The organism is Kribbella sp. NPDC054772 (assembly GCF_053611945.1).
On the sequence record NZ_JBSHBJ010000008.1, the window covers coordinates 233,051 to 288,813 of the forward strand.

General features: G+C 69.1%; 56 protein-coding genes (2 of these 56 running past the window's edge). 26 read left to right on the forward strand and 30 right to left on the reverse strand.

Going from position 1 to position 55,763, the window contains the following annotated elements; translation table 11 throughout:
- Positions 1–30: the 3' portion of a hypothetical protein gene (locus ACWGID_RS16375; protein WP_452197299.1), read on the forward strand. It extends 348 nt beyond the left edge of the window; 30 of the gene's 378 nt are visible here — the last part of the coding sequence; its start codon lies off the left edge, out of view; it ends in the stop codon at positions 28–30.
- Positions 31–32: 2 nt separating this feature from the next.
- Positions 33–7,979 carry a WXG100-like domain-containing protein gene (locus tag ACWGID_RS16380; RefSeq protein WP_452197300.1) on the forward strand — a complete coding sequence of 2,649 codons (7,947 nt, stop codon included), beginning with the start codon at positions 33–35 and terminating at the stop codon, positions 7,977–7,979.
- A 100-nt stretch (positions 7,980–8,079) separates the two neighbouring features.
- Here the strand turns inward: ACWGID_RS16380 and ACWGID_RS16385 are convergent, their stop codons facing one another.
- Positions 8,080–8,673 carry a TIGR03086 family metal-binding protein gene (locus ACWGID_RS16385; RefSeq protein WP_452197301.1) on the reverse strand — a complete coding sequence of 198 codons (594 nt, stop codon included), beginning with the start codon at positions 8,671–8,673 and terminating at the stop codon, positions 8,080–8,082.
- A 52-nt stretch (positions 8,674–8,725) separates the two neighbouring features.
- Between ACWGID_RS16385 and ACWGID_RS16390 the strand changes: the two genes are divergently transcribed.
- The 5 genes from ACWGID_RS16390 to ACWGID_RS16410 all read left to right on the forward strand — a co-directional run bounded on the left by ACWGID_RS16390 (position 8,726) and on the right by ACWGID_RS16410 (position 11,730).
- Entirely contained in the window at positions 8,726–9,145 is a 420-nt protein-coding gene (locus tag ACWGID_RS16390; RefSeq protein WP_452197302.1) for a MarR family winged helix-turn-helix transcriptional regulator, read from the forward strand.
- A gap of 81 nt (positions 9,146–9,226) precedes the next feature.
- Entirely contained in the window at positions 9,227–10,054 is an 828-nt protein-coding gene (locus tag ACWGID_RS16395) for a hypothetical protein (RefSeq protein WP_452197303.1), read from the forward strand.
- 66 nt (positions 10,055–10,120) lie between these two features.
- Positions 10,121–10,531 (forward strand): DoxX family protein, encoded by a 411-nt coding sequence (locus ACWGID_RS16400; protein ID WP_452197304.1) that lies wholly within the window; start codon positions 10,121–10,123, stop codon positions 10,529–10,531.
- A gap of 30 nt (positions 10,532–10,561) precedes the next feature.
- Positions 10,562–11,071 (forward strand): sigma-70 family RNA polymerase sigma factor, encoded by a 510-nt coding sequence (locus ACWGID_RS16405; protein WP_452197305.1) that lies wholly within the window; start codon positions 10,562–10,564, stop codon positions 11,069–11,071.
- Positions 11,068–11,730, forward strand: coding sequence for an anti-sigma factor family protein (locus tag ACWGID_RS16410; protein ID WP_452197306.1), 663 nt, complete (start codon positions 11,068–11,070; stop codon positions 11,728–11,730). Before ACWGID_RS16405 ends, ACWGID_RS16410 begins: the two co-directional genes overlap by 4 nt.
- Positions 11,731–12,089: 359 nt before the next feature.
- Here ACWGID_RS16410 and ACWGID_RS16415 read toward each other — a convergent pair whose 3' ends face one another.
- Positions 12,090–12,329 carry a hypothetical protein gene (locus tag ACWGID_RS16415; protein WP_452197307.1) on the reverse strand — a complete coding sequence of 80 codons (240 nt, stop codon included), beginning with the start codon at positions 12,327–12,329 and terminating at the stop codon, positions 12,090–12,092.
- Between the two features lie 52 nt (positions 12,330–12,381).
- Complete coding sequence (locus ACWGID_RS16420) at positions 12,382–13,080, reverse strand: ArsR/SmtB family transcription factor (RefSeq protein WP_452197308.1); 699 nt, start codon at positions 13,078–13,080, stop codon at positions 12,382–12,384.
- Between the two features lie 9 nt (positions 13,081–13,089).
- Here ACWGID_RS16420 and ACWGID_RS16425 point away from each other — a divergent pair, with 9 nt between their 5' ends.
- Positions 13,090–13,770 carry a flavin reductase family protein gene (locus tag ACWGID_RS16425; protein WP_452197309.1) on the forward strand — a complete coding sequence of 227 codons (681 nt, stop codon included), beginning with the start codon at positions 13,090–13,092 and terminating at the stop codon, positions 13,768–13,770.
- Here ACWGID_RS16425 and ACWGID_RS16430 read toward each other — a convergent pair.
- Positions 13,740–14,042, reverse strand: a complete 303-nt coding sequence (locus ACWGID_RS16430; protein ID WP_452197310.1) for a helix-turn-helix domain-containing protein — start codon at positions 14,040–14,042, stop codon at positions 13,740–13,742. The genes ACWGID_RS16425 and ACWGID_RS16430 overlap by 31 nt on opposite strands.
- 68 nt (positions 14,043–14,110) lie before the next feature.
- Here ACWGID_RS16430 and map point away from each other — a divergent pair, with 68 nt between their 5' ends.
- Positions 14,111–14,887 (forward strand): type I methionyl aminopeptidase, encoded by a 777-nt coding sequence (map, locus tag ACWGID_RS16435; RefSeq protein ID WP_452197311.1) that lies wholly within the window; start codon positions 14,111–14,113, stop codon positions 14,885–14,887.
- 15 nt (positions 14,888–14,902) lie between these two features.
- Here the strand turns inward: map and ACWGID_RS16440 are convergent, their stop codons facing one another.
- The 5 genes from ACWGID_RS16440 to ACWGID_RS16460 are packed head-to-tail and all read right to left on the reverse strand — an operon-like array spanning position 14,903 to position 18,273.
- Complete coding sequence (locus ACWGID_RS16440; RefSeq protein WP_452197312.1) at positions 14,903–15,688, reverse strand: arylamine N-acetyltransferase family protein; 786 nt, start codon at positions 15,686–15,688, stop codon at positions 14,903–14,905.
- 24 nt (positions 15,689–15,712) lie between these two features.
- Positions 15,713–16,108, reverse strand: a complete 396-nt coding sequence (locus tag ACWGID_RS16445) for a VOC family protein (RefSeq protein ID WP_452197313.1) — start codon at positions 16,106–16,108, stop codon at positions 15,713–15,715.
- Positions 16,109–16,119: 11 nt separating this feature from the next.
- The gene (locus ACWGID_RS16450; RefSeq protein WP_452197314.1) at positions 16,120–16,470 is read right to left on the reverse strand and encodes an SgcJ/EcaC family oxidoreductase; all 351 of its coding nucleotides are present in this window, start codon (positions 16,468–16,470) and stop codon (positions 16,120–16,122) included.
- A complete protein-coding gene (locus ACWGID_RS16455) occupies positions 16,467–17,561 on the reverse strand; it encodes a YbfB/YjiJ family MFS transporter (RefSeq protein ID WP_452197315.1) in 1,095 nt (364 codons plus the stop codon). Before ACWGID_RS16455 ends, ACWGID_RS16450 begins: the two co-directional genes overlap by 4 nt.
- Position 17,562: 1 nt before the next feature.
- Complete coding sequence (locus ACWGID_RS16460) at positions 17,563–18,273, reverse strand: SDR family NAD(P)-dependent oxidoreductase (protein ID WP_452197316.1); 711 nt, start codon at positions 18,271–18,273, stop codon at positions 17,563–17,565.
- Between the two features lie 129 nt (positions 18,274–18,402).
- Between ACWGID_RS16460 and ACWGID_RS16465 the strand changes: the two genes are divergently transcribed.
- Complete coding sequence (locus ACWGID_RS16465; RefSeq protein ID WP_452197317.1) at positions 18,403–19,332, forward strand: LysR family transcriptional regulator; 930 nt, start codon at positions 18,403–18,405, stop codon at positions 19,330–19,332.
- On the opposite strand, the gene ACWGID_RS16470 is transcribed toward ACWGID_RS16465, so the two are convergent.
- Positions 19,316–20,095 carry a GntR family transcriptional regulator gene (locus ACWGID_RS16470; protein ID WP_452197318.1) on the reverse strand — a complete coding sequence of 260 codons (780 nt, stop codon included), beginning with the start codon at positions 20,093–20,095 and terminating at the stop codon, positions 19,316–19,318. The two genes, ACWGID_RS16465 and ACWGID_RS16470, sit on opposite strands and share 17 nt — an antisense overlap.
- 252 nt (positions 20,096–20,347) lie before the next feature.
- Between ACWGID_RS16470 and ACWGID_RS16475 the strand changes: the two genes are divergently transcribed.
- Positions 20,348–21,373 (forward strand): YeiH family protein, encoded by a 1,026-nt coding sequence (locus ACWGID_RS16475; RefSeq protein ID WP_452197319.1) that lies wholly within the window; start codon positions 20,348–20,350, stop codon positions 21,371–21,373.
- Here ACWGID_RS16475 and ACWGID_RS16480 read toward each other — a convergent pair.
- Complete coding sequence (locus ACWGID_RS16480) at positions 21,358–23,166, reverse strand: glycoside hydrolase family 2 protein (RefSeq protein WP_452197320.1); 1,809 nt, start codon at positions 23,164–23,166, stop codon at positions 21,358–21,360. The two genes, ACWGID_RS16475 and ACWGID_RS16480, sit on opposite strands and share 16 nt — an antisense overlap.
- A 175-nt stretch (positions 23,167–23,341) precedes the next feature.
- Between ACWGID_RS16480 and ACWGID_RS16485 the strand changes: the two genes are divergently transcribed.
- The gene (locus ACWGID_RS16485; protein ID WP_452197321.1) at positions 23,342–24,310 is read left to right on the forward strand and encodes an aldo/keto reductase; all 969 of its coding nucleotides are present in this window, start codon (positions 23,342–23,344) and stop codon (positions 24,308–24,310) included.
- On the opposite strand, the gene ACWGID_RS16490 is transcribed toward ACWGID_RS16485, so the two are convergent.
- The gene (locus tag ACWGID_RS16490; protein WP_452197322.1) at positions 24,307–25,020 is read right to left on the reverse strand and encodes a class I SAM-dependent methyltransferase; all 714 of its coding nucleotides are present in this window, start codon (positions 25,018–25,020) and stop codon (positions 24,307–24,309) included. The genes ACWGID_RS16485 and ACWGID_RS16490 overlap by 4 nt on opposite strands.
- A gap of 32 nt (positions 25,021–25,052) precedes the next feature.
- Complete coding sequence (locus ACWGID_RS16495) at positions 25,053–25,532, reverse strand: GNAT family N-acetyltransferase (RefSeq protein ID WP_452197323.1); 480 nt, start codon at positions 25,530–25,532, stop codon at positions 25,053–25,055.
- Positions 25,533–25,715: 183 nt separating this feature from the next.
- Between ACWGID_RS16495 and ACWGID_RS16500 the strand changes: the two genes are divergently transcribed.
- Entirely contained in the window at positions 25,716–26,696 is a 981-nt protein-coding gene (locus tag ACWGID_RS16500) for a TRM11 family SAM-dependent methyltransferase (protein ID WP_452197324.1), read from the forward strand.
- Positions 26,697–27,694: 998 nt separating this feature from the next.
- On the opposite strand, the gene ACWGID_RS16505 is transcribed toward ACWGID_RS16500, so the two are convergent.
- The 5 genes from ACWGID_RS16505 to ACWGID_RS16525 all read right to left on the reverse strand — a co-directional run bounded on the left by ACWGID_RS16505 (position 27,695) and on the right by ACWGID_RS16525 (position 33,897).
- Positions 27,695–29,899 carry a DUF222 domain-containing protein gene (locus tag ACWGID_RS16505; protein ID WP_452197325.1) on the reverse strand — a complete coding sequence of 735 codons (2,205 nt, stop codon included), beginning with the start codon at positions 29,897–29,899 and terminating at the stop codon, positions 27,695–27,697.
- A 99-nt stretch (positions 29,900–29,998) separates the two neighbouring features.
- Complete coding sequence (locus tag ACWGID_RS16510) at positions 29,999–30,865, reverse strand: amidohydrolase family protein (protein WP_452197326.1); 867 nt, start codon at positions 30,863–30,865, stop codon at positions 29,999–30,001.
- Positions 30,866–30,870: 5 nt separating this feature from the next.
- On the reverse strand, positions 30,871–32,106 hold the full coding sequence (locus ACWGID_RS16515) for an ATP-grasp domain-containing protein (RefSeq protein ID WP_452197327.1): 1,236 nt from the start codon (positions 32,104–32,106) through the stop codon (positions 30,871–30,873).
- Positions 32,107–32,114: 8 nt separating this feature from the next.
- Positions 32,115–32,861: an esterase family protein gene (locus ACWGID_RS16520; RefSeq protein WP_452197328.1), complete on the reverse strand. Its 747-nt coding sequence runs from the start codon at positions 32,859–32,861 to the stop codon at positions 32,115–32,117.
- Positions 32,821–33,897, reverse strand: coding sequence for an alpha/beta hydrolase (locus ACWGID_RS16525; protein WP_452197329.1), 1,077 nt, complete (start codon positions 33,895–33,897; stop codon positions 32,821–32,823). Before ACWGID_RS16525 ends, ACWGID_RS16520 begins: the two co-directional genes overlap by 41 nt.
- A 64-nt stretch (positions 33,898–33,961) precedes the next feature.
- Between ACWGID_RS16525 and ACWGID_RS16530 the strand changes: the two genes are divergently transcribed.
- On the forward strand, positions 33,962–34,303 hold the full coding sequence (locus tag ACWGID_RS16530) for an MmcQ/YjbR family DNA-binding protein (RefSeq protein ID WP_452197330.1): 342 nt from the start codon (positions 33,962–33,964) through the stop codon (positions 34,301–34,303).
- A gap of 253 nt (positions 34,304–34,556) precedes the next feature.
- Here ACWGID_RS16530 and ACWGID_RS16535 read toward each other — a convergent pair whose 3' ends face one another.
- Both ACWGID_RS16535 and ACWGID_RS16540 read right to left on the reverse strand, forming a co-directional pair.
- Positions 34,557–35,351, reverse strand: coding sequence for a response regulator (locus ACWGID_RS16535; RefSeq protein WP_452197331.1), 795 nt, complete (start codon positions 35,349–35,351; stop codon positions 34,557–34,559).
- Entirely contained in the window at positions 35,330–36,688 is a 1,359-nt protein-coding gene (locus ACWGID_RS16540) for a sensor histidine kinase (protein WP_452197332.1), read from the reverse strand. Before ACWGID_RS16540 ends, ACWGID_RS16535 begins: the two co-directional genes overlap by 22 nt.
- 177 nt (positions 36,689–36,865) lie before the next feature.
- Here ACWGID_RS16540 and ACWGID_RS16545 point away from each other — a divergent pair, with 177 nt between their 5' ends.
- The 3 genes from ACWGID_RS16545 (at position 36,866) to ACWGID_RS16555 (ending at position 38,529) form a co-directional block, all read left to right on the forward strand.
- Positions 36,866–37,597 (forward strand): M15 family metallopeptidase, encoded by a 732-nt coding sequence (locus ACWGID_RS16545; RefSeq protein ID WP_452197333.1) that lies wholly within the window; start codon positions 36,866–36,868, stop codon positions 37,595–37,597.
- 18 nt (positions 37,598–37,615) lie between these two features.
- A complete protein-coding gene (locus ACWGID_RS16550; RefSeq protein WP_452197334.1) occupies positions 37,616–37,990 on the forward strand; it encodes a hypothetical protein in 375 nt (124 codons plus the stop codon).
- Positions 37,991–38,142: 152 nt separating this feature from the next.
- Positions 38,143–38,529 carry a pilus assembly protein CpaE gene (locus tag ACWGID_RS16555; protein WP_452197335.1) on the forward strand — a complete coding sequence of 129 codons (387 nt, stop codon included), beginning with the start codon at positions 38,143–38,145 and terminating at the stop codon, positions 38,527–38,529.
- On the opposite strand, the gene ACWGID_RS16560 is transcribed toward ACWGID_RS16555, so the two are convergent.
- Complete coding sequence (locus ACWGID_RS16560; protein ID WP_452197336.1) at positions 38,526–39,233, reverse strand: YqeB family protein; 708 nt, start codon at positions 39,231–39,233, stop codon at positions 38,526–38,528. The two genes, ACWGID_RS16555 and ACWGID_RS16560, sit on opposite strands and share 4 nt — an antisense overlap.
- Positions 39,234–39,296: 63 nt before the next feature.
- Between ACWGID_RS16560 and ACWGID_RS16565 the strand changes: the two genes are divergently transcribed.
- A complete protein-coding gene (locus ACWGID_RS16565; RefSeq protein ID WP_452197337.1) occupies positions 39,297–40,310 on the forward strand; it encodes an ornithine cyclodeaminase family protein in 1,014 nt (337 codons plus the stop codon).
- Positions 40,310–41,644 carry an aromatic amino acid lyase gene (locus ACWGID_RS16570; protein ID WP_452197338.1) on the forward strand — a complete coding sequence of 445 codons (1,335 nt, stop codon included), beginning with the start codon at positions 40,310–40,312 and terminating at the stop codon, positions 41,642–41,644. Before ACWGID_RS16565 ends, ACWGID_RS16570 begins: the two co-directional genes overlap by 1 nt.
- Here ACWGID_RS16570 and ACWGID_RS16575 read toward each other — a convergent pair.
- Entirely contained in the window at positions 41,641–42,687 is a 1,047-nt protein-coding gene (locus ACWGID_RS16575) for an ABC transporter substrate-binding protein (protein WP_452197339.1), read from the reverse strand. The two genes, ACWGID_RS16570 and ACWGID_RS16575, sit on opposite strands and share 4 nt — an antisense overlap.
- A 205-nt stretch (positions 42,688–42,892) precedes the next feature.
- Here ACWGID_RS16575 and ACWGID_RS16580 point away from each other — a divergent pair, with 205 nt between their 5' ends.
- Genes ACWGID_RS16580 through ACWGID_RS16595 form a run of 4 tightly spaced genes read left to right on the forward strand, consistent with a single transcriptional unit; the run spans position 42,893 to position 45,133 of the window.
- Positions 42,893–43,525 (forward strand): hypothetical protein, encoded by a 633-nt coding sequence (locus ACWGID_RS16580; RefSeq protein WP_452197340.1) that lies wholly within the window; start codon positions 42,893–42,895, stop codon positions 43,523–43,525.
- Between the two features lie 44 nt (positions 43,526–43,569).
- Positions 43,570–43,917 (forward strand): ArsR/SmtB family transcription factor, encoded by a 348-nt coding sequence (locus ACWGID_RS16585; protein ID WP_452197341.1) that lies wholly within the window; start codon positions 43,570–43,572, stop codon positions 43,915–43,917.
- Entirely contained in the window at positions 43,914–44,390 is a 477-nt protein-coding gene (locus ACWGID_RS16590; protein WP_452197342.1) for an SRPBCC domain-containing protein, read from the forward strand. The genes ACWGID_RS16585 and ACWGID_RS16590 overlap by 4 nt, the downstream gene beginning before the upstream one ends.
- The gene (locus tag ACWGID_RS16595; RefSeq protein WP_452197343.1) at positions 44,390–45,133 is read left to right on the forward strand and encodes an SDR family NAD(P)-dependent oxidoreductase; all 744 of its coding nucleotides are present in this window, start codon (positions 44,390–44,392) and stop codon (positions 45,131–45,133) included. The genes ACWGID_RS16590 and ACWGID_RS16595 overlap by 1 nt, the downstream gene beginning before the upstream one ends.
- 54 nt (positions 45,134–45,187) lie before the next feature.
- Here the strand turns inward: ACWGID_RS16595 and ACWGID_RS16600 are convergent, their stop codons facing one another.
- From ACWGID_RS16600 to ACWGID_RS16615, 4 genes are read right to left on the reverse strand one after another with little or no spacing between them, the layout of a single operon-like run.
- A complete protein-coding gene (locus tag ACWGID_RS16600; RefSeq protein WP_452197344.1) occupies positions 45,188–46,168 on the reverse strand; it encodes an ornithine cyclodeaminase family protein in 981 nt (326 codons plus the stop codon).
- Entirely contained in the window at positions 46,168–47,334 is a 1,167-nt protein-coding gene (locus ACWGID_RS16605; protein ID WP_452197345.1) for an NAD(P)/FAD-dependent oxidoreductase, read from the reverse strand. The genes ACWGID_RS16600 and ACWGID_RS16605 overlap by 1 nt, the downstream gene beginning before the upstream one ends.
- On the reverse strand, positions 47,334–48,878 hold the full coding sequence (locus ACWGID_RS16610; protein ID WP_452197346.1) for an aldehyde dehydrogenase family protein: 1,545 nt from the start codon (positions 48,876–48,878) through the stop codon (positions 47,334–47,336). Before ACWGID_RS16610 ends, ACWGID_RS16605 begins: the two co-directional genes overlap by 1 nt.
- Before the next feature lie 60 nt (positions 48,879–48,938).
- Positions 48,939–49,520 (reverse strand): hypothetical protein, encoded by a 582-nt coding sequence (locus tag ACWGID_RS16615; protein ID WP_452197347.1) that lies wholly within the window; start codon positions 49,518–49,520, stop codon positions 48,939–48,941.
- Positions 49,521–49,608: 88 nt separating this feature from the next.
- Between ACWGID_RS16615 and ACWGID_RS16620 the strand changes: the two genes are divergently transcribed.
- On the forward strand, positions 49,609–50,088 hold the full coding sequence (locus tag ACWGID_RS16620; protein ID WP_452197348.1) for a DnaJ family domain-containing protein: 480 nt from the start codon (positions 49,609–49,611) through the stop codon (positions 50,086–50,088).
- Here the strand turns inward: ACWGID_RS16620 and ACWGID_RS16625 are convergent.
- Positions 50,081–52,171: a thiamine pyrophosphate-dependent enzyme gene (locus tag ACWGID_RS16625; RefSeq protein ID WP_452197349.1), complete on the reverse strand. Its 2,091-nt coding sequence runs from the start codon at positions 52,169–52,171 to the stop codon at positions 50,081–50,083. The genes ACWGID_RS16620 and ACWGID_RS16625 overlap by 8 nt on opposite strands.
- Before the next feature lie 172 nt (positions 52,172–52,343).
- Here ACWGID_RS16625 and ACWGID_RS16630 point away from each other — a divergent pair, with 172 nt between their 5' ends.
- Positions 52,344–53,009, forward strand: a complete 666-nt coding sequence (locus ACWGID_RS16630) for a hypothetical protein (protein WP_452197350.1) — start codon at positions 52,344–52,346, stop codon at positions 53,007–53,009.
- On the opposite strand, the gene ACWGID_RS16635 is transcribed toward ACWGID_RS16630, so the two are convergent.
- The 3 genes from ACWGID_RS16635 to ACWGID_RS16645 form a co-directional block, all read right to left on the reverse strand.
- Positions 52,978–53,703: a TSUP family transporter gene (locus ACWGID_RS16635; protein WP_452197351.1), complete on the reverse strand. Its 726-nt coding sequence runs from the start codon at positions 53,701–53,703 to the stop codon at positions 52,978–52,980. The two genes, ACWGID_RS16630 and ACWGID_RS16635, sit on opposite strands and share 32 nt — an antisense overlap.
- Positions 53,704–53,727: 24 nt before the next feature.
- A complete protein-coding gene (locus ACWGID_RS16640; RefSeq protein ID WP_452197352.1) occupies positions 53,728–54,585 on the reverse strand; it encodes a hypothetical protein in 858 nt (285 codons plus the stop codon).
- A gap of 86 nt (positions 54,586–54,671) precedes the next feature.
- On the reverse strand, positions 54,672–55,460 hold the full coding sequence (locus ACWGID_RS16645) for a sigma-70 family RNA polymerase sigma factor (RefSeq protein WP_452197353.1): 789 nt from the start codon (positions 55,458–55,460) through the stop codon (positions 54,672–54,674).
- Positions 55,461–55,627: 167 nt separating this feature from the next.
- On the opposite strand from ACWGID_RS16645, the gene ACWGID_RS16650 reads away from it, so the two are divergent.
- Positions 55,628–55,763, forward strand: the beginning of a protein-coding gene (locus ACWGID_RS16650; RefSeq protein ID WP_452197354.1) for an NIPSNAP family protein. Its footprint extends 578 nt past the window's final position; only the first 136 of its 714 coding nucleotides appear in the window; its start codon is at positions 55,628–55,630; its stop codon lies off the right edge, out of view.

Sequence of the window (55,763 nt, forward strand, 5' to 3'; positions counted from 1 at the left end):
TGGGCGATGACGCCTACTCCGGAGGCCTGACAGTGGGCTGGCATCTGCCGGGGTGGCTGAAGGCGATCCTGGAAGGCGGGTACGAGCCGCAGGCCGATGAGGACAAGCTCTATGCGCTCGCGGACCAGTACGACCTGTGCAAGAAGTACCTGACCGAGGCGCTGCCGGGCCGGATCGACACCGCCGCGAACGGGTTCGGGGCGGCGTACCACGGAGAAGCCGGAGCGGCACTCGAGGACTTCCTGAAACGGTATGCGCGCAACAAGGATTTCCAGGGTCCGGCGACACTCGCCGACTCGGCGGGATACGTGGCCGAGTTCCTCCGGACGATGGGGGACACCGTCGTCCGGACCAAACGCGAGCTGCTGATCATCGGCATCGTCAGCTGGATCACGATCCTCGCCGGGGTCGGGCCGATCCTCGGCACGCTGATTCGCAAGATCGGGCAGGAAGGCGTCAAACAGCTGCTGCTGCTGATGCTGAAGAAGCTGGTGAACCGGGAGGCGCGGAAGCTGCAGCAGAAGATGCTGCTCGAAATGCTGACGGCCGGCACCAAGCAGACCACCAAGTTCGTCTTCAGTCGCGAGATGGTACCCAAGGTACTGGGCGTCGTCGGCGGTGAGCTCGCCGACGAGCTCATCCCGCACGCGGTGGCAGGCTGGTGGGGCAAGCTGACCGGCCAGGACCGCCGACTCGCCGTCAACAGCGACGGCCAACCCCAGTTGGACTCCCAGCAGCGGTTCGTCATGACGCACGACTGGGATTGGCGGGGTACGGCGATGACCGCGGCGGGTGCTGTGGTCGGCGTACCCCTGTCGCACGGTCTCGGGATCGGCCTAGCGAAGGTGCCGATCGGGAAACTGGCGCGAACGTTCGGAAACAACGCGATCACCTCACCGCTGGCGAGCTCACTCACGTCGCTGGGTTTCGGCGAGGGCTGGCACACCCCGTCTCTGCAGGACGCCTGGATCGCCGGCGCCCACGGGGCCGCCCGCGGTTCCACGGCCAGTGATGTGCACGGCCCGCTCGAATCCATCGGAGAGGCGGTCGGCGAGTACGTCGGCCACAAACTCATCTCGGCCCTGCCCGGCGGGCACCCACCGGCAGGTCCCGATGGCGGCGTGCTCCAATCCCCGTCCGTCAACCACAGCACGACGGCGGACCTCTCCCAGGAGACCGCACCCGGCCTTGCCCACAACGCCGCTGCGAACCTCGGCCAGAACGCTGCCCAGAACTCGTCGCAGGCGGCATCCCAGGTTTCAGCGGTGGGCACGGTTGGTCAGTCCGCTGTGGCTCCTTTGACCTCAACCACTCCGTGGACGGCCGCCGGCCGCGCATCGGCCCAGGTCGGCGTGGCCGCTTCCGTCTCCCAGCAATCCCGTACCGAGCAGGAGCAAGCCCTCCGCCGCGACCCTGCAGGACAATCTACGCCGCCGGCGGACAACGGCCCGGGTGACAACACCGACCACGAAGTCACCGAGGCCACCGAGGTCACCGAGCCAACCGCTTCTAGCCCTTCCAGCCCAGCTTCACGGTCCTCCGACCCGTCGCTTCCTGCGGATCCGTCGGTCCAAGGCAGCCCGTCGGCTCAGACCGCCCAGTCGGCAGAGGCCGCCCCACCGGCGGCCGCCCCGAGCTCGCCGGATACCGCGTCACCGCAACCTGCCGCAGCTCTCGCGCAGTCCGCCCCATCCGCGCAGACACCAACGTCGACCGATCAGCCGATCGACGTCGCGCCAGTTCTCGCAGCCCAGGCCTCACCTGCGCCGCCCCCGGTCGCTCCGGTCGCGCCGCCGACTGCAGGTACCTCCACAGACGGGGGCGGTGCGAGCGTTGTCCGCGGTGGCGCACCCGAGCTGGACCCGGCTGGGCCTGCTCGCCCGTCCCGGGTCCGCCGCGCCTTCGCCGGCCTGCGGCGTGGCGGCGTACATCCGCAGCTCCCCGGCGGACGGGACCGGGCTTTCGTTGCCGATGACAATCACCTGCTGTACGGCGATCGTGCGGTCACCCCGCACGAGCTCGCCACCCTCGCGCGTCGCGCGAACCCGGAGATCGTCGTCGACCAGCGGAGTGCGGCCGCCACCGCCCTGGCCCAGAAGCTCGCCGACATCACCGGTCAGGACGTCGTACTCCGGTCCTCGGACGGAACCGAGGTACTCACCCCCACCGACGACCGTGCGGCGCGGCCCGACGGTGTCGTCGTGCCGGAGGACGGCAAGCTGGTCCGCAAACCGCGCGCCACGTCGGCGCACGGGATCGAGGTCGAGGTGAGTGAGGCAAACCTCGGGCCGCGCCTGGGGGCCGGGCGTTCGAAGACCGCGTTCGCGTTCTTCGACAAGGTCGTCCTGGTCGCCCACCCCGGCGTCTCCCTCGCTGCCGAGATCGACCAGACCAACAAGCTCCGCGCCCTCCCCGGCGGTGAGGACGTGATCGCGCCGATCCACGCCCACATCACCTTGTTCGGTCGCGACGCGATCGTGGTCGACCGCTTCGAGGCCAGCAGCCACGAGATCCTCGACGAGGAAGCGCCCGACCCGGACTCACGCGTCACCCGTCCCGGCCTGACCACCCAGGCAACCGTCGACAGCCTCCGAGCCCTCCGCGCCTTCGCCCTCGAGAACCATGTCCTCCCGGGCGACCTGCAGTTCGCCAGCACCCCCGACGGCCGCCTCCGCGCGTACGACGTGGACGGCACCCGCCCCGTCACGGGCCCGCAGGACCCTGCACTGACCACCCTCAACGCCTGGCTCACCTGGGCCGAAACCCAACTCGACAACACAACGCCCAGCACCACCACGCCCAGCACCTCCGCGCCCAGCACCTCCGCGCCGAACACCTCCGCGCCGAACACCTCCGCGCCGAACACCTCCGCGCCGAACACCTCCGCGCCGAACACCTCCGCGCCGAACACCTCCGCGCCGAACGCAGCTCCCCCCAAGTCCCCGCCTCGCATCATCCGTCGCCGGCCGTCGTCGGGTGTGGACGACTCGGGGAGGGCCAGGCTCCGGGGTCCGTCGGACGAGGCTCCCGGGCCGCGCGAGGACGATGTGGTGCCCGCTGTGTTGCGAGGTGTTGCGGCGTACCAGGGCTTGTCCGCGGCCGAGCAACTGCGGATTCGGGAAGCTATCCTGCGGTTGGCCGGCGACGACCCGGTGCTGGTCGAAGGGTTGCGGGTCGTGCTGGAGAGCCCGGGGCTGCGTGAGCTCGGGCCCGCGGAACTGCTCGCCGAGATCGAAGGGTGGAACGACTACAACGCGCTCTTCGACCGAGCGATCGAGCTCGGGGCACAGGTGCTCGGCTCGCCGCAGGAGCAGGACGTGGAGGGCTGGGCGTCGCACTCCTGGGACGACGCCACGGACCTGGGCGAACTCACGTCGCTGCCGGAGAAGATGAGTGTCAGCGGCCGCCGCGGCAAGGTGTCCACGCTGGACGAGCACGCCGGCGTGTACGCGATCGTCCGGGACGGCGTCGAGTGGATCACCAAGCTGTTCCCCGAAGGCGTCGGTCCGGAAGGCGACCGACTGCGCAAGCTGATCGCTCAGGAGTTCAACGGACTCGTCGCCGCGGCGGGGACCGGCTACGGGCCGACGCCGTACGGGCTGGTCCGGGCAAGGATCGGCGACAAAACGTACATCGGACCGGCCATGGGGCGGGTGCAGGGCGCCATGGTGCACGATTCCGCGCCGTCCGATCCGGCCGCGGCCGCCGAGTACACGCGCGCTCGCGAGGCCGTCACGTTCAATACCGTGCTGCAACTGCACCAGTACCTGCGCCGACTGGGCAAAGCAGCTTACGACTCCGACGGCGAACTGCAGCCGCTGATCGACCCCGACAACGGGAACTTCCGGGTCATCGACTGTGAGGACGTCCTGCCGTTCGTCGACGATCCGATGTTCCACGAGTACCTCGCCGCGCGCGGACTCAGCGAGGAGAGCCGGAACATCCGCGACCGACTGATCGCAGCCGCCATCGAGAACGCGCGCCGGGCTCGGGATCGCGAACGCCGGCTGGCGGACCCCGTCGACGTGGGCGGGCTGACGGCCGATGACGGCGGGCTGACCGTGGACGCGGTACAGCAAGCGCTGGACGCCGTACGGGCCCGCCTGCGGCTACCTGACAACATCACGCTGAGGTTCGTGGTCGCGGCGAACAACGACGAGCTCGCTGACAAGTACGGCATCCCGCCGACGACCGCCCCGCGACCCGGGTACTTCCGGATGGACAACGGTATCGGCGTGGTCTATCTGCCCGCGCGGAATCACACGTCGCCGGCGGATGTCGCCGCGACCGTGTGGCACGAGGTGATCGGGCACTACGCCTGGCACCTGTTCAGCGCGCGGACACGGGCCGATCTGCTCGCCATCGTCCACCGGCTCCGCGCCCTGCTCCCGGAGCTCTCCGCCGAGATCGACGAGTTGTACGTCGATCAGCCGAGTGATGTCCGTGACGAGGAGTTCCTCGCTCGCGTGGTGGAGGACGGCGTGCCGCGACGCATCGTCGGGGTCTTCAACGCCTTGCTCGCGACGCGGATCGGACCCCTCCTCGTCCATGTCGGTGCCATTGACAACGAAACGCTGGAGATCGCCCGCCACAAACACGAGCTGGCCCCGGTGTACCGGATCCTCCGCCTCCTCCTCCGAGCCGTCCGCGCCAACCGGCCGGTCGTCAACGACAGTCTCCCGGAACGTTCCCGGCTGTTCCGCGAGCATCAGGACCAGCCTCGCGGAGGTGCTGGCAGCATTCACCGCAGCGAGTTCCGTGGCGACGGGCGCGGTACGCCGGACGAGCCCGCGGTACGCGCCGCTGTCCACCATGCGCTCCCGCAAATCGCCAGGGCGGTCAGAACGATTCGTGCCGACGTGCTGGCGATCGGCCTTTCCGGGAAACAGATCACGATCACCCTGCGCGCTGGGGAGAAGATCACGATCGACCTGGACGTGTCCGGCACCTTTACCGACGCGGGCCCGGTTCGCTGGGAACGGACCGCTCGGGAGGGCGACTGGGCCCGGATCACGCTCTCGCCGCAGGCCAGTGACGAGGTCGCCGGGCGAGCGATCGCCCATGCGGTCGCCGCCGTGATGGCGGCGTACGGCGGGCAGTCGTCCGACGACCAGGAACGAGCCGGACGAGAGGCCGAGGTCGGTTACCTGGTCCAGCAGATCGAGGGCGGCGGGTCGCCGTACCGGCTTCGGAAGGAGTTGCGTCTGCTACTCGATCACATGAGTAAGCGGCAGGGGCCGCCGCTGCCGATCGGTCTGCAACTGCGGGTCGAGGAGGTCCTGCACCGCAGTCGTGTCCGCGCCTGGGTCGCAGACACCCTCGTGCCCTGGGTCGACAAACAGGAGGACCGGGCGACGAAGCCCGGGCTCCTCGGGACGAAGGAGTTGCCCGGCGGAGCCCGCGCGAAGGTTGCTTCGGATCCGACCGTGGATCGCTTCCTGCACAGGCTGTTCCAGCATTTCGCGAACCAGCCGGACGTCGCTGTCGGTCCGGGGGAGTCCGCGAGCCGAGAGAAGACGCTGCGCGACATGCCCGTCCTCAAATCGCTCGTCACGGCGCACGGACCGGCCGCCGCCGCTGCGCTCGGGAACCTGACTCCGGCCCAGTTCACGCCCCAGCAGGCCGATCAGCACGCTGTAGCTGGGTTGTTCGACAGGCTGCGCGGACTCGTCGACCAGTGGCAGAACGCCGAGTCCTGGCGGCAGCGTCGCCGGGCCGCGCGGCAGTTCGCCGAGATGGCGGATGCGCTCGGCGTGATCGACCACGACGATCTCCGGGCGGCGCTCCCGCACGATCTCGCGACCGCCGTGGCCGAGATCGAACCAGGGATGCTCCAGCGGATGAATCGCTTCGCCGGCCAATGGCTCCCGGATCTGGGTGCCGAGATGTGCTTCACCTTCGCGGAGATCATGCCGGCCAGTACTGCGACGGCGCTCGTCATCGCCGGACAACAGGACGGCGGCTTGCTCGCCACCACGATCTTCGTCGGCGGAGCGATCGCCGTTCCGTTGCGCGCGGCCCTCAGCCGGTACGTCGCCGTGCTCGAGGACCTCGTGATCACGGCCCGGAGGAACTACCGCCAGGAACAGATCGAACGTTTCCAATCCATCCGCCGAGCAGAGATCGACCGCGAGATCCGCACCGCGGGCCGGCGAGTCCTCGCCTCGGCCGCCGAACACACCGGACAGGTGATCCCGACAGATCAACCGGACGCGCCGCGGCCCGAAGTGACGCCGCCCGCGGTGGAGGCGCCACCGTCGGTGGTGCCGTGGTGGACCTTCGCGGCGCAGAGCACGATCTCGGTCGCCGTCGCAGCGGCGCCGATCGTGGTGGTCGCGTCGCCGCTGCACCTGTCGCCGATGGTCTTCGCGGCCGGGATCGGGTTGGCCGCCGGTGTCTTCGGCTCCGCGCAGTATGCCTTCGCCCGGATCCAGGCGAGGTTGGACGACGAGCGCCGGATCCGCGACTTCTACCACCGCAGCCGGCGGCAGTTCATCGGCGAGCTCCGTCGCGCCGCCGACGAACTCGTCCGGCTGCAGGCCCTGGGCAAGCAGTACGGCGACTCCGCGATCCAGCTGCCGTCGCTCGCCGTGGCCCCGTTCGAAGATCATCTCGGCCGCGGCGTCGTCCCAGGCAAGCTACCGTTCGCCTTTCGTGAGGTGCTGCTGGGCGTCGTGCCGATGGTCTACCGGGCAGTCGGCCTCGCCGCGAAGCATCAGCTCGCCACCTCCACCGCCACTCTGCTGGAAGCGGTGCTCCGGGTCGGCGCGACCAGTGTCGTCTCCGGCGTCGTCGAGTACTTCCACGCCCAGGCGAACCGGCACGCCTTCGACCGCCGCATGCACAACTGGCTGGAGCTCTTGCGCACCGAGGTCCAGAAGCGCGTCGAGCAGACGGCCGACCCCGTCCTCGCCCGACTGGATGCCCTGCTGGCGAATCCGTCACTCGGCACGATCGGCATTCCGTCGCTGCGGCCCTGGTCGCCAGTCGTCCACCCCGAACGCGAAGCCACCACGAACCGGCGGTGGTACGCCGTCGGTGCCGCCTCGATCGCCGCCGCCGGTGTCGGACTGTCCGCACTGATGGTGTTCCGCTTCCACGTCGATCCCTCGTACCTCGGGTTCGCCGCAATCACCGCCGCGTCCCTGCCGTTCAGCTATTACGCGAAGTACCTGCGGCGCCGGATGGGGGTCAGGGCGGACTTCGACGAGCGGGATCGCGCGGCCGAGCGACGCGCCGCCACCCAACTCGATCGGGAGCAGGCCGCGGCCACCGACGCCGCCTTCCGGGTGGCCCGCCTCGAGGACGTCGTCCACGGCTTGCCGCCGCGCAGCCGACCTGCCCCGACGACCGACCTCGGCCGGTTCATCGAGTCCGAGCGCCGCGACGACCACCCGTCCACCGAGCTCAGCCGGCTGCTGGCCCGCCTCGAAGACCTGGACGCCGAACACCAACGCGTCCTGAAGCGCTACGACACGCACCAACCGACCGACCTCAGCCAGCTCACCGAAGTCCTGCTCGCCATCTCGAGCACGCTCTCGGAGTACGCCGATGCCTCGCACGAGCTAGGTGTCGATCCCCATCTGCGACGTGGCGGTCCGATGAACATCCCCATGAGCGCCTCGGTCCTGCACCACGACCCGCTCAACGGACGCAACCTGACGGACCAGACCTGGGATGCGAACCGCCCGATCCGGCCGAGTGTCGAGGCGGAACGCGCCGCCTTGATCGCGGCCAAGATCCAGCAGGTCACCGGCAATCGGTACAGCCCGTACTCGCTGGCGCAGATCCGGCTGGCGGCAAGCACCGGGGACCAGTTGGTCGACATCGCGGCCGACCTGGTCGCCGCCGCGGAACGTCGTCGCGGGCCACTCTGGAGTCGCGGCCCGCGCAGCGTCGCAGCCAAGGTCGACTTCCGCCGCAGCCTGGTCGCCGACCAGGCCCGCGCCGTCCCGGCACGCGTGATCGGGCACGGCTGATCGAGTAGGGCTGATCGAGTAGGGCTGATCGAGTAGGGCTGATCGAGTAGGGCTGATCGGGTAGGGCTGATCGGGTAGGGCTGATCGGGTAGGGCTGGGCTCAGTTCGGCCAGGTGGGGTTGCGGCCGAGGTGGGTGAGGATGCGGGCGAGGGGGTCGGGGCCGGACCACGGGATGGCGGGGGCGAACGGCGTACCTGGGGTGGTGCGGACCTCGCCGGTGGGGACGACCTGGGCTACGGCTTCGGCGGCCTCGAGGGTTTCGGGGGTGAAGGAGACCGTCGTGCCGAGGGCGGCCGCGACGTCCCAGCTGTGGACGATGTAGTCGATGAAGTGGAAGCTGACGGCCTGGGGGCCGGGGAACGCTGCGTCGGGGCCGAACTCGGCGAGCGTGAACGTGCGGTCCGCTACACCGGGTTGGGCAAAGGCGTCGAGGACGTGTTCGGCGGACGCGATGTACGCCTTGACCGGGTCGTCGCCGAGGTCGCGGAGTTTCCAGATCGCGGGGTCGGACTCGCCGCGGGATGCGGCGGCGAAGCCGTAGTGCTGGGTGGCCATGTGGGCGAGCAGGCCGTACAGGGTCCAGGCCCGGCACGGGGTCGGCCGGGCGAGGTCGGCGGTGGTCGCGGTGCCGGCGATGTCGATGCTGACGCGGACGGCTTCGGCGTCGAGTGCGATGTAGTCAATAGTAGGCATGCGCTTATCGTAAGTGTCAGCATATGATTGCGCCAGTGCTACCTTTTCGAACATGGCCACCGAGCGTCCCGATCTGGCAGCGATGCTGTATCCGCTGGTGCGGGAGCTGATCGCGCTCGAGATGCCGGTGCTCGCCGCGCACGAGGTGTCGATGTGGGGCTACTCGGTGCTCACTGCGCTGGACGAGACCCCGGTCCGCACCCAGGCCGCCCTCGCCGAGGCGATCGGTGCGGACAAGTCCCGCATCATCGGCACCCTCGACGAGCTGCAGAAGGCCGGCCTGATCGACCGCACCCCCGACCCCGACGACCGCCGCGTCCGGCTGCTCTCGATCACCACCCAAGGCCGCCGGGTGCGCCGTGCCGTCCGCAAGGACATCCAGTCGCGCGAGGAGAGCGTCCTCGACTCGCTCTCGGCAGCCGACCGCAAGACGTTCATCCGCATCCTGCACAACCTGCACGCGTCACGCTGACTGCCCGCGTCACGCTGACGATGGAGCCCGTTCCCTCCCGCGGGTGATCCGGCCGCCGCCATGGCTCAACAGACTGTCCGCATGAGGCGAGCAGTGCTGGCATGGGCGATCGCGTACGGCGGTCTGCGGGTCTGGTTCGCGACGGGTCATGCGCCCGGGTGGAAGTTGCCCGGTGACGATCTGCTGATCCCGAACTGGGCAGCCGTCGCCGCTTGCCTGATCACCGCAGTGGCCGTACTGAAGATCCACCCAAAGTTGCTCTGGGCACTCGCCGCGGCCTGGGTCGCAGCCGCCGGATTCCTGCTCCTCGATGTCGTCGCCGCGATTCTGCCGGGTCTGGGCATTCCCTTCGATCCGCTCGGAATGCTCACCCGCCTAGCCGCCGTCGCCGGCGCCGTCCTCCTCGCCCTCACGGCCAGAGCCCATCAGCCGATCCCCAAGCCCTGGCCCAGTTGGCTTTCGTCAGCCGGCGCGGTCGCAGCGGCGGTCGGCTGCCTGACCAGGCTGGCCGCTCAAGCAGCCGTCGGCTTCAACCAGACGCCGCACGGCGGCAACTTGTCGCTGATGCTGTTCGAAGGCGGGTTCCTGATGGTCGGGACAGTTCTGCCGTTTCTCCTCGCGCATCCGATCGGCCGCCGGTTCCCGCGGTGGTTGCTGCTCCTTCCCGGGTTCACGATCGGCGTCGGCATGACGGCGTACTTCGGTGTCGGTCTGATCCAGATGGTCGTCGCCGCGCTCCAGGGTGAACCGGTCTACGGCGACGTGGGTCTCCCGGACAGCTTCTTTTGGGTCGCGGTCCCGGCGTACGTCGTCTGGGGCGCCGGGCTGCTCGTCGCGGCGCGCGGGTACCAATTCGCCACCCGGAAGACAATCGATTCGGAGTGTGATCTTCGCATCACGCAGCGTTGAACCAAGTGGAGCGTTCAATCGTTCGAACCAAGCACAGACCACAACCGCCCCAAGGAGTGAGGCCCTGTGCAGGTGCTGGAGCGTTTTCAGAGAGAAGTGACCGGTGTCTTCCGGATCGTCGTCGGGTTCCTGTTCGCGACCCACGGCGCGGCCGCGTTGTTCGGCGTCCTCGGGACCGAGCAGGTCGGGCTGCTCGTCTGGCCGTCCTGGTGGGCGTCGCTGATCCAGGCCGTCGGCGGTGCGCTGGTGATGATCGGGCTCGGCACCCGGTACGCCGCGCTGCTGTGTTCGGGCTCGATGGCGTTCGCGTACTTCACCGTGCATCAGGAGTCTGCTTTGCTACCTGTGCAGAATGGTGGCGAGAAGGCGGCGCTGTTCTGCTTCGCCTTCCTGCTGATCGCTTTCCTGGGCAACGGTGCCTGGTCGGTGGAGCGGGCAGCCAAGGAACCCGTACGAGCGACCGCGGCCACCGACTGATCCCGGATGTCCGACAGAGCAGGAGCGCCGATGGCCGATGACCGGGCGGCGCTGCTGCGCGAGCTGCACGACGTGCACGCTCCCGCGCTGTGGCGGTTCGTCGTCCGGCTCACCGGTGACGACCGGCTCGCCGAGGACGTCGTCCAGGAGACCCTGCTCCGGGCGTGGCGGCGGCCGCACATCCTGTCCGAGGACGAGGCGGGGGCCCGGGCCTGGCTGTTCACGGTGGCGCGCAACCTGGTCATCGACGACCGGCGCAGTGCCCGGGTCAGCCGGGAGGTTGCCAGTGACGACCTTCCCGAGAACCCGAGCGCCGACCACGCGAACGCCGTACTGGATGCCTGGCTGGTGGCGGAGTCGCTGGCGCAGTTGTCGGAGGAACATCGGCAGGTGATCGTGCGCGCGTACTACGGACGCCGTACGGTCACCGATATCGCCGAGGAGTTGGACATCCCGTCGGGCACCGTGAAGTCGCGGCTGCACTACGGGCTGCGGGCGCTGAAGCTCGCGCTGCAGGAGAAGGGGGTGACGAGTCAGTGAATGACCCGTTCCGGGAGTGGGACGCGGCGTACCTGCTCGGCGCGTTGTCGACGACGGACCGACGCGCGTACGAGGAGCATCTGCAGACCTGTGCCGAGTGCTCGGCCGACGTGGCGTCCCTGGCCGGCGTCCCCGGGGCGCTCGCCGCGCTGCCGGCCGACCGGGCGCTGGCCACCGTCACCGTCGACCCGCCGAACCTGCTGCCCGGCCTGGCCCGTAGCGTCCAGCGCGACCGCCGTAAGCAGCGGCTGCGCTTCGGTGCCCTGACCACCGGGATCGCGGTCGCCGCCGCCGCGATCGGTGTGGTGATCGCGATCCCACTCACCCGCGACCAGCCGAAGGGCGATTACGTCGTCCTGGCCCAGACGGTGAACAGCAAGCTCTCCGCCGACGCCCGCCTGGTCCCGGAGGCCTGGGGCACGACGATCGAGATCAGCTGCCGGTACGACGAACTCGCGACGCCGAGCGAACGCACGCGGGGGTATGAGTTGTACGTCACAGATGCCTCGGGCAAGGTTCAGCTGATCGCGAGCTGGACCTCCTCGCCCGGGACCACGGTGAAACCGGCGGCCACCACGAAGTTGCAGCGCAGTGAGATCCGGGCGCTGGACATCCGCAGCTCGGAAACCGGCCGAGTAGTGCTGGCCGTTCATTTCTGACAGCGCATGACTACGCCGGGTCGGGGCACTGGGGAGGTCAAGAACGGCGGTCGCTCGAGAGGCCACCGATCGAGACCCCGGTGTTCAGGGACGTGCACCGGGGTCGCCGTTCGTCTGGGTGCTTCGGCTGCAGCGCGTCGCCGTGATCGGTTCGTAAGAAACTTGGGCAAACCTGTAACACTCGGGCCGTCACAGGCGATACACCGTGTGTAACGCCACTGAGGATCTCGTCCCAGGTCGTCCGCCCGAAGGGCCTGGGCCGAGGTTCTCGATGCTCATGAGGCGCCAGGCAGCGTTACGACGCGAAGGGCCCCCGGTGATGTCCACCCGGGGGCCCTTCGCGTTGAAGCGTTCCCTCCCTAGGACGCTTTCTCAGTCGGGCCGTTCGACTCGGGGAGAGCGATCCGGTCCGCCGGGAGGCGTTCCGTCCGCTCGTGTCCGTCGTCGCCCTCGTACTGCACCAGAGCGGTCCATCCCGACTCCTCGTGGTCGCGGCCGATCAGCCAGCCGCGACGCCACTGGCCGTCCGCAAGGACGATCACATGGCTGGGCAGAGGGAGTCGGGACACCAGATCGGTGCCGGGCTCGAACTCAGTCATGGCCGAAGGCTAGGTGCAATCGCCGCTGAGCGCCTCCTGAGAGCGTGTTCCCTCACGCACTTCTCAGAGTCCGGACGACGCCGATCGGCAACCCGAACTCCCGTACCGCGCCGTCGACCTTCAACGCGCGACCGCCCGGGATGTGCGTCACCCAGCCGTGCCGGAGTGCGTGCGTACACAGCGCCGCGCCGACCGCACCGGCGATATGCGGCCGCCGCTCGGTCACGTCCAGACAGGATCGGACGGCGGGCCGGCCGCGGCGCGCCTCGACCGTGATGCCGAGATCTTCCAACCAGGCTTGGCCTTCCGGCGTCATCGCGATCCCGTCGGACCAGTCGATCAGGCCGCGTTCGGTCATCGCGTCGGCCAGTGCGACGCCGAGCTTCCCGGCCAGGTGGTCGTAGCAGGTCCGGGCCCGCGCGAACGCGTCCCGCTTGCTCACCGCCGACAAACTGTTCGCGACTTCGGTACGCCGTGGCGCCAGCGCCGCAAGCCCTTCGATCAACTCGGCAGTGTCCGGTCCGGCAAGTCGCACGTACCGGTGCCGCCCCTGGCGAACCTCGGTCAACAGCCCACCCGTGACCAGCACGTTGAGGTGCTCGCTGATCGTCGGCCTCGACACCTTCGCGACCTTGGCCAGTTCGCTCGCGGTCCACGCCCGCCCGTCGAGCAGTGCCAGACAGACCGTCGCGCGTGTTCCGTCGGCCAGCATTCGCGCCCAGCCGGCCAGCTCCACACCTTCGGCAGTCATACCCCCATCATGCCGCCGCGACAGTTCGGCACCCACCTAACCGTCCGGTGCATAGCGTCGATCGACGTGACCCACCTGACGATCGAACCTTCCATCCTGTACGTCGGTACGCCCGTCGCCCTGCTCAGTACGAGCAATGAGGACGGCGCCGTGAACCTCGCACCGATGTCGTCCGCTTGGGCACTCGGGGACGTCGTAGTACTCGGGGTCGGAATGTCCGGGCAGACGGCCGTCAACCTGCGGGCCCGGCCCGAGGTCGTGATCAACTACCCGTCGCCCGAGCAGTGGGAGGCGGTCGAACGCATCGCCGACCTGACCGGGCGTACTCCGGTGCCGGACCACAAACGGGCGCGTTTCCGGCACGAGCGCGAGAAGTTCGCCGCTGCCGGGCTCACTCCGGTCGCGTCCGAGTGCGTCGTACCGCCGCGGGTCGCCGAGTGTCCGTTGCAGTTCGAGGCGTCGGTCGTGCACTCGGAGTTGGATGCTGAGGGCAACTTCCTGATCGCGCAGGCCCGGGTGCAGAGGGTGCACGCGGACGAGCGGATCGTCGTCCCCGGGACGTCGTACGTCGACCCGCGGGCGTGGGAGCCGCTCGTCTACAACTTCCGTCACTACTTCGGACTCGGCCCCGAGTTGGGGGCGTCCTTCCGCAGCGAGACCTACGAGGCGAACCGCTCGCGGGCGGTGTGACCGGAACGGGCCGGTGCCTTGCCGCGGTCGGGCGGGTTGATCTCGGCCCACACCTCGTCGAGGGAGAGGCCGAGAACGTCGGCGATCGCGGCGATGGTCGAGAAGGCCGGCGTCGCGACCCGGCCGGACTCGATCTTCCGTAGGGTCTCGGGTGAGACGTGCGCGTCGAGCGCGGTCGCGAGCATCGATCGCTCCCCGCGCGCCCGGCGCAGCAGGGCGCCGAGGCGTTGCCCGCGCTCGACGTCCGCGGGAGTGAGCGGCAACCTGACCATGAACCGATTCTAATACCGGGATAGTGTATGGCCGGTATAGTTATTGGTATCGCGAGAAGGACGCCCGCATGATCGAGATCCTCAGCCCCTCCGAAGTCGCCCGCGCGAAGGACACCGGCGCGCTGGTCGCCGGCATCCTGCAGACCCTGAAGAGCCGGAGCGCGGTCGGCACCAACCTCCTGGACATCGACCGGTGGGCCCAGGAGATGATCATCGAGGCCGGAGCGCAGTCCTGCTACGTGGACTACGAGCCGTCCTTCGGGCGCGGGCCGTTCGGCCACTACATCTGCACGGCGGTCAACGACGCCGTACTGCACGGCTTGCCGTTCGACTACCAGCTTGCCGACGGCGACCTTCTGAGTCTCGACCTCGCCGTCCTGCTGGGCGGCGTCGCCGCGGACTCCGCGATCAGCTTCATCGTCGGTGACTCAAAGCCCGCGGAGAGCGTCGCGCTGATCACCGCGACCGAGCGCGCCTTGGCCGCGGGCATTGCCGCCGCCGGGCCGGGTGCTCGGATCGGCGACCTCTCGCATGCGATCGGCACGGTCCTCAGCGACGCGGGGTACTCGATCAACGTCGAGTTCGGTGGTCACGGCATCGGCTCGACGATGCACCAGGACCCGCACGTGTCGAACACCGGACGACCCGGCCGTGGGTACAAGTTGCGTCCTGGTCTGTTGCTCGCCCTGGAGCCGTGGGTGATGGCCGACACCGCCGAGCTCGTCACCGATGACGACGGGTGGACGCTGCGCAGCGCGACCGGCTGCCGGACGGCGCACAGCGAGCACACGATCGCCATCACCGAGGACGGCGCCGAGATCCTCACGCTGCCCAAGGGAGCGTGAGGCCGAAGCCCCCCGTCAGACGAGTTCGAGGCGGTCGATCTCTTCCTCGCTGAGGACGACATCGAGGGAGGCGAGCACGTCCGGAAGATCCCGCGGCGGGACCGCGCGTTCCGTCGTACGGCCGTCGGCGTGTTCGACCGTGAGAGTGTCACCGACCAGTCGTCGTACGACGCCGTCGGCGACGCGCATCACGACGGGGCGGCCGGTGAACGGCGAGTTCGGATGCGTGGAGACGTAGTGGTGGTAGACCTCGTAGTCGATCGGGCGGACCGGCTCGTCGTTGGACGCGTGTTGCGGGACCCAGCCGTCCGCGGTCTGCTTCGACAACGTCCACAGGTCGCCGTCGAGGGTCAGGCGATGGTCCCAGCCGGCCTGGTCGATGACCGCGCCGTCCTTCAACGGAGTCGGGTAGAGCTGACCGGCGCCGAACCCGACGTCCGCGAGGAACTCCTGCCCGTCGGCCCCGACCTTCAGCAGTGCGTGCGTCCGCGGGCCGGACTTGTGTGGTTGGACCCGCGCGACCCGCCGTACGACGTCGAAGCCGAGCTGCTCAAGCGCGGCGCCGAACAGCAGGGCGTGCTCGTAGCAGTACCCGCCACGCTGCCGTCCGACCAGCTTGGCCTGGATCGCGTCGAGCGTGATCCCCGGATGCGTCCCGAGGATCACGTCGATGTTCTCGAACGGGATCGCGAGCACGTGCGCGCGATGCAGGCTGCGTAATGCGTCCGCGGACGGGGCGACCCGGTCGTGGCCGATCCGGGCGAGGTAGGCGTCCAGGTCGAGGCTCTCGATGTTCCACATGTGCGCTACCTCAACACTTCCAGTTCACTTGAGGTCAAGCTCGGTGAACAGCGTGAGCTGGATGCCGCCGGGTGTCTCCAGGCGGGAGTTCAGCGAGTTCCACGGCGTCCGGGTCGGTGCCGCGACGACGGTCGCGCCGGCGTCGGCGAGCCGCTGCGTGGTCGCGGCCGAGTCCTCGACCTCGAACGCCACCCGGTACTTCCCGGCCACCCGTCGGCCGACCTCGACCTCGTCGATGAACTCGGCCTGCCCCGGGTCCGCGATCTCCAGCGTCGCCCGCTCGACCTCGAGGATCACCACCCGCCCGTTCTCCGAGGAGTACGACGCCCGCTCGGGCAGCCCGAGTACGTCGCGGTAGAACGTCACCGCCTCGTCGTAGTCCTCCGCCGTCACGACCAACCGCAGCTCTTTGACACTCATGCGGTCAGTATCTACAACTTCGAGACCTGGTAGTGGGTGATCAGCCAACCGTCACCGGTCCGCCGGAGCAGCACGCTCAGGTTGACGGTCAACGTGGGCCGGTCGGTGAAGGTGAAGTCGACGGTCAGGTACCCGAGGATCAGGTCGTCCGAGAGCTGCCGGGTCTCGAGGATCCGGTACTGCGCGGCCATCCCGAGCGGCTGCGATTCGTAGTACTCGCGGACGGTTTCCCGGCCCACGCCGTACGGGTGCAGGCCCTGGAAGATCGCGTCCTCGGTGAAGAGGGCCGCGACGTGTTCCGGAGCGTGGGCGTCGACACCGGACTTCCATTGGTCCAAGACGCTGGTGAGGATGTCGTTCATGCAAGTCTCCTTGAGGGGTGGCGGACCAGCAGTGCAGCAGTCGCGGCGAGGGCTACGACGGCGGCGCTGACCAGGAGCGCCTGGTGGTATCCATGGTGGAGTAGGGGGCCGACCGCCAGCGGGCCGATGATCTGGCCGAGGCTGTAGCCGGTGGTGAGGATGGCGACCGCGTGCGGGACCTGGAGTTCGGCGCCGATCGCGAGCGCGAGGTTGGCGACGCCGAGGAACGTCGCGCCGAAGAGCGCGGCGGAGACCAGGCCGGCGGCGACGCCGTGCACGACGGTGGGCAGTGCGATCCCGATCGCCTGCAGGAGCAGCGCGATCAGCAGGAGCTTGGAGCGCGACCAGCGCCGGCTGAGCGCGGCCCAGATCGCGGTCGACGGTAACGCTGCCAGGCCGACGATGATCCAGGCGCCGTTGCCGACCGGTCCGGAGGCGGTTTCGTTGATCGCGGCAACCAAAAAGGTGCCGGCGATGATGTAGCCGATGCCTTCGAGGGTGTAGCTGGTGAGGAGTGCGGTGAAGTGCCGCGATCTGCCGCCGGCCCCTTGGGTGCGTGCAGCCGGCGATCCGGTCAGCTGCCAGGCCGGGATCGTGCAGGCGATGGTCAGTACGGCCGTGATCCACCACGCCGTACGCCAGTTGCTGCCGATCAGCACCGCGCCCGAGAGCGCGATACCGGCGCCGACGCCGCCGAAGGTCCAGCCCACGTGGTGACTGCGCAGCCGGGGGAGTACGGCGCTCACCGCGATCACGAACACCAGCGCGCTCGCGACCCCCGCGATCAGTCGGAGGGCGAACCAGAGCGGACCGCTGTGGCCCACCGGCATCAGTGCGAGGGTCGCGGTGAGGATCAGTAGAGACAGCCGCAGCGTCCAGCGGGAGTGGACCAGTCGCGGCGCGACGACCGCGGCCACCGCACCGGCGAGGTAGCCGGTGTAGTTGGCGGTCGCGAGTGCCGCTCCGAGTCGCGGGGTCAGGCCGGCCTGAGCGTGCATCAGCGGCAGGATCGGGGTGTACGCGAACCGCCCGATCCCCATCCCGCCGGCCAGCGCCGCCGCGCCTTGTCCCGCCAGACGCCAAGGCTTCATGTCAGTGACCTGCCTGCTGACCGCCGTCGACGTGCAGTACCTCGCCGGTCACGAACTTCGCGCTCTCCAGGTACGTGACCGCGTCGACGATCTCGTCGATCTCGCCGAGCCGGCCGACCGGGTGCAGGGCCGCCAGGAACTCGTGCGTCTCCTGCGGATGCATCGGCGTACGGATGACGCCGGGCGACACCGCGTTCACGCGGATGTTGCGGGTGGCGTACTCCGTGGCGAGCGACTTGGTGACCGAGTTCAGGCCGCCCTTGGTCAGTGCCGCGAGGGCCGCGGGCACGGAACTGAAGGCGTGCTCGGCGAAGCTGGTGGTGATGTTGACGACGTGCCCGCCGTCCTCGTTGTCCAGCATCGCGGCGATCGCGCGCCGGGTGGTGTCGAAGAAGCCCCGGAGGTTGAGGCCGGCGACCTGCGCGTAGTCCTCGTCGGTGTACTCGGTGAACGGCTTCGCGACGAAGATGCCGGCGTTGTTGACCAGGGTGTCGATCCGGCCGAAGGCTTCCAGGCCTTGTTCGATCACGGTCGTGCCGACGCCGGGCTCGGCGAGGTCGCCGGGGACGGCCAGTATCCACGGGTCGTCGGACCGCTGGATGGTCCGCGAGTTCGCGACCACGGCGTAGCCGAGCTTGCGGTACGCCGTGACGAGGCCGGCGCCGATCCCCTGGGAGGCCCCGGTGATCACGGCGACTTTCTGGGAGTTCATGGTTCTCACTTTCTCGAGTGGATGTACTTCGATACTCGTCGAACCATTGGGGGTTTTCCACGACCGCTTTGCTCCCAGCTGAGAGGCTCGGCCTACTAGCGTTCCGAGCCGGGACACTAGGCTTCGGCCGTGGAGCTGCGGCAGTTGCGGTACTTCGTGGCGGTCGCCGAGGAACTGAACTTCGGCCGGGCCGCGGCTCGCTTGCACATCGCCGGGCCGTCGTTGTCGCAGCAGATCAAGTCGCTCGAGCGGGACCTCGGCGTGCGGCTGTTCGAACGCGATCGGCGGACCGTGACGCTGACGCCATACGGCGAGACGTTGCTTCCGCAGACGCGGGCGCTCCTGGAGCAGGCCGACGCGTTGCGGCGTACCGCTCGGGGGTTCGCGGCGAGTGAGCCGGTGCGGTTGGGCTATGTCAGCTGGCGGCCGCCGGGTCTGGCCGAGCGGGTGTCCGGGGTGGCGCAGTTGCTCGTCGATGCCTGGGTGATGCCGTCGCACACGCAGGCCGGGCGGGTCGCGGACGGGAGCATCGATCTCGCGATCTGCTGGGTGCGCGCGACGGACTTGGCCGAGCAGGAGCTGTCCGGTCAGCTGCTGGGTGCGGACCGGCTGTTCGCGGTGGGGCGTGACGAGTCGCCGGTACGAGCGGCCGACACGGTGGTTCTGGTGGATGCGGACACCGCGGCGTGGGCGTCGTGGAACATCTACGCGATCGAGTTCGCGCGGGCCACCGGTGCGTCAGTGGTCCGGATCGACGACCACGGCATCACCGGTCCCGCCTTCTACGATCACGTACGCCGACTCGGTCGCCCGGTGATCAGCTCGCCCAAACGCGACGCGACGCCGTTGCCTCGAGAGTTCGTACGCCGGCCCGTGGTCGATCCGGTGCCGGTGTGGACGTGGGCCCTGGTGTCGCGGCGGTCCGAGACGCGTCCCGCCGTACTCGCGGCTGTTGAGGCGTTGACTCAGGATGTGGCGATCGACTTCGACCCGGCGGTGGGCTGGCTGCCGTCGGATGATCCGTTCCGGGAACGGTTGGGGGTCACCACGCCTGGGTGAGGGCGGTGGTGGCCGGCATCAGGCGGTAGCCGGCGTGCGCCGAGAACTCAGCTGACAAGGCGAAGCGGTCGCCGCGGACGAGCGTGTGGCGCCATTCGACCGGGCGGTTCTGGGTGCTGCCCTGGCGGATGATCGAGAACACCGCGGCGTCGTCGGGGCAGTGCAGGAGGGCGCGTTCGGCGGGGGCGGGGTTCACGGCGCGGATGTCTTCGCGGCCGTGGTCGAGGTTGATGCCAGTGCGTTCGGCCAGCTCGTTGTAGAGGCTGGTGTGGGTGAAGTCGGCGTCGAGAAGTGGCTCGGCGAGGGTCGCGGGGAGCCAGACGCGGTCCAGGGCGAGGGGTTCGTCACCGGCGTACCGGAGGCGCTCGAGGTAGACGAGCGGGATGGACTCCTCCAGGTCGAGGCGGGCCGCGACCACACCGTCGGCGCGGACGTCGAGCGCGCGGACGACGCTGCGCTGCGGGAGGCCGGACTCCTCGACGGACGAGAACAGGCTGTAGAGCGCGCCCATCGGCTGGCGGATCTCCGGCGCCGTCGCGACCCGGGGCTGGCGGCCGCGCTCGGCGACGATCAGCCCGTCGGTGCGCAGCTGGCCGAGGGCCTGGCGGACGGTGTGCCGGCTGACCGCGTACTCGTCGACCAGCGCGAGCTCCCCCGGGAACGCGTCGTCGAACTCGCCGGACCGCAGCCGCCGGACCAGATCCGCCTGCAACTGCTTCCACAACGGATCCCCGGCAGCCCGGTCGAGCCTGCGCGTGTTCACCCAGTTCCTCCCAGGGTTTGCCAAATGTCCGGTCATCTCCTACCGTAAATGTACGCACATTTCCGCAGGAAGGACCGGCTAGTGGTGCACGTCGAGGTTAGGTCACCCAACCCCCACCCCGCCGCTCCCACCAGTCCCGACCCCGCCGCAGTCGACCCCGCCACCGCCGGGTCCGCGGACGCCGAGCCCGCCACTGCTGCGGCTTCTGCTGTTCTGCCAATCCACCGTCGCCTCGGCTCTGCCGTGTGGCGAGTGCGGGGGTTGGTGATCGTTTTGGGGCTGACCGCCGTCGCGGTGCCCCTCGGGCGGTTGGTGCCGCTGGTAGGTGGCCCGGTTTTCGGAATTCTGCTCGGCGTACTCGCCGGCTCCTTCATCCCGGTACTGCGCTCCGACGCCTGGCGCCCGGGCTACGACTTCGCCTCGAAGACGCTGCTCCAGCTGTCGATCGTCGTACTCGGCACCGGGCTCTCGCTGCAGCAGGTCGCCCGCGTCGGCGTCTCCTCGCTGCCCGTCATGCTCGGCACCCTCGCGCTCGCCCTCGGCGGCGCGTGGCTCTTCGGCCGAATCCTCGGCGTACGCGGCGACACCCAAACGCTCATCGGCGTCGGTACCGCGATCTGCGGCGGCTCGGCGATCGCGGCGGCCACCGCGGCGATCGGCGCCAAGCGATCCTCGGTCGCCTACGCCCTCGCGACGATCTTCACCTTCAACATCGTCGCGGTCCTGACCTTCCCGCCGCTCGGCCATCTGCTCAACCTGAGCCCCGAAGCCTTCGGGCTCTGGGCGGGTACGGCGGTCAACGACACCTCGTCCGTCGTCGCGGCCGGTTACGCGTACAGCCAGCAGGCGGGCGACCAGGCGATCGTCGTGAAGCTGACCCGGTCGCTGACGCTGATCCCGATCGTCCTCACCCTGGTGGCTCTCAAGATCCGCCGCGAGAACCGCGCGGCGCGGGCGCTGAACGCCACCTCCACGGGCTCGTACGAAGGCGCCACGGCCTCGATCCGCAAACCGTTGCCGTGGCGCAAACTCGTCCCGCTGTTCCTGATCGGCTTCATCGCGGCGGCGGGGCTGCGCTCCGCGGGCGCCGTACCCGAAGCCTGGCTGCCGACGCTCACTGTGATCGGCAGCACGATGATCACCGCCGCGCTCACCGCGATCGGGCTCTCGCTGCGGCCGCGTGAGCTGCGCGACGCAGGACCCAGGCCGCTCCTTCTCGGTGCGATTCTCTGGGTCCTGGTCGCTGTCGGCAGCCTCGGACTTCAGTCCTTCTCGTAGGCGGCCTGACGCTCCTGAACCGCCTTGATCCGCGGTACGTCGAGCTTGTTGCTGCGGTCGAAGTTGTAGATGCCGTTCTCTTCCTGGAAGACGTCGGTCAGCTGCGTGTAGCAGTAACCGAACATCAACTCGTTGTCGAGCAGTGCGTCGATGAGACCGGCGAAGCGCGTGTAGAACTCCTCCTCGTTCGCGACCCGCTGGCCGTAACCCCAGGACTCGGCGCTGCGGCCATCCTGACCCGCGGCTGCCGCTTCGGCGTTCCACCAGATGCCGCCGAACTCGCTGCAGAAGTACGGCTGACCGTCGTACGCCAGGGAGATCGGCTTGCCCTCGGGGCCGCCGGTGTTCCCGTACGGGTTGTCGTTGATCAGGTCGGCCATCTGCTTCGCGAACTCGGCCGGGTCCTGCTCGTAGTTGTGCGAGTCCCAGACGTCGGTCTCCGGCACGCGGTGCGAGTACCCGGACGCGTCCAGCACCGGCCGGCTGCTGTCGGCGGCCTTGGTCGCGAGGAACATCGCGCGGGTGACGTCGTCCAGCTGGGTGATCCGGTCGTGCAGCAGCTGGTGCGTCTCGTTCAGCGGGCACCAACCGACGATGCTCGGGTGGCTGTAGTCCCGCTCGACCGCCTCGAGCCACTGACCGACGTACGTCGCGGTCGGCTGCTGGTTGTCGTCACCGGTGTGGCCGACGCCCGAGCCCCAGTCGCCGAACTCGCCCCAGACCAGGTAGCCGAGCCGGTCCGCGTGGTACAGGAATGTCTCTTCGAAGACCTTCTGGTGCAGCCGCGCGCCGTTGAAGCCGGCCGCGATGCTGAGCTCGATGTCGCGGACGATCGCCTCCTCGGACGGGGCGGTCATCAGGCTCTCCGGCCAGTAGCCCTGGTCCAGCACGAGCCGCTGGAAGACGTGCTTGCCGTTGATCAGGATCGCCTTGCCGTTGATCGACACCGAGCGCAGGCCGGCGTACGAGTCGGCGGCGTCCGCGACGTTGCCCTCGGCATCGATCAGCTCGATGCGGACGTCGTACAGGTGCGGATCCGTGGTGTCCCAGAGCCGGACGCGGTCGGCCGGAACCTGCAGGGTGAGGCGCGGGGCCAGGTCGAGGTCGGCGCGCACCTCGGCGGTCGCGACCTCGCCGTCGGCGTCCTTGAGGACGGCGCGGACCTTGTAGCCGGCCTTGTTCGCGGACAGCGGGGCCTCGAGGTGGAAGCTGGAGCCGGCCACGTCGGGGGTGATCCGCGGGCGCTTCAGGTGCACCGTCGGCACCGCTTCGAGCCAGACGGTCTGCCAGATGCCGGTGGTCCGGGTGTAGAGGCAACTGTGGTTCGCGTACAGCTGGCTCTGCTTGCCGCGCGCCTGCGGGCCGCGGTGGGTGTCGCGGGCGCGGACGACGATCGTCGCCTCCTCGCCGGGCTGGACGACGTGGCGCAGGTTGGCGCTGAACGGGGTGAACCCGCCGCGGTGCCGAACGACTTCCTGGCCGTTCACCCAGACGGTGGCGTCGTGGTCGACGGCCTGGAAGTGCAGGACCGCCTCCTTGCCGGCCCAGTCGGCGGGGATCGTGACGGTGGTGCGGTACCAGACCGCCTCCATGAAGTCGACGTCCTCGATCCCGGACAACTCGGTCTCCGGCGCGAACGGTACGACGATCCGCTGCGTCAGCTCCCGATCACGCAGGCCGCGCTCCAGCCCGGAGTCCGACCGGTCGATCTCGAACTGCCACTCACCGTTCAAATTGACCCATTCGGGCCGAACGAACTGCGGACGTGGGTACTCCGCGCGAGGCTGCGACATGAACTCTCCCGTGATGCTGTGTGGTGGGGTCGCCAGCACTTTACAACGTTGAAATAGGGTCAGCAACGGTGAGTTCCGAGAAGTGGGAAGGGGACACTGGTAGTACCCCGAACCGGAGGAACTCCCACGCCTGGGCCGCGCCGGGTTGACTGGTCCCCGAGGAAAGGACGGTGTGATGCAGTACACGAGACTTGGTACGTCGGGACTCAAGGTGAGCCGGATCGCGCTCGGGTGCATGAGCTTCGGGGACACCACCCGCGGGTTCAACCAGTGGGCGCTCGACGACACGGCCGCCGAGCCGATCTTCCGGCAGGCGCTCGACCTCGGGATCACGTTCTGGGACACCGCGAACGTCTACGGTTTCGGGACGTCGGAGGAGATCGTCGGCCGCGCGATCCGCAAGTACTCGCGGCGCGAGGACATCGTGCTCGCCACCAAGGTGCACTTCCGGATGCACGACGGGCCCGGCGGCGCGGGGCTGTCGCGGAAGGCGATCATGGAGCAGATCGACGCGTCGCTCACCCGCCTCGGGGTCGATTACGTCGACCTGTACCAGATCCACCGCTTCGATCCGGAGACTCCGGTCGAGGAGACGATGGCAGCCCTGCACGACGTGGTGAAGGCAGGCAAGGCGCGGTACCTCGGGGCCTCGTCGATGTGGGCGTGGCAGTTCGCGAAGCTGCAGCACACCGCGGAACGGCACGGCTGGACCCGGTTCGTGTCGATGCAGAACCAGTACAGCCTCGCCCAACGCGAGGAGGAGCGCGAGATGTTCGGCCTGCTCGCCGACCAGGGCGTCGGCTCGATCCCCTGGAGCCCACTGGCCAAGGGCCGCCTCGCCCGCCCCTGGGGTACGTCGACCACGCGCGCCAGCAACGACCCGGTCGCCGACCGCTTCTTCAGCGACTCCGACAAGCCGGTCGTCGACGCCGTCCAACGAGCCGCCGAAGCCCGCGGCGTACCAATGGCGCAGGTAGCCCTGGCCTGGGTCCTCACCAACCCAACCGTCACCGCCCCCATCGTCGGCCCCACCAAGCCCCACCACCTCCCCGACGCGGCAGCCGCCCTCGACCTAACCCTCACCCCGGAAGAAGTCGAAGCCCTACGGGCGCCCTACACAACCCGCGAACCCACTGGTTTCTAGGCCGTGAACAGCCCGGCGTTGAGGAAGTCGGGCCCAAAGGTGTCCTCCCTGCCCGACCGCACGGCGCGGAGCTCAACGGGATTGAGTGCACCGAAGATCACGCGGAGGTCGTCGAGCGCGAAGGTCATCCCGCCGTACGTGTCCCCGGTGGTGACGACCTCGAGATCGCTCGGCGTCTCCATCCGCTCGGCCGCAAAGGTGACGATGCCGAACCGCCCGCCGGGTCGGACCAGCGACAGAACCCGTTGCAGGTAAGTGATCCGGCGGTGCGGCGCGATGTGGTGGAAGCAGCCCGAGTCGTACACGAGGTCGAACGTGTCGGCCGGCAGCGGATCACGCAGTACGTCGAGAGCGGTCAGCGTGACCTCGGCCGGCATGTTCGGCCGGACCACGTCGAGGAGCTCGGCGGCGAGGTCGATCCCGTCGACCGTCGCCCCCTGCTCGGCGAACCACCGCGTGTTCCGTCCGCCGCCGCATCCGACGTCGAGAACACGCTTTCCTTCGAGCTCACCGAGAAGCCCTCGCTCGTGCCAGTCGACAAGAGGTTCGTCGGGGAGCTGGGTTGCGAGCGGATGCCCAGGCGTGGTCAACAACCCGGTCCAGTACTCCGCGGCCGACGCGTGCGAACGATCGCCACGAGCGCTCGCACCCACCACCTGATCGAGCACCTCGAGCAACTGATCAACCGTGTAGATCCGGGATCCCGCCACCGCGAGATTCTATCGGCGCCCACCGTCCAGGCTCAGTGCGTGGACATACCTTGCGGCTCGATGCGCTTGCCGTAGCAGCGGGTGGTTGGTTCGGCGACGTACTTGCCCCACGGATCTACCCGCACGAATCCGCTCGACTCGTAGAGTGCGATCGCTTCGGGTTGCCGCTCGCTGGTCGACAGACGCAGTACCGGATGGTCGGCCGCGCGGGCCGCGTTCTCCAGGCCGGCCAGCAACGCGCGGGCGTATCCCCGGCCGCGCGCCGGTGGAGCGACGTACATTCGCTTGACCTCGCTGTCGCCGGCGTGCTCGGTGTCCGGGCCGAACACCTGTACGGCGCCGCACCCGACGGCACGGTCCTCGCCGTCGAGCACCACGAAGTACCGTGCGCCGCTCTTGACCTGCGAGCGCCCCTCGGGGCCGTTGCGCTTGACGAGTTCGGCGAACGCGGCCTCGAGCAGGCCGGTCAGTTCGGGGTCGTCCGGTGAACGCTCCTGTACGTCGTACTCCACGCGTGCATCGTAAATCCAGGTGAGGAGGCGGCGCGCGCCATATTAAGGTGCCCGCGATGCGTTGTTTCTGAAGGCGTAGGCGCGACCGACGCGGCGGGCTCCCGGGGTGGAGTCGGCCCGATGTGACGTGCGTACGCCGCGCTTCGACTGTTCTGTCGATCGCGAGCCTTCAGGAGCCTTCTTGTGTCCGGCCTTCCCGAGCCGGGACGCGGTGTTGTTGCCCGCGTCACCGATCACCTTGTCCTGCGTACGATCGACGGCGCCGCGGATCTCCTCATCGAGGAACTCCGCGCGATGCCGTCCATCCATTCCATCCACCAGCCGTCGGCCGACACCGTGCAGTGCGTTGTCGACGGGCCGCTGGATGAACTCGCTGCCTGCGCGTTGTATTCGACGGTCGCCGTCTGCGATCTCGAGGAGTCGCTGCGGAGCGGCGTACTGAGCACTCTTCCATCGCCGATCAGATTCCGTGTCGGCGCGGACGATCCGGAGCGTCGACGGGAGTTGATCGCCGCGACCGAGCAACGATTCGGCTGGCTGAACCGGCCGCGCGACTGGGACGTCAACCTGGCCGACGGGGTTGTCGAATACGGCCCGCTCACGTGGACCCGCCGCTTCGGCCGTCCGGAACGGTTGCCCTGGTCAACGAACCTGATCGTCGCGGAGGTGCTCGTCCGGCTGGCGAAGATCCATCCGACGCAGCGTGTGCTCGATCCGTTCTGCGGTACGGGCACCATCCTGCGGTCCGTACGCCGCCGCGTCCCGACGGCAACCGTCCTGGGTATGGACCATGACCCGACCGCCCTGGCCCTCGCCGCTCGCGGTGATCTTTCGCTCGTCAGGGCCGCGGCGGAGGCGCTTCCGGTGGTCTCCCGCAGCATGGATCGGGTTGTCTCGAACCTCCCGTTCGGCAAGCAAGTAGGCAGTCATCGGGCCAACCAGCGCCTGTACCCAGCCTTCTTACAGGAGCTCGACCGGGTCCTGACCACCGACGGGCGAGCCGTCCTCCTCACAGAAGACAAGCGCACCCTCCTCGCCGCCGTCGAACGACAGCCAACGCTGAAGCTCGTGCGCCAACGCCTCCTCAGGTACAACGGCGCGACCCCAACCATCTACATCCTCAGCCGCCGCCGAACTCCGCCCAGAACCGCCCGGCCGCGATAACAGCCCAGGTGACGAATCAGCTCGATGCCACCAACCATCCGGCGACTGCTGTGTACGTTCGCACCGGTGTGCTCGGGTGGAGCACCGCCACCGTGTCGCCAGGTCGCGGAGTACCCGCAAGCTCGCGTTCGGGTCTGCGTGCGTGTGCCGGAGCGCGTTGCTGGGCGCGCTGTAGGTCGCCGCGCAGGCCGGTCTGGCGCAGCGCCTGGTCGAGGGTGACATCGGTTGATTGAGCCGCGCCGCCAACGCTGCGGGGTCCGCGATGGATGCTCTTGCCTGGTGCCGCGGCTGGTGTGCGTCCGTGTGGGCGCTGCCGGTGGAAATGCGCGCTGTACGTCGCCTGCAGGCGGGTCTGACGGAGCGCCTCGCCGAGGGGGGCGTCCGTGATTGACCCGCGCTGCCCGCGCTGCCCGCGCTGCCCGCGCTGCCCGCGCTGCCCGCGCTGCCCGCGCTGCCCGCGCTGCCCGCGCTGCCCGCGCTGCCCGCGCTGCCTGCGCTGCCCGCGCTGCCCGGGTCCGCCGGGTCCGCGATGGTGCTCTTGCCGGTCCCGGCGGCCTGCGTGCGTCCGTGCGGGTGCGGTCGCGTGGAGCTGCGCGTTGTACGTCGGCGTGCGGGCGGGACCGAGGGAGCGCTTGGTCGCGTCGACGTTGGTGATGGAGCTGTGCTGCTTCTCGCTGCGGGTTCGCGGATGCTCGTGTTACGCCTGCGGCTGTTGTGCGTCCGTGCGGGTGCGGTCGGGTGGAGCTGCGCGTTGAACGTCGGCGAGTTCTACCGAGGGAGCGTTTGGTTGGGGCGACGTTGGTGATGGAGCTTTGCTGCTTGTCGTTGCGGGTTCGCGGATGCTCGTGTCGAGCCTGCGGCTGCTGTGTGTTCGCGCTGGTGTGCTCGGGGTGGAGTACGCACGCCGTGCGTCGACGTGCGCGCGTGAGCCACGGAGTACGTGGCCGAGGTTTGGCTCGTTGATCGAGACGTGGGGGAGCGCGTTTGCTGCGGGGTGGTCAGGCGGCTGATTGTGGCGATGAGGCTGGGACGTCGGCTGGGGGATCGGCCCAGGGGTCTACGCGCTGGTCGGCGGGGAGGCTCGCGGTGGTTTGAATGTGGGGGTTGTCGAGGGTTTGTGGGTCGTCGGGGGTTGTGGATTCACCCCAGATGGCTTGGGATGCGGCTTCGCGGAGGGAACGCTCGGAGGCTGGGGTGCCGGGTTCTGTGGTTGATGCCAGCTTGGTGAGCAGCTTCCGTCCGATTGCCGAGCGGTTGGCGATGGCGCCGAATGCCGGGGTTGGGTGGTCGGACGGTGGTGCCGGGGTGGGGCGGTCCGACGCATTCGTGAAGGTGGGTGCTGCGGCAGATGTGTGCGCAGCCGTGGGTGGCCGAGCTGCGGTGGGTGCAGGCGTAGGTGTGCGGGCAGTTGCGGGTGCAGGCGTGTGCGTGCGGGCAGTTGCGGGTGTGGGTGCGCATGTGGGCGTGGGTGTGTGGGGTGTGGCGGGGGTCGGTGTGGGAGTTGTGGGTGGTCGGGCGTTGGGTGGGGTTGGGTGGATGGCGTGGGGAGGGGGTGGGGTGGTCCAGGTGGGGCGGGATACGTGGACCTGGTTGTTGGTGATGGTGATGGTCCACTCGCCGGCGTGGAGGGCTCGGTGGTGGCGGCGGCAGAGGAGGGCGAGGTTGGTGAGTTTGGTTTCTCCTCCGTGGAGCCAGGAGGTGAGGTGGTGGGCGTCGCACATGATGGGTGGGGCGCCGCAGACTACGCAGCCGCGGTCGCGGGCGTTCAGGGCGCGGCGGAGCGATCGGGTGACCAGGCGTTGGGAGCGGCCTACGTCTAGGGGTTCGGAGGTCGAGCCGAGTACCAGGGGGATGATTTTCGCGTCGCAGGCCAGGAGGCGGAGGGCGGCGGCGGAGAGGCCGTCGCCGTACACGACGTCGCCGATTGCGTCGGCTGCTGCTGACTGGAGGTCGGCCAGGTCGATGGTGACCGTGATGTTCGCCTTCGCGCCGAAGCCTGGAACCTGCCCGTCAGTTCCACCATCACTCGACCCATCCGCGTAACCAGCAACGTTCGCCCCACGCGCGTGCCCAGCAGTCTTCGACCATCCCGCGTGACCACCAGCATTCGCCTGACCCGTGCGCCCGGCAGCGTTCGCGCCGCTCGCGTGGCTACCAGCGTTCTCCTCGGTCGTGTGCCCAGCAGTGTTCGCCTCACCCGCGTGAGCGCCAGCATTCGCCTCACCCGTGCGCCCGGGAGCGGTCGCCCCACGCGTGTGCCCGGCGGTGTTCGGCCCGCTCGCGTGAGCACCAGCATTCGCCTCGCTCGCGTGACTAGCAGCGTTCGCCTCACCCGCGTGGTTACCGGTAGTCGGCCCGCTTGCGTGATCGGCGGAGTTCGACTGGTGGTTGGCTGGGGTTGGGGTGTCTAGGGTGGTGGCGGCGACGGTTAGGGCTGTGGTGAGGGCGTCGGCTTGGCGCTTGTCGTGGGGGCGGGGGTCTGGCTGGCCGTCGAGGGTTTTGTGGGGGCGGGCGCCGGCGTGGATGAGGGCGCGGAGGAGTTCGGCGTTCTCGTTGGCGAGGTAGCCGCGGAACTTGACGCCGCGGTCTGCGGTGCTGAGGGTGAGCGTCTCGCGTGCGTACGCCTTTTGTTCCTCGGGTTCGGGGCCGTCGGTGTCGAGGATGTCGCGGGCTCGTTGGCCGGCTTTGCGGAGCTCGGCGGGGCAGAGGTGGCGGGCCAGGCCGACGAGTTCGCGCTCGACGACCTCGAGATCCTCGACGGGGACGGTCGAAGGGACCTGTTCGAGCGCGGACACGATCGCCTCGGCCTGCGCAGGCCGCAGACGTGGCACGTCCTCGTCACGAGAGTCGACGGAGTCACCCGAGTCGACGGCCGGATCGGCCCCGGAGCCAGGCGAGTCGGCGCCGGGGTCACGCGAGTCGACGGTTGGGAGGGCGTTCGCGACGGCGGGGTATTTCGGGAGGGCTAGTGCGAGGCGTACGTCGCGGCGGGCGCGAACGTGGTCCAGCAGGAAGCGGTACTCGAGGAGTTGGGTCGTGTCCTGCGCCCCGATTTCCTTCGCGTACCCGACGGCGTCGAGACCCGCGATGACCTGCAGGCGGTACGTTTCCAGGCGCGCGAGCTCGGCGTCGAGCTGATCGATGGTGTCCAGCATCTCGCTGCCACTCATCGACCAGACCGGTCGCTCACCCAGTGTCTCCATGCACCAACTCTAGGCACACCCACCGACACTTCCCAAACCCAGAACCCCTTATTTTCAAGGGAAATTCTTGTCCACACCTGTGGATCTTGCCAAGAGCAACTAAATGCCCAGCAGTCGAGCGCCGTTGTCCCAGCAGACCGCGCGCAGCCACTCGTCCCCGAGCCCCAGCTCCTCCAGCGCAGAGAGCTGAACCGCGTACTCATAAGGAATGCTCGGAAAGTCCGTCCCCAGCACGATCCGCTCCTGCAGATCACCAAGCCGCGGAACCAGGTCGCGCGGGAACGGCATCAGCTTTTCCGTGAAAGGAGTCAGCGCCATCGTCGTATCCAGATGAACGTTCGGGTACGACGTCAGCGCCAGATGCTCGGCATACTCGGGCATGCCCAGGTGAGCAATCACCGCAGTCAACCGGGGATGCCGCCGCAGCACCTCACCCATCGGCCCAGGCCCGGTATGGCGCCCCGGAATCGGACCCGACCCGCAGTGCACGACCACAGGTACGCCGGCCTCCGCCAACTGCCCCCAGACATCGTCCAGCTCCCCCGACCGCGGATCGTAGTCGCCGACCTGGACATGCACCTTGAAGATCCGCGTCCCGAGCTCCAACGCCTCCCGGACGTAATCCGACGCCTCAGGCTCCGGATAGAACGTGCCGCTGGGCACACAGCCAGGGGTGCCCGCAGCGAAGTCGCGCGCCCACTCGTTGAGCGAAGAGGCCATGCCAGGCTTGTGCGGGTACACCAGCGCCGGAAACGCCCGCACCCCCAGCGCATCCAGGGTCTTCAGCCGCTCCTCGACCGACGTGCGGTAGGTGATCGGCCACTCGGTCCCGTAGTGCTGCGAGGCCTGGTCGAAGTACGACCAGACCGCGTTGAGCATCCGGTCCGGCAGGAAGTGGACGTGGACGTCCACCAGCCCGTCGAGCCCTAGTCGCTGCCACCATGCCGGTACTTCGGAGTCACGCACGCCCTCTAGCCTGCCTGATCGGCCAGCCAGAGGTCGGTCAGGCCCTTGAAATGGGCGAGGAACCTGTCCTGTTCGTGCGCGGGATAGGTCGCCGCGACGGTGTCCCGCAGCAGGCGCTCGAAGTCGGGTCCGGCCACCCAGTCGCGGACGCGCAGGTCGAAGTCGCCCAGGTGCGCGGCACACCATTCGTGGTACTTCGCGGTTTCGAAGTGCTCGTCCGCGAGCGTCAGGTACGCCTCGAGCTTGGCGTCGTAGTCGAGCGTCTCGTCGTCCGCGATCTCGAAGTACCGCTCGGTGCGCAGGTCGACCGACGAGCGCCGGCCCGTCGCCAGGCAGAACACCGACCATTTGACCAGCGCGCTCAGCGCCCACGGGAAGTAGTAGTGCAGCGAGGTCACCGCGACGTCCGGGCAGGCGTTGGCGTAGTCGATCGGATGGACCGAGTCGCCCTGCACCAGCATTTCGCAGGAGTTGAACTCCCAGCCGAAGAACGCGTTCACGATCCGGCTGATCGCCACCGCCTGGTGACCGGCCGACGGCGACAGGAAGTCGTGCGAGACGGCGTACCGGTTGTGCATCGGCTCGTCCGGGCGGAAGTCCATCACCATCGTCTCGGCGCCGATCGAGAGCGCGCGGGCGAACTTGTCGTAGTCGATGGTGGCCTGCAGGTGCATCAGCATCTCGCCGGACTCGTCGTACGCCCGGTGCAGGTCGTCACGATCCCGGATCCGCGAGACGCCCCGCCAGCCGCCGCCGTCGAAGGGCTTCATGTACAGCGGGTATCCGAGGTCGTCGGCGATGGCGTCCAGGTCGAAGGACTGGTTGTACTTCGCCGACGTGTACGCCCAGCGGACGTTGTCCACCGGGTTCTTGTACGGCACGAGCACGGTCCGCGGGATCTTCAGCCCGAGGCGGAGCATCGCGCAGTACGCCGAGTGCTTCTCCATCGACTGGAACGTGAACGGCGAGTTCAGCAGGTACGTCCCGTTCATCAGCGCGGCCTTCTTCAGCCACTCGCGCGGGTGGTAGTACCAGTACGCGAGCCGGTCGATCACCAGCCCGACCCGCACCGGGTCGTTCAGGTCGAACGGCTCGATGGTGAGCCGCCGGGAGCCGAACTCGTGCTCGCGCCCGTCGATGGTCACCGGACCGAGGCGCTGCAGCAGCGCCTCGAAGGCTCGCGGCCAGTCCTCCTCGGCCCCGAGCAACAACCCGATCAGATGCCGTGAGCGGTCAGACATAGGTGCTCCTAACAGAATCGGGGCAGGTGGTGGGCGAGCTGTCGCTGCCACCACGGCCAGTCATGAGCTACGTCGTACCCCCACACGTCCAGCTCATGCGGGATGCCTTTGGACTCGAGTACGGCGGCGGTCGCGCGGGCCGACGGCAACGAGCCGGTCGGATGCGTCTCCCAGTCGCCCTGGCCGACCGTGAGCAGCAGGAACAGCCGCTGCCGCAGCCAGTCGAGATGCTCGCCGGAGAGGTTCGGCAGATAGTCGGCCGGGTTGTTGAAGTACGTCGCGTCGCCGCGCTCGCCCCACGCATGCCAGCTGGCCGCGTCGTAGTTGCCCGACTGGCAGATCGCGATCGGGAACAGGTCGGCCCGCTTGAACGCGAAGTTCAGCGCGTGGAAGGCGCCCAGGCTGCACCCGGTCGTGATGATGTCGGCGACACCGGGGGAGTCCGAGCTGATCGTCGGCACGACCTGGTTCACGATCCAGGACTCGTACAGCTCGTGCCGCCGCGCGCGGACCTCGAGCTGGATGCTGCGGTCCGACCAGCTGACGTGGTCGTAGGAGTCGACGCAGTACAGCTTCACCCGGCCGGCCTCGATCAGGTCCGCGACGGCGTCGACCATCCCGTTGTTCTCGTAGTCCCAGGCGCGGCCCTGCTCGCTCGGGAAGACCAGCACCGGGCGGCCGAAGTGCCCGTACCGGATCAGGGTGCCGGGGCGGTCAAGCCCCGGCGCCTCCAACTCGACCTGCTCCCGTTCCATCAGCCCCACCCCAGGTCTGCCGCAGTAGTTCTGTCAGATCAGGATCCAGCACATCCCGCCAGGCTGTGAAGTTGTGCATGTCCGGAGTTTCGTCGAACCGTACGGCGAACCCGAGCTCGGCCAGCCGCGCGGCCAGCACCCGGTTGTTGTGCACGTTCTCCTCGGTGGTCCCGGCGGTCATCCCGACCGGCGGCGTACTCGGCGCCGCGGTTGCCGTCAGCACCTGCTCGACGAACCCGGTCACCGCGGCGAAGTACTCGAACTTCGACTCCTGCGGATCGGTCGCTAGCGTGAAGAACGACCCCGACTGCAGGAACAGCCCGGAAAACGTGTTCGGAAAATTCCATTCCGCGTGCAGCGCCGCGAGCGCGCCCAGGCTGGCGCCCATAATCACCGGCCGCCGACTCCGGTACGCCGTCTGCACAGCAGGCAGCACGTACTGCGTCAGCGCCTCGGCGTACTGCGGATTCGCGGCGTACCAGAGGTTCCGCGAGGTCGGCCGGATCAGCGCCAACCGGAACGGCGGGAGCGAACCGCCCGCGATCATCGCCCCCGCGTAATGCGTGAGCCCGGCGTACGTCGCGAACTCGGGACCGTCGTGCGACAGCAGCAACGGCAGCTCGAACCCCGGCGCGATCCCCTCCGGCGCCCACACCTGCACGTCGACCGCGCCGACCGGGGAATCCACGGTCAGCGGCGTCAGCGTGGCCGCGATAGGCGGTACGGCGATCCACGCGGGCTCGACGTACCCGGGCAGCGGCAGCCACGAGTGGTCGCCGAACGCCCCGCCGACCACCCGCGGGTTCGTCGGATCGGTCCGCATCCCGAGGTCGGCGATGTCGAACAGGTACTCCATCCGGTGCACCGCCGGCCGTGGCAGCCGCAGCTCCCACCCGAAGTCGACCGGCTTGAACTCCAGCACCTCGGCAGGCAACCCGAGCTCCTGCCACAGCCGGACGCCGGTGAAGGCATGCGCGGCGTCACCGAGGCGGAACACCACCTCGGCACCTTCGACCGCGCTCACTACTGCAGGCATCAGACCACGGTACCGACGAAAACACTGACATCAGCTGTCAGGATTCGCTGTCTATCGTGGGAGCGTGGTCGATCTCACCGATATCCGCGCCATCACCGCGGACCTGCCGCGCAGCTACGAGGTTCTGGTCCGGGACCAGATCAAGTTCCGGGTCGGTCAGATCGTGTACCTCGCGGTCGCTCCGGACGAGCAGACGATCGGTATCGGGTTCCCGCGCGAGGAGCGGGCTGCCGCGCTGGCCGCCGAGCCGGACAAGTTCTTCCCGCCCCGCCCGTCCGACGAGCGCTTCCGCTGGATCCAGGTCCGGCTGGCCGCCCTGGACCACGCCGAGCTCCGCGAGCTGATCCTGGAGGCCTGGTCGATGTGCGTCCCGAAGAAGGTCCGCGCCGAATACTTCGGCACCTGAGGACGCCTGAGGACGACCGGGGCGCAACCGGGGACCGACGGAAGCAGGGGCTCCAGGCAACCAGCTCATCCTCAGGTAGTAGACCGGAACCATCCTGACGGCCGATGGGTGCGGCGGTTCCGCGAGCGACTCTGGAAGCATGACTGGGGACTTCCTACCCCGACGCCGCCAGGCGTCGGCGCTGAGCCAAGCCGTAACCGTTCTGATCCTGCTCGCCGTCGTGGCCCTGGGGGTCTGGCTGTTCCTCTAGCGACTAGGAGTCCCAGCGCACGTCAGCTTCGCCCGGCCGGACCACCCCGGCCTCGTACGCGACGACGACCGCCTGCACCCGGCTGGACAGCCCGAGTTTCGACAGCACAGAGCTGACATGGGTCTTGATCGTGGTCTCGCTGACGAACAGCTTCGCCGCGAGGTCGCGGTTCGACAACCCGCGCGCCATCCAGACCAGGATCTCGCGCTCCCGCTCACTCAGCTGACCGAGCAGTCCGACCCACCGCGGATCCGGTTGCGCCGGCGCCGCGGGCGCCGTACCGCCGTCGACCTGGCGCTCCAGCTCCATGCAGCGCTCCAGCAGTACCCGCGTCGAGGCCGGGTCGACCAGCGAGTCACCGCGGTACACCGCCCGCACGGCCGACACCAGCAGATCCGGATCGGTGTCCTTCAGCAGGAACCCGGACGCCCCGGCCCGCACCGCCGCCAGCACATACGCCTCGTCGTCGAACGTCGTCAGCACCAGTACGGCGGGACGCGCGCGACCGGCCGCCCGGTTCGCGGAGGTGATCCGCTCGGTGGCGACCAGACCGTCCATCACCGGCATCCGGATGTCCATCAGCACCACGTCCGGGTCGTACTGGTCGATCAGCCGGAGCGCCTCCGCGCCGTTCTCGGCCTGGGCGACCGTGGTCAGGTCCGGCTCGTGGTCGAGGATCATCGCCAGCCCCATCCGGATCACGCCCTGGTCGTCGGCGACCAGGATCCGGATCGGCTCGCTCTGGCCCGGGCCGGGGCCATCGGGGCCGCCGGGGCTCAGTTCTGCGGGGGCAACCATGCCTGCACTCTCCATCCACCCAGGGGCCCGGCCGCGACGGCGAGGGTGCCGCCGACCGCGGTGGCCCGTTCCCGCATCCCGATCAACCCGTTGCCGCGGCCACTCTCGTTCCGCCGCGCGGTCTCCAGCACGTTCACCGGTGGCGGGCCGCCGTTCCCGTTGTCGTCGATGGTCAGCAGCTCGCCCTGTGGCCCACTCTGCCAGGTCACCCGCGCCGCGGTCGCCTTCGCGTGCACCATCACGTTGGTCAGCGCCTCCTGGATGATCCGCACCGCGGTCAGGTCGGTCGCCGACGTGAGCTGCCGCTGCCGTGGCGGGAGGTCCATCGTCACGTCGATCCCGACCGCTTTCAGCCGTTCGCCCATCCGCGCGACGTCCGCCAGGTCGGGCACCGGCGCGGTCCCGCCGCCGGAGCCGGTGTCGCCGGCGACCTGCGGCGAGGCGGTGTTCAGCACCCGGACGGTCTCCCGCATCGCGGTCAGCGCCTCCTTGCCGCTGGCAATGATCCAGCGGATCGCCTCCCGGAGGACCTCGGGCCGCTGGTCGGCGACCCGGTCCGCGGCCTGCGCCCGGATCACCACCGCGCTCACGTGGTGCGAGATCACGTCGTGCAGGTCGCGGGCGATCCGGGTCCGTTCCGCGACCGCCGCCCGCTCGGCCTCGACGGCGCGCAACCGGATCAGCTCCGCGTTGCGCTGCTCGAGCAGCGCGACCGACTTCCGGCGCCGCCGGGCGTCCGCGCCGAGCAGCACCATGCCGCAGATCAGGGCCTCGGCGAACACGAACAGTGAGACGTCGATGTAGGAGTACAGGCTGGCCACGTTCCGCGGCAGGCTCTGGTAGCGGTCGCCGAGCAGGATGTCGCGGTTCACGCGCCCGAGGACGATCGCGACGACCGTCGGCAGACCGATCATCAGGCCCGCCAGGCTGCCCATGGTGAAGAACAGACACGTGAAGCGCCGGACCCCGGCCGCGGCGGCCAGGTACCCGACGACGAGCAGCGGGACGAGATGGATCTCGGACTGCAGCGCGGCGTCGCTGATCTCCGGCTGACCGAAGATCGTCAGCCCGAGCTGAGCGGCGAGCCCGGTGCCGACCGCGGCGTACATGAACGGGTAGAGGACCGAGACGACGAGCAGCATCGTGCGCGGCGTTCGGCGGGCGAAGGCGACCGTGGCGACCAGGAAGACCCCGGTCACCACCGAGACCGCGGGGTTGCGCGGGCGCAGGCCGGTCCCGTTGATCAGGTTCAGCGCCCCGAACCAGACCACGCCGATCACCGCGGCGAGCAGCAGATCCTGCTGCCCCTGCGACAATCTCCGCCAGAGTCCCTTCACGTCGCCCAGCGTAGTCAGCTTGTGTTTGCCGAAGCTTCATCTGACCGGAGGGGCGGTCTCTCCAACTTTTGGAGGAGGCTCGGCGTCCGAACTGATACTCAGGGGCTACAGATGGGACGCGAGGACGGTCCCTGGGACCGATGCGCCGCCCTGTCCCGATCAGAAAGGCTGTACCCCATGAGTCACGACCGCCGCCCGCCACGCCCGCACGGTGGGGTACGGACAAAGTTGCTGTCCGTGATCGGTGTGGTGGGGGCCGGGACGGTGGTCGGTGCGCTGCTGCTGTGGCACGCGCAGGTGGGTGAGGTCCTCGGCCTGGCCGCGGACAAGGAGCCGGTCGTGTCGACCGTGAGCGCGCCGGCGGTGGGGGCACCGCCGGCGACCACCCTCGTCACCACCACGCCCGAGCCGACCAGCCGGCCGACGCACACGCCGTCGAAGACCCCGTCCACGACGCCGGTGACTCCGAAGACGACACCGTCCAAGAAGGCGACGAAGAAGCCGTCGACGGGGGTCCGCGAGGAGAGCATCGAGGGCCTCTCGCCGAAGCTGCGGACCCGCCTGAAGAAGGCGATCGCGGCGGCGAGGAAGGACGGCGTGACGATCCGGATCACATCCGCTCGGCGCAGCGCGACCAAGCAGCAGCGGCTGCTCGACGAGGCGGTCGAGAAGTACGGCTCCTACAAGGTGGCGACCCGGTGGGTGCTGCCGCCGAAGTACTCCGCCCACGTGCAGGGCAAGGCCGTGGACATCGGTCCGACAGCCGCCATGACGTGGCTGAACACGAACGGCTGGCGGTACGGCGTGTGCCGCCGGTACGACAACGAACCCTGGCACTTCGAGGCGCTCACGACGCCCGGGAAGAAGTGCCCACCGCGGGAACCGCACGCGGTGGCCAAGACAGATTGATCACTAGGGGGATATCTCATGACCATGACCTACGCGCAGCCCCTGACCCGGCGGCGCTACACCCGCGCCCGGCTCGCCGTACCCGCTCTGTGGCGGCAGGTGATCCGGACCGGTGACAAGTCCGAGCACGCGATGCCGCCGGAGCCGGACCGGTCCGCGTTCACACAGCTGGAGATCTACGACGGCGTCCTGTCCGCGTTCGAGCGTCGCCACGAGGTTGCCGCGGTACTGCGGACCGCGCCGGACCGCGCGATCGCCGTCCGCCGGCTGCGGGACCGGTTCGCGCTCAGTCACCTGCAGGCGTCTGCGCTCCTCGACCTGCCGCTGACCACCGAGTGCCGGGACCGGATCGCCCACCGCGCCGAGGAGTTGCGCAGCGCCCTCGCGCGCTGACCCCAGTCCCCTTTCGCGCTGACCTGAGGTCCCTCGAACGCTGACCACAGGTCCCTCGAACGCTGACCGAGGGTCCTTCGCGCGAGCCGTGTCTCGGTGGCTGCGGCTCGCGCGGACCTGCGGCGTTTGCCCGCCGTGGGGAGGATGGAAGGGTGATTACGATCGAGCAGGCCGGACGACTGCGCAAGGCCGGGGTGCTGTGGAGCCCCGGTGCCGGAGATCGTTTCGTCGTACCGGACCGGGACATGGACGAGGACGTGTTCGTGGTGAGCGACATGACCGTCGAGGTGCACGACTACCAGGGCAGCAAGGTGATCGGCTTCAACGGCACCACGGAATGGGCGCTGGACAGCATCGAGCAGCGCGAAGTCATCTGGTTACCCCGTGAGGAGCAGCTCCGCGCGCTCCTCGGACCGCATTTCCGATCCCTCGAGTCGACCCCCGACGGCTGGCAGGTCACCCTGACCGACAGCACCCACACCTCCGCCGACGCCGAGCAGGCGTACGCGGCGGCCGTGATGCATCTGCTCGGTGCCTAAAACGCGCGCCAGTACTGCTTCTTGTCCCTGTCCTTGACCGTGTAGCCGAGGTTGGTCAGCTCGGCGCGCAGCTCGCGCAGGTCGGCCTTGCCCTTGTCCCCGTCGTCGAACGACTTCGAACGGACCTTGAGGACGGCGTTCACGGCGGGCGGCAGGTCCGGGTCGTCCTCGATCCAGCGGCGGAACGCGGACCCGTGCGGATCGCCCGCGTCCGACCACGGGTAGCCGTGCGCCCGGAAGGCGGCCGGGATCTGCTTGGCCTCGGACTTCAGCTGGTCGTGCTTCTCCCGGGCCAGCTCGCGGGACGTGGCGTCCTGGAGGACGATCTCCTTCTCGTCCAGGAACGCGACCGCGACCTTTTCCCGCGGCACCGTCACCGTCTTCTGGTTCTTCGAGAACTCGACCGACCGGTCGGTGATCGTCACCTTGAGCGTGTCGTCGAGCGCCATCCCGGCGAGGACCACGCCGGCGACCAGGCCGACGAGCACGCAGATCACCACGACCCACCAGCTGTCCCACGCGGCGATCAGCTTGAGCGGCCCCTGGAACGGCACCCACTGCCGGTCGGCGGCCCAGTTCGCGATCCGCGGCAGGAAGAACCCGAGCACCAGCCCGACCAGCGGCAGCCCGCCGAACAGCATCACCTTGTCACCGGTCGAGTGCCCGATGACGGTGCGCTCCGGTGTTCCAGTCGTCGACCCCATGTCCCGAACGTAGCGTCACGGCGTGAAACTAAAGTATCGATCGACGGCAACCGAAGGAGCCATGTGACGGACGGGATCTGGCTGCGTTTCCTGAGCGGCCCGGACATCGACGCGCTGGGGTTGACCCGGCTGGAGATCGTGGACGCCGTCGAGGACGCGGTCCGCGAGCACGGTGAGGGCCGGACGAGTTTCGAGCCGCGGGTCCATCTGACTCCGGACAACGGCGGGATCGGTCACTTCAACATCCTCCGCGGACACCTCGACGGCCTCGGTGAGCACGGGATCAGCGGCGTGAAGGTGGTCGGCGACTTCGTCCCGAACTACCAGCGAGGGCTGCCGAGCGAGCTCGCGATGGCGACGCTGTTCGACCCGACCACCGGCGTACCGCTGGCGGTTCTCGACGCGACGATGATTACCGCCGCTCGGACCGGCGCGATGACGACGGTCGGCGCGCGGCACCTGGCCCGCCGCGACAGCAAGATCCTCGCCCACGCCGGAGCCCGGGGTACGGCGTGGTGGAACGTGACGATGCTCGACGACCTGCTCGACCTCGACGAGATCCGGGTGACGTCGCGGCGACCGGAATCCCGGGAGAAGTTCGCCGCTGACCTCGCCGCCGAACTGTCCACGCCGATCCGGGTGTGCGCGACCGCGGAGGAGGCCTTCGACGGCGCCGACGTCATCGTCGAGGCGACCCGGCTCACCGAGCCCGAGCCACTGCTGCGTACGGCGGTGGTCCGGCCCGGAGCCTTCGTCGTACCGTACGGCACCGTGTCCGCGGTCGAGCTGGACCTGCTCGACGTGATGGACAAGGTCGTCGTGGACGACTGGCGGGAGGCGCAGTCGGGCCGCTTCGGTTCGCTCCGGCGGCACGTGGACACCGGGTGGCTGTCGCCGGAGACGCTGTACGCCGAGATCGGCGAGATCGTCGCGGGCCACAAACCCGGCCGCGAGAACGATGCCGAGCGCAACCTCTTCTGGCACCGCGGGCTCTCGCTGCTGGACGTCGCGATCGCGCACCTGATCCTGCGCCGCGCCGAGGCCGCCGACGCCGGCACGATGCTCCGGTTCCACTGATGATCGAGGATCCCGCCGACCTGGACCCGGCGAGCCCCGATCCGATCGAGCTCGCACCCGCGCTCCTCGACCGTCTCGCCGCGACGCGTGCCGCCGCCCTCCGTACGCTCGAGTCGGGCCGGCCCGTGTACGGCGTAAACACTGGCATGGGCAACCTCAGCAAGGTCCGCCTCACCGAGGACGAGCAGCGTGTCCACCAGCGCAACCTGCTCCGCGGCCGCGCGGTCGGCGGCCCGCCGTGGCTGCCTCCCGAGGAAGCCCGCGCCGTCCTGATCGGCCGGTTGCGAACCTTCCTCACCGGTGACGCCGCCGTCTCGGTCGAGCTCATCCAGGCGCTGGTTGCCCTGATCAACAGTGGTGAGCTCCCGAACATCCCCGCCGAAGGTGCAGGATCGGCCGGCGAGATCATCCCGCTCTCCCACGCGTTCGCCTCGCTGGATCCCGGTCCCAAGGAAGGCATCGCGCTGCTGGCCGGCATCCCCGGCGCGACCGGCCGGGCCGCTCTCCACGCGCACACAGTTCACCGGCTGGCCGACACACTCAGCGCCATCGCTGCGGGGGCGATCGCGGTCGTTGGGGCGAACCGGGATCCGTACCGTCCGGCGGTCGGCCGCGGAGACGCCGTACTGGCGTCCGAACTGGCGCGGCTGCGCGAGCTGGCAGGTCCCGAGGACGAGCCGCGGAGCCTGCAGGCCCCGGTGTCGTTCCGCGTCGCGGGCCACGTGGGTGCCCACGTACGACGGACTCTGCAGCAGCTCGACGACGCGGTCGAGCGGGCGTTCAACGGTGTCACCGACTCACCGGCGTACCTGGATGGGGAGTTTGTCGGAACGGCCGGGTTTCACGGGATCGACCTGACCGCGCATTGCGATCACCTGACGGCGGCGCTCGCGCACGCGGCCGAGGTCTCGGTGGCGCGGCTGCACAGGCTGCTGGATCCTTCGGTGACCGGGCTGACCGCGCAGCTCGCGCGCGAGCCTGGTCCGCAGGCGGGCCTCGTCGCCGTACACAAACGCGCGGTCGCCACCGCCCACCAGTTGCGCCGACTGACGTTGCCCACAGCAATCAGTACGGCGGAGACGTCGAACGGTCAGGAGGACGTCCAGACGTTCTCCTGGGAAGCGGTCGGGAACCTCGGCGACGCGATCCGCCTCACCCGCGGTACGGCCGCCTGCGAGCTGCTCGCCGTACGCCAGGCCTTCGCCCTGTCTGTGCGCCCGGTACCACCCGGGCTCCAGGAACTGCTGCGGGCGGTCGACGACGTCGTACCTCCGATCGATGGCGACCGCCCGTTCGGCGAGGACCTGACCCGGCTCCTCGACGACGTTCTCTAGCCCTTACCCGCCAGGGCGTCCTGCAGCATCGGGACCAGCTTCGGAAGCGCGTACTTGATGCCGAGCGGACCGCCGATCGACATCGCGCTGGAGAACTCGCCGCTCGGCGTCGGGGTGTTGATCACCGGCGCACCGCCCCAATACGCGACGTGCTTCGCCTGCACCGCGGGCAGCGCGTTGAACACCTTGTCGTTCATGACGGCCGGATCGAGCTTGCCCGCGCCGTCGAGCGCGGCCATGAAGATCACGTCGGCGTTCAGCTTCTCGGTCAGCTCCGGCGAGATCTTCACGTAGAAGTCACCGTTCTCCATCGCGTCGATCTGCGGGTTGGTCTTGAACCCGAGCGCGGTCAGCAGCCGCATCCGCGGGTCGGACGGCAGCCACGCGTTCAGGCTGTTCGCCGAGTACACGCCCGCCGTGATGACCTTCCCGGCGAACTCCGGGTTCGCCTTCGCGGCGTCGGTCAGCAAAGTCTCGGTGTCCTTCACGACCTGCTCGCCCGCAGGTGTCGTTCCGGTCGCCTTCGCGATCTCGCGGACCTGGTCCTGCCACGCGACGCCGTACACGTTCTTGGTCCCGACCGGCGCCGCGATCGTCGGCGCGATCGCGTTCAGGGTGTCGAACTGCAACTTGTCGTTGACGCTGTTGATATAGACGATCAGGTCCGGCCGCAGCGCCGCGATCTCCTCGTACTTCGGCTCCGAGGAGTCGATCAGTTTCGGTGCCGGGCGGTCGCCGAGCGCGGACTTCACCCAGCCGCGCAGGTTCGGGTTCCCGAACCAGTCGGCGCCCGCGACCGGCACGACGCCGAGCGCGATCGAGGCCTCCAGATCGCCACCGCCGAGCGTCACCACGCGCTCCGGCTTGGCCTTGATCGTCGTCGAGCCGTACAGGTGGTCGATCGTCACCGGGAAGCCGGCGGTGTCACCGGTACTCGCTGGGGAGTTCTGGGTGTCGTCCTGGCCGCAGGCGGTGCGGCCGGCGCCGAGCGTCAGTACGGCGATCGCGGCGGCCGCGACGGACCGGATTCGGGACAAGGCCATGGCGGATGGTTCCTCCGAAAAGGACGTCAGGTTTAGGTAAGCCTAACCTGACTAAAAGGGCTCCGATGGTGGGGGTTGATCGAAAAAGCACGCCGACACGCGGAACTGGGCGGAGCCGCAAAGCAACTGGTCCCGCGCCGCAAGTAGCCTGCATCTGGTCTGTGTCGTTGGCCTGGGTGAGTCCCGGTGGAGTGGAGGAGTTCCCTTGAAGCGGTTCGTGGCCCCGCCGAACTGGCCGACCCCACCCCGGCGCAGCTGGGTGCCGCCGAAGACCTGGCGCCCCGATCCGTCCTGGCCGCCGGCGCCGGAGGGCTGGGTGTTCTGGGTCGACGGCAAGGGCAAGCCGGTCCGCGGCCCGCTCGGCCAGTACGCCGCTCCGTCCCGCCGGGTCGTGTACGCCGGTGCCGCGGTGGCTGTCCTGGTCGTGGGTGTCGTTGCGTCCTCGATCAGCGTGTTCGGGGGCTCCGATGACACCGCGGCCGTGAAGTTCCTGCAGGACGACGCGACGAGTTCCGCGACTCCCGACGTACCGTCGCCGACGGTCACGCCGCCGCGAGTGCCGAAGACCGTCACGCCGACCCAGGTGCCAACCCACCCGACCCCGACCCAGGTGCCGACCCAACGGCCGACCCGGAAGCCGACCGCGACCAGGAGCACCACGCGGACCGAATCGACCCCGGATCCCAAGCCGACCCGGACGACGACGACCACGAAGAAACCGCGGCCGAGCAGTCGTCCGTCGACCCGGGAAGAACTCCTCCGGCAGTACTGCGTCCAGCGCGGGATCGACCCGGCCTTTTGCGACCCGGACAACTGGCAGTCGCCGCGGCATCCGTGACGACCGGTTGACAGCAGGGCGGTCCAGTCCGCATCCTTAACCGCATGGTTCTGAAACCATCTGGTTATGAAGACACGTTGACCGGCGTGTTCGCGGCCCTCGCGGACCCGACCCGGCGGGCGATCCTGACCCAGCTCCAGCGCGGCGACGCGACCGTCGCCGAACTGGCGGCGCCGTTCAGCATGTCGCAACCGGCGGTCTCCAAGCACCTGAAGGTGCTCGAGGCGGCCGGTCTGATCAGCCGGTCCCAACGCGCCACGGCCCGGCTGAGCCATCTCGAGGCCGAGCCGCTCCGTGCGGCCGTCGGTTGGCTGATGGACTACCGGGCCTATTGGGTGGTGAGTTTCGACCGTCTCGACGATCTGCTCGACGACCTGAAGGAGCAGTCGTGAAGGTCATCGCGGAGCCCGGCGTACCGCAAGTCGTCATCATCCGGACGTTCAACGCACCGCGCGAGCTGCTGTTCCGCGCGTACACCGAACCCGATCTGGTGCCGCGCTGGCTGGGTCCGGCCGGGCTCGAGCTGATCGTGAACCAGCTCGACCCGCGGCACGGCGGTCGCTGGCGCTGGACGCACTACGACGGCGACGGCAAGGGCTACGTCTTCCACGGGCTGTACCACGGGGAACCGACGCAGGAGCGGATCGTGCAGACGTACGAATTCGACCAGGCGCCCGGGACCGTCTACCTGAATCTGATCACCTTCGACGAGGCCGACGGGGTCACCACGCTGACCCAGAACACCGTCTTCTTCGCGGTCGAGGATCGCGACCTGTACGTCGCCGGCGGCATGGAGCGCGGGATCCGCGCGTCGATGCAACAACTCGACGACCTCGTCACCGAACTGGCCGAGGAGGCCACCTGATGATGCTCAACGACAAACAGGCAGTTGTGTACGGCGCGGCCGGCCCGATCGGCGGCGCGGTCGCGAAGGCGTTCGCCGCCGAAGGTGCGACGGTGCACCTGGCCGGGCGGACGGCGGAAACCCTCGAACGGGTCGCGGACGAGATCCGCGCGAGCGGCGGCAAGGCCGAGACCGCGGTCGTCGACGCGCTCGACGAACGCTCGGTCGACCAGCACGCCGAGACGCTCGCCCGGATCGACATCTCGTTCAACCTGATCGGCCACAAGCAGTACTTCGGGACGCCGCTGATCGACATGTCCCTCGCGGACGTCGAAGAACCGGTGCGGAACATGCTGCGCACCTTCTACCTCACCTCCCGCGCCGCCGCCCGGCGCATGGTCGAGCAGGGCTCCGGCGTCATCCTCACCTTCGGCGGGTACGGCGACCCGGCGGCGAACCTCGGGAGTTTCCAGACCGGGTTCGGCGCGGTGGAGGCGCTGCGGCGCAGCCTCGCCTGCGAGCTCGGGCCGCACGGCATCCGCGTGATCACCTTGCAGACGAACGGTATTCCGGAGTCGAACCCGGAGACCTACCCCGAGGACTTCCGGCGCGAGGTCGCCGAGCACACCGCGGCCCAGACGATGCTGAACCGCGCCGCGACCCTGGCCGACGTCGGCGCCATCGCGACCTTCGCGGCCTCGGACCTGGCCCGCTCCGTCACCGGCACCGCGATCAACCTGACCGCCGGCGCCGTCGTCAACTAGCTGAGACTGTCGTCATCTAGCTGAGACTGTTCATCTAGCTGAGACTGTCGTCATCTAGCTGAGGAAGTCGATCGTGCGCCCGTGCGTGGCCTGGTGGAGGGGCCAGGCCATGGCGAGATCCTGCCAGGGGAGTCCCACGGGAGCGTACACGGTGACCTCCTCCGCTGACCGGCGTCCTGCAGCAGCGCCGGTCAGCACCTCGGTCAGCGTGTGAACCCTGTCCGCCGTCAGTCCAACGTTGCCCAGAGCACCCATCTGTACGGCGAGCGCCCGATCGTCCACGACGACTCGCGAGGCCTCCAGCAGATCCCGCGACAGTTCCACCTTCCCCGGCTCGTCCGCGCCCAACGTCGTGAGATGCAGCCCCGGCCGAAGATCAGCCGCAGTGAGCAACGGTGCCCGGGACCACGTCGCCAGCACCACGACATCCGCCGCCGCAGCCACCTCCCGCGGAGTGTTCACCACCTCTCCCGGAATCCCTTGCTTATCAAGGAAATCCGCGGCCCGCCCTGGATCCAGGTCATGCACGACGAGACGATCGATGGGTCGTAACGCAGCAATGCCCGCCAACGTCATCGCGGCCTGCGCCCCAGCGCCCACCACTCCAACTGCCTGACCCGAGCTGGGGAGGATCTTGTGCCCGATCTGGGCGCAGGATCCTCCCCAGGTCGCGCTAGTTGGTCGGGCCAAGGCGTCTGTGGCCAAGGCCGCGGCCAGACCGGTGCGCCAGGCGGTGATGGTGGCGCTGTCCAGGAGCGCGAGGAGCGTGCCGTCGGTCAGGTCGTGAAGGCAGACCACACCGCGCAGCGCCGGCGTCGCACCGGGGAACTTCGCGTTGACCTTCACCGTGTACGCCGGAATGCCCGGAATCAACCCGGGCAACAGCGCAGTCGCCGTACCGGGTCCTGGAAGGTCGGTGCGGATGCGCAACGGCTCGACCTCGGCCGACTGCAGGAAACCGCTGCGCAGAGACTCCAGTACGTCGGGCACGTGGAGGGACCGCAGGATGTCCGAGCGCGTCAACAGAGCTGTCATCAGACGATGTTCCGTTCAGCTCGGCTGCCCGACTGGAACCGGCGCGCGTCGAGCGGGCTGACGTCGACGATCGGAGTACGGCCCAGGTACAGGTCGCGGATCACCTCGCCGACCGCTGGCCCTTGCAGGAAACCGTGTCCCGAAAACCCTGTCGCATAAAGGAATCGCGAGGTTCCGTCAGCCTCGCCGATCAATGCGTTGTGATCAGGTGTCACCTCGTACAACCCGGCCCAGCCACCCGTCAGCCCGACATCGAGCAGCGCGGGCGCCCGCCGTGCCATCGCCTCGGTGAGCCGGGGGATCCACGCATCGGTCCGACCCAGGTGGAACCCGGGCACCTCATCCGGGTCCGACATCCCGACGAGCAACCCAGGCCCCTCGCGATGGAAGTAGAACGTGCTCGTGAAGTCGATCGTCATCGGCAGCATGTCCGGCAGACTCGCGATCGCCTCGGTCACGGCGATCTGCCGCCGCAGCGGGACGACCGGCAGCTTGACCCCGACCATCGCCGCAAGCTCCGCCGACCAGGCCCCCGCCGCACAGATGACCGTTCGGGTCCGAACCACGCCACGGCTAGTCCGCACGCCGGTCACCTGGTTGCCCGCAGCATCGATCCCGAGAACCTCGCAACCGGTGACCAGCGATGCGCCCAGCCGCCGCGACGCCGACGCATACCCGAGTACGACGGACTCCGGCGTGCAATGCCCCGCGGTCGGCGAGAAGCACGCACCGACCAGCCCGTCCGGTACGACGATCGGCGCGAGCGCGACGGCCTCGTCGACGGAAATCATCCGCGTAGGTAGCCCGCCAGTTTCTTGCAGCCGATTCTGCAGCTCGGTGCTCTCGCGGAAGTGCTCGACCTGCTCGGCAGTCTCCAGGAGAAACAGATACCCGACCCGATGCAGATCGATCTCCTGCCCGGGCCGCTCGCCGAACCGCGCGAACGCCTCCAGACTGCGAGCGCCCAGCGCGATGTTCACCGCGTCGGAGAAGTTCGCGCGGACGCCGCCGGCCGCCTTGCAGGTCGAGCCCGAGCCGAGTTCGTTCATCTCCAGCAGGACGACGTCCCGCACTCCGGCCTCGGCCAGGTGGAAGGCGATGCTCGTGCCCATCACGCCGCCGCCGATGATCACCACATCGGCGGTTTCCGGGACCGGCGTCGCCATCAGGGCAGCTGGAACAAGAAGTCGGCCTCCACGGTCTCGGTGTCCATCTGGGCCTTCTGGAGCTTGCCCGAGTAGTCCCAGTTCAGCGACTGCCAGCGGGTGAACTGGTCCAGCACCCACATCCCGCTCTGCCGCGAGCCGTTGCCGGACTTCCCGTTCCCGCCGAACGGCAGATGCGCCTCCGCCCCGGACGTCGAGTTGTTGACGCTGACCATTCCCGCTGAGATCCCCTGCGCGAACCGGAACGCCTTGTTCGGATCCGTGGTGTAGATCGAACTCGACAGCCCGTACCCCGACTTGTTGCCCAGCGCAATCGCTTCGTCCAGCTCGGAGTACGCCGTGACGCCGACGATCGGACCGAAGGTCTCGTTCAGGAACAGCTCGTCATCCGGCCGGACCCCGGCCACGATCACCGGGTGGTAGAAGAGCCCGGCGGCCGGATCACCGACGAACCCGGCGCGTGGGTTGTCCGCCGTGACCCGCCCGGTCGCGCCGATCACCCGGTGGTGCGCGCTGATCCAGCCCAGGGTCTTCTCGAAGCCGGCCGCGAACTTCTCGTCCAGCAACGGCCCGAGCAGCACGTCCTCGGTCGGGTCGCCCATCGCCGCCGCCGCGGTGGCGCGGGCGAAACGGTCGAGGAACTCGTCGTACACGGACCGGTGCACGATCGCCGTCCCGAGGGACGTGCAGCGCTGGCCCGCCGTACCGAAGCCGGAGAACAGGGCGCCTTCGACGGCCAGGTCCAGGTCCGCGTCCTCGGTGATCACCATCGGGTTCTTGCCGCCGAGCTCGAGGCAGGGGTTCTGCAGGTGCCGGCCGCACAGCTCACCGATCCGCGTCCCGACCGCACTCGACCCGGTGAATCCGACCTTGTTGATCAGACCCGCCTCCAACGCCTGCTCGAGACCCGTGAACGTGTCCGGCCCGTCGGCGTACACCACGTTGAACACCCCGGCCGGTACGCCGGAATGCGCGAAGATCTCGTAGAACGCGTCGGAAACGACCGCGGAGTACTCCGCCGGTTTCCAGACCACTGTGTTTCCGCACAGCAGCGCCGGCACGATGTACCAGGACGGAACGGCGACCGGAAAGTTTCCGGCGGTGATCACGGAAACCGTTCCGACCGGGCGCCGGAACGTGAACAACTGCTTGTCCGGCATTTCCGACGGCACCGTCTGCCCGTACAGCCGGCGACCCTCGCCGAGGAAGAAGTCGCAGGTGTCGATGATCTCCTGCACCTCGCCGAGCGCCTCGGCGAGCGGCTTCCCGATCTCCCGGGTGACCAGCGCGGCGAGCCGTTCCTTGTTGGCGGTCATCAGCCGGCCGACGTTCGAGATCACCTGACCGCGCTGCGGCGCCGGCGTCGCGGCCCAGGCCGGCTGCGCGGCGTGCGCCGCCGCGGCCGCCCGGACGAACACCTCCGGCCCGGCGCTCCCGATCGTCCCGACGACCTCACTCAGCCGCGCGGGATTGGTCGACGCGGTACGCCGTACCGTCTCCGCGACCCGCTCGCCACCGACAACGGACAGCACCTCACCGGCCATGCGGCATCCTCTCCTCAGTCCTTGTCAGCCTGACAGCCCCGTTGGTCATGGATGGCCACCTTAGATCGCGGGCGGCACCTTGTGGTCGGAGTAGAGGTCCGGGATCGGGATCGGCATCCGCCACAGGTGCGAGTCGGGGTGCACCATGCCGTGCCGGATCGCGATGATCCGCAGCAGGCGCAGCGGGCCGGCGATCAGCACGAACGCCAGCGGGAGCTCGACCAGGAGCGCGCTGAGCAGCGCCTGGGTGAGGTCGCCGCCGCGCTGGCTGGTCATCACGTCGACCCAGGCGTCGCAGAGCAGCAGGACGCCGGACGCGAACGCGGTCGGGAACACGAACTGCTTGCGTTTCCAGCCGCCGATCGCGGTCAGCACCAGCATCGTGAGCAGCAGGATGTCGAACCCGACCCAGGTCGCGACCCAGTTCCGGGCGACGTAGTGGTTGGGCAGGGTGATCGCCAGGTACACCGTCCACGGGACCAGGACCGCCACACACACCAGGATCAGCACGGTCCGCCACTTGCGGATCCGCTCGATCGTCTGCCGGGACGGCAAGCCGCCCGGTCGCGGGGCAAGCCGCAGGATCAGCTCCCGCCGCTCGGCCGGCGTCATCGCCGCGATCTCTTCGTCGGTCAGTCGCACGTCTTCGAGTATGCCTTGTGATTGCATTCACAAGCTAGTAGGATGTTCCTCCGAAGCTACTGTCGACGACGACAGACGAGGTGTGGCCATGACCAAGCGCAGACCGCCGGGTATGAGCAACCAGGAATGGGTCGAGTCGCAGATCAAGCTGGCCCAGAACCAGGGCGAATTCGAGAACCTGCCCGGCGCCGGCAAACCACTGAAGCTCGCCGACCAGCACGACCCCGACTGGTGGGTCAAGGACTTCATCCGCCGCGAGGACGTCGAGACCGAGGCGTTGCTGCCGCCGGCGGTCCAGCTCCGCAAGGAGAAGGAGCACGTCCACGAGAAGGTCCGTGGCATGCGGCGCGAGTCCGAGGTCCGCGAGTACCTGTCGGATCTGAACAAGCGGATCCGGGTCAGCATCCGCGACACCACTGGCCCCGTCGTGCCGACCGGCCCGGTGAACGAGGAAGTGGTCATCGCCCAGTGGCGGATGGACCGCCCCGCGCGCGAGCCCCGTGCGCAGCAGTCCGAGCAGCACCGGCCGGCCCGGAAGAAGTCGATCTGGCAGCGGCTGTTCAGCTGAGCAGTTCGCGGGCCGCGCGCTCGATGGTCTGCTCGTCGAGCAGGACCTCGTGCGCGGCCGCGCCGAGCGGGACGTACGAGTCGTAGCTCGTCACCCGCGCCAGCCGCCCGGCGTACCCGTGGTCGATCAGCGTGGCGAGGATGCCCTCGGACACCCCACCGGACTTCCGGGTCTCGTCGGCGACCAGCACCCGTCCGGTAGCGGTTGCCTCGCGCAACAGATCCTCGACCGGCAACGGCGCCAACCAGCGCAGGTCGAGCACCCGCACCCCGGGGACGCGCGCCGCCACCCGAAGACTCATCGGTACGCCGTTCCCGAACGTGACGATCGTCAGCGCATCGCCGTCGCCGTACGTCCGGCCCCGCCCGATGGGCACCGCCTCGGAGGGGTACGGCGCCAGCCACTGCTCGTCACCGTCTTCGTACAGGTCACGCCGGTGGTAGAGCGCGATCGGCTCGAGGAACACGCTGACCGTCCCGGACGAGCGCGCTGCGGCCGTGCACGCATGCAGCATCGCGGCCGCGTCGTCCGGTCGGGACGGAGATGCGATGACGACGCCCGGGATGTCCCGCAGTACGCCAATCGCGTCGTCGTTGTGGAAGTGGCCGCCGAAGCCCTTCTGGTACCCGTACCCGGCGATCCGCAGGACCATCGGGTTCGCGTACTGCTCCTGCGAGAAGAACTTCAGCGACGCCGCCTCGCCGCGGAGCTGGTCCTCGGCGTTGTGCAGGTAGGCGAGGTACTGGATCTCCGGGATCGGCAGCAGCCCGGAGACCCCCGCGCCGAGCCCGAGTCCGAGGATCGACTGCTCGTCCAGCAGGGTGTCGAACACCCGCGCCGGTCCGAACGCCTTCTGCAGTCCGCGCGTCACGCCGTACACACCGCCCTTGCGGCCGACGTCCTCGCCGAAGACCATCGCCTCCGGGTAGGACGCCAGTACGTCACTCAGGGCGCGGTTGATGGATTGGCTGAGCGTCAGGAGCTCCGTGGACGCGGTGCGCTGCGGCAACGCGTCGGCGACCGCCTCCGGTGCCGGGAAGCGCAAAGGCGCGGCGACGGCCTCGGCCGAGGTGAGCTGGGGGAGGCCGGCGACCTCGGCCGCGATCCGGAGCGCCTCGGCGTGCTTGTCCTCGTAGAGCTCGATGATCTCGTCGGCGGTGTAGCCGGCGCCGAGCAGGTACCGCGCCGTCCCGATCAGCGGGTCGCGCTCCTCGTCCGCGGCCAGCTCGGCGGGCGATCGGTACGCCGTCTCGACGTCCGAACCCGCGTGGCCGAGCAGCCGTACGGTCCGCAGCCGCAGGAACGCCGGCCGCCGGTTCCGCCGGACGAACGTCGCCGCCTCGGTCGCCATCGACAGGGCCGCGTCCAGGTCGGTGCCGTCCGCGTCGAAGTACCGCAGGCCGGGGCGCGATCCGTAGGCCTGCCGGATCCAGCCGTCCGGGGTGCGCACGCTGATCCCGATCCCGTTGTCCTCGCAGACCAGCAGCAACGGCATCGGCAGCCCCTGGTACGACGCGTGCAGCGCGGCGTTGATCGCGCCGGTCGCGGTCGAGTGGTTCGCGGACGCGTCCCCGAAGCTGGTCACGACGATCGCGTCGTCCGGCCACGGCGACGGTACGCCGAGCTTCGCCGCCCGGGCGAGTGAGAACGCGACGCCCATCGCCCGCGGCAGGTGCGACGCGATCGTCGACGTCTGCGGGATGACGGCCAGCTCGGCGCGGCCGAACACCTTGTGCCGGCCGCCCGCGATCGGCTCGCTGGTCGCTGCCGCGACGCCGAGCAGGATGTCCCGCAGGCCGTCCTTGGAGCCGCACTGGGCGGCCCTGGTCAGGTAGAAGGCGCCGGAGCGGTAGTGCAGCAGCGCCGGGTCGGTCGGCTCCAGGGCGGCGGCGACGGCCGCGTTGCCCTCGTGACCGGCCGAACCGATCGTGTAGAAGCCGGTGCCCTGGGACTGCATCCAGCGGGCGGCGAGGTCCGCGTGCCGGCTGCCGAGCTGAGCGTCGAACAGGCCGCGGAGCAGCTCTGCGTCGTGCTCCCACGGGGCCGGGGCGAGGCCGCGGACGCGTTCGGCGAAGGTCCTCATCTGATACATCATCCGCGAAGACGGTCCGGACCACAGCGCCGACCACACCGTGAACACGCCAGCGGATGACGCGGTGGATTGCGCGGGAGCCGGCTGGGGAACCGTGCTCAGGTGTTGTTCGTTCTTCGGGGGAGGGACTCTGTGGGGTGTGCTGGGTGACGGTGAGTGAGTGATGCGGCAGTCCGGGGTGCTACGGCGGATGGGGCTCGCGGCCGGTCTCGGGGTCGGGACCGCCGGGGCGCTCGCCGGTGTTCTGCTGCTCGGTCCGGTGGCCGCTGCGATCCTGCTTGCCGTGGTGTTCGCGCTGGTCTGGCCGCTGGCGGCGGTGGTCCGGCACGTGACGGACGACGCGCCGTACGGCTCGGCGGTGCTGGTCGCGGCGACGGCAGCGGCCGGGGTGCTGGCCCTGCCCGGGCTGGTTCGACTGCTCGCCTGGGGTGGACTCGGTGTGACTGCGGCGCTGGTCCTGGCCGCATTGTTCGTGCTGATCGACCTCGCCGTACCCGATCGGCCGTCGCGGCGGGCGGCCCGCAAGGAACACAGGCTGAGCCGGTGGTCCGAGACTCAGCTGGTTGAGGACGAGCAGCTGATCGCATCGCTGCAGTGCCCGCTCAGCATCGAGGAACTCTGCGGCGTCTGGTCGGAGACGGTGACGCAGCTCGCCCACGACGCCGGGCTCCGAGACCGCCAGGCAGTTGCCGAGGTACGGCGGATCTGCCTCGACGAGTTCGAACGACGCAACCCGGATGGCTTCCACCGCTGGCTCGACGCCGGCGCCCCGGCGAATCCCAGCCGGTACCTGCTGCCTACGCCGGGAGAAGGCCCCACACGCCTTTGAGCACCGTGGTCGCCCCGCCGACCAGTGCCAGCATCAGCACGAGCAACCGCGCCCGCGGCTCGGACACCCGCCCGGCCAGCGTGCGCCCGGCCACCGCCCCGATCGCCAGTCCGGTCGCTGCGACGACCCACTGGACCGAGCTGAGGTCAGGCAGTCCGCCCGCGGCCACCGAGAAGACGTTGACGATGGTGCCGTAGAACAGTGCGTTCGGGACGAACTCGCGCATTGTCCAGCCCGCGTTCACGGCGTACAGCGAGACCGGCGGTCCGCCGAGGCCCGCTGCCGCGTTCATGAAACCGCCGACCGCGCCGGCGCCCACGGCTCCGCCGACACCACTCAGCGCGCGGAGCCGCAGCCCGCGAAGCAGGAGCAGTACGGCCACCGTCACCAAGGCACCCATCGTGACCAGGAGAACGGGCTCGGGCAGCCGCCGCGCGAACCAGCCGCCGACCGGCACCGTGCACGCCGCGGCGACGATCAACGGCACCATCGAGCGCAGCCGAACCCGCCGCCAGCCCTCCGACAGACCGGCCAGCGAGATCACTCCGGCCGCACAGTTGGCCAGCGCGACACCGTCCTGCGCCCCGAGCACCAGCACCAATGCCGGCACCGCCACCAGGGCGAAACCCATCCCGGTCATCCACTGGACCGAAGCCCCCAACACGACGACGCCGCCCAGCAGAAGTCCACCCACGGCGATAGACCCTAATCGGTCGAGTCAGAGGCGGTTGTACCGCTTGCGGGCCTCGCGGCTCTCCTTCTGGGCGTCGCGGGCGGTGCGGCGGGCTTCGTCGAGTTCGGAGCCGAGGCGGTGGACCAGAGCCTGGGCCTCGGAGAGCGCTTCGCGGGCGTTGTCGAGTTGGGTGTCGAGATCCTCGACCTTGGCCTCGGCCTCCTGGGCCGCGGCGACCGCGTCCTCGAGGGCCTGCTTGGCCTTGGCGCGCTCGGCGGCCTCGTGTTCCTCCTGCTCACGGGCGGCCGCGTCGTGCTTCTCCTTGGCGGTGTCCGTCTCGGTCTGCTGCTGCGCCTTGCGGCGATCGCGCGCTGCCTGGCGGCGTTCGTCGGTGAGCGGCGTGACATTGGACGGTTCGCCGTTCTCGTCGATGACGCCGAAGCCGACGTGCCGCAGCGCACTGCTCAACCGGCCTTCCCGCACCGCGTCGCCGGCGGCCGGATCCACCAGCGCGGCGTCGAGGGTCTCGCGGAGCTTCTGGCCGACGTCCGGGCTGATCTTCTGGCCCTCGTCCCCGGCCAACTTGGCCGCCTGCTTGGCCAACGTGTCCAGGAGTTTGTGGCGCTTGGGCGTCAGGTCGCGCAGCCGGTCGCCGTCGAGGTCGGCGGTCGCCTCGCGGAACTCGTCACCGAGCGCGAGCAGGTCGTCGAGCTCGTCCGGGAGCTTGCGGGACACCAGGTTGGTGGCCCAGGCAGCGACCGTCGGCTTGCGCAGCGCCTTCAGCCGGGTCGACCCGAGCGGGTCGCCGTCGGCCTTCAGCTGCTTGGCCAGCTCATTGCGGGTGGCAATGAACTCGGCGGCCGGCGCCGCGTAGAGCGTGTCCGCCGCCTCGTCGAAGTCCACGCAAGCGACGCTACCGTACCGACCAGCGGGTAAAGGTCGGCTTGCGCGGCGCCCGCCGGCTCATCTCGGTCCCGTGCGGACCACCACTACCCGTTCTTCGGTACCTGACTGGCCAGTTCGGAGCGCAGCTTCTCCAGGATCCCGCGGAGCAGCCGGGACACCTGCATCTGGCTGACCCCGAGCTCGTTGCCGATCTCCTCCTGGGTGAAACCGCTGCAGAACCGCAGGTGGAGGATCCGCTTGTCCCGGTCGCCGAGGTTCGCGACCGCCGGGGTGAGGGTGTGCACGTCCTCGACCAGGTCGTAGCCGTTCTCGGCGTCCGCGACCGTGTCGAGCAGGCTGGTGCCGGCTTCCGTCGCGCCCGGGGCGTCCAGTGACAGCGTGCTGAAACAGCCGCGCACCGAGGTGGCCTCGGCCACCTCGGACGGGTCGGTGCCGAGCGCCGCGGCGGTCTCCGCGTCGGTCGGCACGTGCCCGAGCCGCTGGATCAGCTCCGGCTCGGCCGCGGCGATGTTGCCCTGCATCTCCTGGACCCGGCGCGGCGGCCGGATCGTCCAGGCGCAGTCGCGGAAGTACCGCTTCAGCTCACCGCGGATCGTCGGTACGGCGTACGACAGGAAAGCGGTCGAGGCGTCCAGGCGGTAGCCGTTGGCCGCCTTCACCAGACCCAGGTACGCGACCTGCTCGAGGTCGTCGGCGTCCACTCCCTTGCTGCGGTAGCGGGAGGCGATCGACCTCGCCACCGGAGCGTTCAGCAGCACGACCTCGTCGAGGCACGCCTGGTGGCGGGGATCCGGGACGCTGTCCGCCTCCAGCAGCAGGTCGTGGGTGGCATCGGCAATGGTTTGCTTCTCTTCGGCAGCTGCGATCGTCACGGGAGATACCTCGTCGTGTCGTCGTGGAAGTCTGGTGGCAGGGGGCTCAACCACTGGTTCCACCAGACCAAACTCGGCCAGAGCTTTCAAGTACCGGGCTGTTACGAGTGTTTGAAACGACTGTCGCCTGACAGTAACTGTCAGGTTTCGATGGTTCGCTGACGCGTATGAACGAATGCTGCGCCGCCGTCGATTTGCGCCAGTACACGCTGCACCCCGGGCGACGGGACACCCTGATCGACCTCTTCGACACGTACTTCGTCGAGGGACAGGAACAGACCGGGATGCACATCGCCGGTCAGT

Excerpts from the sequence above, each read along its gene's own strand:
- ACWGID_RS16625 (WP_452197349.1), bottom strand. The coding sequence starts at position 52,171 with ATGAGGACCTTCGCCGAACGCGTCCGCGGCCTCGCCCCGGCCCCGTGG.
- ACWGID_RS16585 (WP_452197341.1), top strand. The coding sequence starts at position 43,570 with ATGGTTCTGAAACCATCTGGTTATGAAGACACGTTGACCGGCGTGTTC.
- ACWGID_RS16605 (WP_452197345.1), bottom strand. The coding sequence starts at position 47,334 with ATGGCGACGCCGGTCCCGGAAACCGCCGATGTGGTGATCATCGGCGGC.
- ACWGID_RS16560 (WP_452197336.1), bottom strand. The coding sequence starts at position 39,233 with ATGGGGTCGACGACTGGAACACCGGAGCGCACCGTCATCGGGCACTCG.
- ACWGID_RS16620 (WP_452197348.1), top strand. The coding sequence starts at position 49,609 with ATGACCAAGCGCAGACCGCCGGGTATGAGCAACCAGGAATGGGTCGAG.
- ACWGID_RS16430 (WP_452197310.1), bottom strand. The coding sequence starts at position 14,042 with ATGGTCAGGTTGCCGCTCACTCCCGCGGACGTCGAGCGCGGGCAACGC.
- ACWGID_RS16535 (WP_452197331.1), bottom strand. The coding sequence starts at position 35,351 with ATGGTTGCCCCCGCAGAACTGAGCCCCGGCGGCCCCGATGGCCCCGGC.
- ACWGID_RS16575 (WP_452197339.1), bottom strand. The coding sequence starts at position 42,687 with ATGGCCTTGTCCCGAATCCGGTCCGTCGCGGCCGCCGCGATCGCCGTA.
- ACWGID_RS16480 (WP_452197320.1), bottom strand. The coding sequence starts at position 23,166 with ATGTCGCAGCCTCGCGCGGAGTACCCACGTCCGCAGTTCGTTCGGCCC.
- ACWGID_RS16405 (WP_452197305.1), top strand. The coding sequence starts at position 10,562 with ATGGCCGATGACCGGGCGGCGCTGCTGCGCGAGCTGCACGACGTGCAC.
- ACWGID_RS16395 (WP_452197303.1), top strand. The coding sequence starts at position 9,227 with ATGAGGCGAGCAGTGCTGGCATGGGCGATCGCGTACGGCGGTCTGCGG.
- ACWGID_RS16485 (WP_452197321.1), top strand. The coding sequence starts at position 23,342 with ATGCAGTACACGAGACTTGGTACGTCGGGACTCAAGGTGAGCCGGATC.
- ACWGID_RS16630 (WP_452197350.1), top strand. The coding sequence starts at position 52,344 with ATGCGGCAGTCCGGGGTGCTACGGCGGATGGGGCTCGCGGCCGGTCTC.
- ACWGID_RS16450 (WP_452197314.1), bottom strand. The coding sequence starts at position 16,470 with ATGAACGACATCCTCACCAGCGTCTTGGACCAATGGAAGTCCGGTGTC.
- ACWGID_RS16520 (WP_452197328.1), bottom strand. The coding sequence starts at position 32,861 with ATGGAACGGGAGCAGGTCGAGTTGGAGGCGCCGGGGCTTGACCGCCCC.
- ACWGID_RS16600 (WP_452197344.1), bottom strand. The coding sequence starts at position 46,168 with ATGACAGCTCTGTTGACGCGCTCGGACATCCTGCGGTCCCTCCACGTG.
- map (WP_452197311.1), top strand. The coding sequence starts at position 14,111 with ATGATCGAGATCCTCAGCCCCTCCGAAGTCGCCCGCGCGAAGGACACC.
- ACWGID_RS16545 (WP_452197333.1), top strand. The coding sequence starts at position 36,866 with ATGAGTCACGACCGCCGCCCGCCACGCCCGCACGGTGGGGTACGGACA.
- ACWGID_RS16440 (WP_452197312.1), bottom strand. The coding sequence starts at position 15,688 with ATGTGGAACATCGAGAGCCTCGACCTGGACGCCTACCTCGCCCGGATC.
- ACWGID_RS16570 (WP_452197338.1), top strand. The coding sequence starts at position 40,310 with ATGATCGAGGATCCCGCCGACCTGGACCCGGCGAGCCCCGATCCGATC.
- ACWGID_RS16610 (WP_452197346.1), bottom strand. The coding sequence starts at position 48,878 with ATGGCCGGTGAGGTGCTGTCCGTTGTCGGTGGCGAGCGGGTCGCGGAG.
- ACWGID_RS16595 (WP_452197343.1), top strand. The coding sequence starts at position 44,390 with ATGATGCTCAACGACAAACAGGCAGTTGTGTACGGCGCGGCCGGCCCG.
- ACWGID_RS16415 (WP_452197307.1), bottom strand. The coding sequence starts at position 12,329 with ATGACTGAGTTCGAGCCCGGCACCGATCTGGTGTCCCGACTCCCTCTG.
- ACWGID_RS16455 (WP_452197315.1), bottom strand. The coding sequence starts at position 17,561 with ATGAAGCCTTGGCGTCTGGCGGGACAAGGCGCGGCGGCGCTGGCCGGC.
- ACWGID_RS16460 (WP_452197316.1), bottom strand. The coding sequence starts at position 18,273 with ATGAACTCCCAGAAAGTCGCCGTGATCACCGGGGCCTCCCAGGGGATC.
- ACWGID_RS16505 (WP_452197325.1), bottom strand. The coding sequence starts at position 29,899 with ATGGAGACACTGGGTGAGCGACCGGTCTGGTCGATGAGTGGCAGCGAG.
- ACWGID_RS16515 (WP_452197327.1), bottom strand. The coding sequence starts at position 32,106 with ATGTCTGACCGCTCACGGCATCTGATCGGGTTGTTGCTCGGGGCCGAG.
- ACWGID_RS16390 (WP_452197302.1), top strand. The coding sequence starts at position 8,726 with ATGGCCACCGAGCGTCCCGATCTGGCAGCGATGCTGTATCCGCTGGTG.
- ACWGID_RS16420 (WP_452197308.1), bottom strand. The coding sequence starts at position 13,080 with ATGACTGCCGAAGGTGTGGAGCTGGCCGGCTGGGCGCGAATGCTGGCC.
- ACWGID_RS16550 (WP_452197334.1), top strand. The coding sequence starts at position 37,616 with ATGACCATGACCTACGCGCAGCCCCTGACCCGGCGGCGCTACACCCGC.
- ACWGID_RS16525 (WP_452197329.1), bottom strand. The coding sequence starts at position 33,897 with ATGCCTGCAGTAGTGAGCGCGGTCGAAGGTGCCGAGGTGGTGTTCCGC.
- ACWGID_RS16425 (WP_452197309.1), top strand. The coding sequence starts at position 13,090 with ATGCCGCCGCGACAGTTCGGCACCCACCTAACCGTCCGGTGCATAGCG.
- ACWGID_RS16445 (WP_452197313.1), bottom strand. The coding sequence starts at position 16,108 with ATGAGTGTCAAAGAGCTGCGGTTGGTCGTGACGGCGGAGGACTACGAC.
- ACWGID_RS16385 (WP_452197301.1), bottom strand. The coding sequence starts at position 8,673 with ATGCCTACTATTGACTACATCGCACTCGACGCCGAAGCCGTCCGCGTC.